The sequence below is a fragment of the Agrobacterium sp. CFBP 3001 genome (genome assembly GCF_027871605.1).
GTDB lineage: Bacteria > Pseudomonadota > Alphaproteobacteria > Rhizobiales > Rhizobiaceae > Agrobacterium > Agrobacterium leguminum.
In genome coordinates this window covers 1-57,671 of record NZ_JAQAHD010000001.1, presented here as the reverse complement: position 1 = coordinate 57,671, position 57,671 = coordinate 1, and the positions used below count along the sequence as shown (strand labels likewise).

Here is a 57,671-nt window from a genome sequence, read left to right as displayed (position 1 = left end):
TATCCATCGCCAGCGCCTCGGCATTGCCGGTCTGGGTGCCGAAAAGAATATTCAGCACACTGGCCGCCGCCCTGGGAGCAGCGGCGGCAACCGATGTCTCCAGGCCGATGGCGGCGCGGGAATGGAGCCCCGCCAGAAAACCGGAAAGCCATGCGCGCTGATCACCGTTAAAGGGCGCGTCTTCGGGAATATAAGGTATCTTCATCATGCTGCCCTGTGGCTGGATGCGGTGGCGAGGTCGGGAATGGCGCGGGCTGCGAAAAGCTCCTCGAAGCCCGGCAGACGGCCGATCTTCTCGATGTTTTTTCGGTTCTGCTGAATGATCCAGCCATAGGTGCCGGGGCTGTCCACCGACCAGATGTTCCTGCGCGCCAGCGCCTGCTTGTAATCGTCGAGGCGCTTGGCGGCGATCATCACCGCAAGCTGTTCATCGCTATGGTCCGAAAGCGCCTCGCGGGCATATTTCAGCAACCGCTGCATCAGCGCATAGTCTTCCGTGAGGATGAGATTGCGCACGGCTTTTTCAATTGCCGGGTCGGAAGGACCCGACGCCATCGGCAGCCGCTGCATGGCGATGGCCTGCGCCATGCTCAACACGGTATAATTGTTGAGCAGCGCATACATTTCCTCGGTATCCGTCTCGCCATAACCCGGCACCGTTCCGTTCAGGACGGCCTTGCGGTCACGATAAGCGAGCTTGAACTTGCGCAGTTGATGAGCGGCAAGCGCGGATGCCAGTTCCTCCAGCAATTCCTTGCGGGGCTTCGCCTTCAGAATTTCATCGCTATCCTGATAAAGCAGCAGGGCGCGTGGCATGCCATAGACGAAATTATGCTGTTCACTTTCCCAGTTTTCCAGAAGCCATGCCGCCTTGGCCGAGCCGGTCTCTGCGACATGCCAGGTCAGAAGCTGGTGGATGGCCTGATTATGAATGGCGGCCTGTTCATCCTCACCGGTGATCGAGCCGAGCAGGATGGAATCGTGGCTGACTTTCTTCGGCAGGTCGCCATAGGGATCATACTGATAAACGAAACCGCCGCTCATGCCGTTGCCGAAACCCTTACCGAAGCTGCCAAGGTTCAGGACCGCGCCGTTGGTCATGTATTCACAGGCGAAATCACCCACGCCTTCGACGACGGCGGTGGCGCCGGAGTTACGCACCGCGAAACGGTCGCCCGCCTGCCCCTCCACGAAGGTGCGGCCGCCGGTTGCGCCGAACAGCGCGAAATTGCCGACCAGCACATTGCCGCCCGCCTCTTCCGAGCCGCCGCCGGGGGAGCGCACGACGATGGTGCCGCCGCAGGCGCTTTTGCCGACGCCGTCATTGCAGGTACCGGTATGGACCATGACCATGCCGTCATTGCAGAAAGCGCCGAAAGACTGCCCGGCGGAACCGGACGTATCGATGCGCACCGAACCCGCCTCCAGGAACCGGCGACCGCGGCTGTCCCGCTTCACGGCCGGCAACGCATCCGCCTCTTCGTCGGAAAGCTCATGGTTCAGCATGCGTTCGATATCGACGGCGAGCTGACCGCCGACGCTCTTGTTGCAATTATTGAGGAAACGATTGCCGCCAAGCTCGATATTCTCGCGCCGGCTGTCAATCAGAGCCGAGCGCACGAGTTCGATAAACGCATCGTCCAGCGCGAAGTCCTTTTCCATATAGACGGGGCTGTCGATCTTCACCTCTTCGACCACGGCGAGCATTGCCCGGAGGTCAAGCTGGCCGACGCTCGCCGGATGATCGAGGAGGTGAAGAAGATCGGAACGGCCGCGTGCTTCCCGCAGCGAGGCAACCCCAAGCCCGGCCAAAATCTCGCGCGTTTCATGGGCGATGTTCATGAGATATTGCGCCAGCGCGCGGGGATCGCCGTTGAAGGCTTCCTGATTGGTGGTGAGACCGGCCGGGCACTTGATGTTGCAGTTCTTGGCCATGACGCATTTCAGCATCATCAGCGCCGTCGTGCCGAATTCGAAACTGTCGCCGCCGAGGAGTGCCGATTTCACCACGTCGCTTGCCGTCTGGTGCGCGCCGGAGCAGCGCAGCAGCACCTTGGCGCGCAGGCCGGTGGCGCAAAGCGCCTGATGCACCTCGGCAATGCCGATCTCCGCCGCGCGGCCGGTGTATTTGAGGCTGGTGACAGCCGCCGCACCCGTGCCGCCGGTATTGCCTGCGACATTGATGACATCCGCCCCCGCCTTGGCGACGCCGACCGCAATCGTGCCGATGCCTTCCGACGAGACCAGCTTGACGATGACGCGCACGCGCGCCGCCTTGGCGTCATGGATGAGCTGGGCCAGATCCTCGATGGAATAGGTATCGTGATGCGGCGGCGGCGAGACAAGCTCGACGCCCGGCGTGCCGCCACGCGCGGCGGCGATTTCCACCGTCACCTTGGGAGACGGCAACTGCCCGCCCTCGCCTGGCTTTGCGCCCTGACCGATCTTGATCTCTATCTCTTCCAGCATCGGATCGGCAAGATAACCGGCCCAGACGCCGAAGCGGCCGGAAGCGAACTGCTTGATGCGCGAGGCACGGATGGTGCCATAACGGGAAATATGCTCGCCGCCCTCGCCCGAATTCGACATACCGCCGACCATGTTGGTGCCATGGGCAACCGCCTCATGGGCGGCGGCAACCAGCGCGCCGTGGCTCATGGCGCCCGATGCCAAGGTCTTGGTGATCTCGCTCGCCTTCTGTACGGCATCGAGCGGAATGCTTTCCGGTGCAGTGCGGATAAGCGAGAGATAGGCGGATGCTTCACCCTGCGCCTGGACCATGAGCGCGCCACCTTCCAGCCAGTGGCCGGGAATATCCGCACCGAAACGGTCGAGCAACGACTGGCCGAGTGCGGCAAGCCGGGCAAGCTCATGACCGTGCGGGCCGGTCAATTGCAGCCGGAAAGCGCCGTCTCCCGCCTCTTCGCAACGCAATCCGCGCACCATGAAGCTATTATTGCCCTGCCGGGAAAAACGGCCCATTTCCCGACGGAATTCTTCTGCGGAACCGGCGAAGGTCACATCGGCGGGCAATTCCAGAACATCGCGCAGAGCGGCGGGGCGGCGCGCCCTTTCTTCCGTCATCATGCGGGCGAAAGCGCGATAACCGGGCGTTACCTCGAATTTGTCGATGGCATCCGGGGTCAGCCGGTCGAAGCTGTTGTGATAATAGGCCGCATCGTTGAGACCGAAGGCATCTTCCAACCGGTTGAGCGGCAGCAGGCGCAAAGCCTCCTCGTTTTCGGTTCCCCTGTCGAAACCGATCTTTTCTTCCGTCATATCCACGAAACCGCGTACCGCCGTCGTGCCATAGGAATGGCCGGCGCCTTCCGCACGCTCCTTGAAGAGACCGAGCAGCGGAATGTCGTTTTCGCCCTTCACGGACAGCGCCTTGCGGTGCCAGTCCGCCACCGCCTGCGCGATGACGGCGAAGTTGACGCCGCCAACCGGGGTCTTCACATTCGGGAAATAGCGCTTCAGTACCGCATCGTCGGTATCGAGGAAGTTCGGCTCGAAGAACTCGCCGCCGATATAGCTTTCCGCCGTACACAGGCCGACCTTGCCCATGGTCTTCATCAGCGACTTTTCCGCCGCCTTGGCAAAACGCTTGAATGCCTTGTCGGCATCGGCTCCGAATTTCTCCTCGGCGCGGAACTGCACGCCAAGCGGATAGACGGCAGAAGCGCCGAAGCCGAGGCCAGCTGCTATGTGATGCGAGGAAGAAAACTGGCCACTTTCCACGATCAGGGAAATGCGCAGCCGTAGACCTTCCTCGATCAGCCGCTGATTGATGGCGGAGACGACCATGATCATCGGCAAGGCCGCACGGCCTGCCGAGACATGCCGGTCGGTAATGACGGCGATGCCGCCTTCCTCAGCTGCGAAAGCCACAACCTCATCGCAGAGATCATCGATTGCCTGCCGCAGCGCGGTTTCGTTGGCTTCAGCAACATCGAAGACCGGCGAATAAAGCATTTCAAAACGTCGAAGGGGCGTCTCCGACTGCTCGCGGATGCGCAGCATATCGAGATGGGTCAGGATCGGAGAGCGCACGACGATCTGGCGGGCCTTCTTCGCACCGCTGTTCGGCTTCGCACCGAGGGCGACACGCAACGTCATACCGTCGGCCTCACGAATACTGTCGAGCGGAGGATTGGTGACCTGCGCGAAGCGCTGTGAGAAATACTTCGCAACCCCGCCTTCCTGATCGGACAGCGCATTGATGGCATTCCCGTAACCCATCGCCGAAATCTTTTCCGCGCCTGAGGCCAGCATCGGGTCCATCAGGAACTTGAAGCTTTCCTGATTATGCGAATAGGCGACATAACGCTGGTGGCGCTCCAGATCGCCATTGTAACGCAGCGGCGAGCCCTGCTTTTCCGCCGGCACTTCCGGCAGATCTTCCAGCATGACACGGGCTTCGCGCAACAGGGATGAATATTCGCGGCGTGAGGCGAGAAGCTCCAGCGCCTCGACGGTGGAAAAGGCGCGGCGTTCTGCATGGTCGTAATAAAGCATGCCGCCCGCCTCGATGCGGCCGCGGCGGATGACGCTTTCCGCCGGAAAGGCGATCTGCCCGGCCTCCGACATGACGCAGAGATAATCTTCCGTCTCGACGGTGCGCAGCGGGCGCAGGCCGAGGCGATCGAGCCGCGCGCCGATTATGGTGCCGTCGCCGAAGATCAGCGCGGCCGGGCCGTCATTCTTCTCCTCATAGAGCGAGAAATATTCCAGCATCGCCTTCACACCCGGTGACAGGGTATCGTCATTTTCCCAGGCTGGCGGCATCATCGAGACCACGGCGGTGACGAGGTCGAGACCGTCTTCCATCACCCGTGCCTGCAGGGTCTGATCCAGACGGCAGCTGTCCGACTGGCCTTTCGGCCGGATGATGCTGGCATTCTTTGCCAGCGCCACGGCCGCTTCCGACAGCCGGTTCTTCTTGTCGGTGTTGAGCTCGCCATTATGCGCCATCAGACGGAAGGGCTGCGCCATGGAAGGATGCGGATCGGTATTGGTGGAGAACCGCGTGTGGAAATACATCGTATGCACTTCATGGCGCGGATCTGTGAGATCGCAGAAATAGGGCATGACCTCATGGGAGTTCAGGCGGCCCTTCAGAACCTGCGTGCGGGCGCTGAGCGACAGCGGATAAAAGCCGGCGAGTTCCGGCACGGTATAGGCCAGCGCCTCGATGGCCAGCAGCGCCTTGTGGATGCGCCAGTCGAATTCGGCGAGGGTTGCGCATTCGGCCGGAGCCGAAAAGACCCATTGGCGGATTGGCAACTGGTAAGGGATGGCGGCAGGACGGATGGCCGCATCATTCACCGGCACATCGCGAACGAGCAGGATTAAAAAGCCCTGCTCTTTGAGGGCGTTTGCGATGATACCGACAGCCTCGCCGTGGAAAGCCGGATTTTGCGGCAGGAAAAAATTGCCGACGCCGAACCGGCCGGCCTGCAAGCCGTCCTCACCGGTCAATTCCCGAAAGAAAGAGAGCGACAAATCCAGCGATACGCCCGCGCCATCCCCGACACCTTCCGCCGACATGCCGCCGCGATGCGGCACGGCACAGAGAGCCTCGTGGCCGCGCTTCAGCACATCATGCGTCTGCACGCCGTCCTTGCGGGTGATGAAACCGACACCACAGCTGCTTTTTTCAAAAGCCGCATCGTAAAGGCCGAATTTTTGCTCCGTCACACTCAAGGCACTCTCCTCTCGTTGCGCATTTCGCGCGGCATCGCCCTCTTTCCCGAAACCCGGCGCGTCAGCCGGCACTCTGCGGGCGGAGCCGCAGGCGACCTGGCTGCTCCTCATTCTTCTGCTTAGCGGCGTTTAATGGCGCGAACGGTCGTTTTGCGGCCGTCAAACGGCTTGGCGGCGATGGCCGCTTTTGCGCAAATAATGATCGTCGTCGTTCGCATCGCGTTCCCTGAAGGCCGGCTTTCCGGCAGTGAGATACACTGAATTACGTCAGTATTGCTTACATAATATTTCATGATCGACCAAGTCAAGATTAAAATCGACCCGGCGCAATAAAAAAACAAAAACGCCGCGAAATCCGACAGGATTCCGCGGCGCGATGGCTGCAGAGATTTTTAAATTGCCCGGATCACTCCGAAGGCATGTCCAGCGTGCGGCTGAACCAGAGGGCAATCAGCGTGCAGAGCGCACCCGACATCAGGTAAATGCCGACCGCGAAAAGGCCGAATTTGGACGAAAATCCGAGCGCGACGAGCGGTGCGAAGCCAGCACCGATCAGCCAGGAAATATCCGAGGTGAGCGACGCGCCGGTATAGCGGTACTCACGGCTGAAGCGGGAAGCAAGCGCGCCGCCTGCCTGACCGAAGGACAGGCCAAGCAGAGAAAAGCCGATCAGCACAAAGAGATAACGGCCAATATCACCGGAACCAAGAAGAACCGGTGCAACCAGACTGAAAAGGCCGATCAGCACCGCCGCGATGGCCAGAAGCTTCCGCCGGCCGATCCTGTCGGCCAGAATACCGGAGACCACGATCATCCCGCCGGCGATGATGGCGCTGACGAATTGCACGAACAGGAAGTCCGAGACACGCTGGCTGGTGTTGAGCGAAACCCAACTCAGCGGGAAGACGGTGACCAGATGGAAGAGCGCAAAGCTTGCCAGCGGCACGAACGCTCCCGTGAGGACCACCGGAAACTGCGAGCGCAGCATCTTGAACATGGGGCGCGGTTCCAGCTCGTGCTGTTCCAGCATGGCCTGAAATTCCGGCGTCACGATCATGCGCAAGCGGGCGAAGAGCGCGAGAACATTCAGCGCCAGCGCCACGAAGAAGGGGAAACGCCAGCCCCAGGCGAGGAATTCCGCATTGGAAAGCTGTGTGACGAAGACGATGAAAAAGGCGCTGGCGAGACCGAAGCCCATGGCCGCACCGATCTGCGGCATCATGGCGTACCAGCCGCGCTGTTTCTGCGGCGCATTCATGGCGAGCAGCGACACCAGACCGTCCCATGCGCCGCCGAGCCCAAGGCCCTGGCCGATGCGGAACACCGCCAGAAGACAGGGGGCAAGCATGCCCGCTTCCGCATAGGACGGAAGAAAGCTGATCGCCATGGTGGAACCACAGAGCGTGAAGAGAGCGGCCATCAGCTTCACGGCGCGCCCGAATTTGCGGTCGATCTGGAGGAAGATCAGCGAGCCGATAGGCCTTGCGATAAAGGCCAGTGAGAAAACCGCGAAGGAATAGAGCGTCGCCGTCAGCGGGTCGACGAAAGAAAAGAAGACGTGGGGGAAAACGAGCGCGGAGGCGATGGCATAGATGAAAAAGTCAAAGAATTCCGTCATTCTCGCAAGAATGACCGCAATCGTGATGCGATCCGGATCGACCTTGACGGGACCGACCCCATTTCCGTTCGCCTCCGGCGCCTGCCCAAAGGATGGAGCAGCATTCGTATAACTCATAATATCCCTCCTGCGTCATGGACGAACCATTTCCTGTAACGCGCCGGCTCCTCTTCCGTTGCGTTACGATGCGGCGGATTGTCACACGCACCCTACGTAACGTCAATTGAAGTTTGGCAATAAAGGGTTGCCCAGTCAGCTGACCATGCGATAATGCACGCGCTCCGTCCTTAAACGCAGCTCTGCCCGAGACATGGTGCATCGCGAAGGTTTCGCTGCACCGCGACAATATACCTCATTTGAAAAATGATGTTCGGCAATTATTCGCGTCATAATCCAAACTGTACGAGTTCAAAGAACGTGCGCACGATCAAAAAAATCCTATCCGCCCTTCTGGCAATCCCGGCTCTGCTGCTGCTCAGCGGCTGTAACCTCGTGGTGATGAACCCTTCGGGCGACGTCGCCATCCAGCAGCGCGATCTTATCATCACGTCCACGGTCTTGATGCTGCTGATCATCGTCCCCGTCATCGTCCTGACGATTTTCTTCGCATGGAAATATCGGGAATCGGCAAAGGCCGAGGATTACGATCCCGAATGGCACCACTCCACGCGCCTTGAAATGGTGATCTGGTCGGCTCCGGTCGCCATCATCCTGATGCTCGGCACGGTGACCTGGATTTCCACTCACCGTCTCGACCCCTATCGTCCGCTGGAGCGTATCGACGAGAACCGTCAGGTGACCGCCGATGTCAAACCGATCACGGTGGAAGTGGTGGCCATGGACTGGAAGTGGCTGTTCTTCTATCCCGAACTCGGCATTGGCAGCGTCAATGAATTCGCCGCTCCGGTCGATGTTCCGATCAATTTCAAGATCACCGGCACGACGGCAATGAACTCCTTCTTCGTGCCCGCGCTCGCCGGCCAGATCTACGCCATGGGCGGCATGCAGACCAAGCTGCACGCGGTCATCAACAAGGAAGGCGTTTATGACGGCTTCTCGGCCAACTTCTCCGGCCCCGGCTTCTCCCACATGCGCTTCAAGTTCCATGGCCTGAGCCAGCAGGGCTTCGACCAGTGGGTTGCCAAGGCGAAAGAGGGCGGCAAGGGCTTCGGCCGTCAGGAATATCTGGAATTCGCCAAGCCTTCCGAACGCGAGCCGGTACAATATTTCGCTTCGGTCGATCCCGAACTCTACAGCGCCATTCTCAACCGCTGCGTCGAGCCCAACAAGCTCTGCATGCGCGACATGATGCATATCGACGCCAATGGCGGCGGCGGCAAGGAAGGCATCGATATCGCCAAGGCGCTGAATTCCGTCGTCTGCACGCCGCTTGCGCCCTTTGGCGTCGCCAGCGGTCCCCAATCCACTCCGGCTGCGCTCGAAGGACAGACTTTCGAGCCTGCGGCGCTGCCGGAAACGAAACAAGTCGCTGGCTGACGGATACGTCCCGGCATTATGCGGCGCGGCCAATGGCTGCGCCGATCTTATGTCTTAGAATCGCAAGAGGCTAAAAATGATCGTCAATTCCGATCAAACGTCGTTCCTGTTCGGGAAGCTGACATGGGAGTCCATCCCGCTTCACGAGCCCATTCTTGTCGCAACCTTCGCGGCCGTGGCTCTGGGCGGTATCGCCGTCGTCGGCGCCCTCACCTATTTCCGCCTCTGGGGCTATCTCTGGAATGAATGGTTCACGAGCATCGATCACAAGAAGATCGGTATCATGTACATCATTCTGGCGCTCGTCATGCTGCTGCGCGGTTTCGCCGATGCCATCATGATGCGCGTCCAGCAGGCGATCGCGTCGGGCGGATCGGAAGGTTACCTTCCGCCGCACCATTACGACCAGATCTTCACGGCCCACGGCGTCATCATGATCTTCTTCATGGCCATGCCGATGATCACGGGTCTGATGAACTTCGTCGTGCCGCTGCAGATCGGCGCCCGCGACGTTTCGTTCCCCTTCCTCAACAACTTCTCCTTCTGGATGACCACGGCCGGCGCCGTCATCACCATGATCTCGCTGTTCATCGGTGAATATGCGCAGACCGGCTGGCTGGCCTATCCGCCGCTTTCCGGCATCGATGGAAGCCCGGGAGTCGGGGTGGATTATTACATCTGGGGTCTGCAGATCGCCGGTGTGGGAACGACGCTATCGGGCATCAACCTGATCGTGACGATCATCAAGATGCGCGCGCCTGGCATGACCATGATGCGCCTGCCGATCTTCGTCTGGACATCGCTGTGTTCGAACATCCTGATCGTGGCCTCCTTCCCGATCCTGACCGGCACGCTGGCACTTCTCACCCTCGACCGTTACGTTGGCACCAACTTCTTCACCAACGATCTCGGCGGCAACCCGATGATGTATGTCAACCTCATCTGGATCTGGGGCCACCCCGAAGTTTACATCCTGGTCCTGCCGGCATTCGGCGTCTTCTCGGAAATCGTTGCAACGTTCTCCCGCAAGCGTCTCTTCGGTTATGCCTCGATGGTTTACGCCACGGGCGTCATCACCATCCTCGCCTATATCGTGTGGCTGCACCACTTCTTCACCATGGGTTCCGGTGCAAGCGTGAATGCTTTCTTCGGCATCACCACGATGATCATCTCGATCCCGACGGGTGCCAAGATCTTCAACTGGCTCTTCACCATGTATAAGGGCCGCATCAAGTTCGATGTCCCGATGCTGTGGACGATCGGCTTCATGATCACCTTCGTCATCGGCGGCATGACCGGCGTTCTCCTCGCCGTTCCGCCGGCGGACTTCGTGCTGCACAACTCGCTGTTCCTGATCGCCCACTTCCACAACACCATCATCGGTGGCGTGGTGTTCGGTGTGCTTGCGGGTATCGTCTACTGGTTCCCGAAGGCCTTCGGATACCGGCTCGATCCGTTTTGGGGCAAGCTGTCCTTCTGGTTCTGGTTCATCGGTTTCTATTTCGCCTTCATGCCGCTTTATATTCTCGGCCTGATGGGGATTACCCGCCGTATCAGCCAGTTCGAGGACAATTCCCTGCAGATCTGGTTCGTGATCGCCGCCTTCGGCGCCTTCCTGATCGCGCTCGGCATCGCCTCCTTCGTCATCCAGCTCATCGTCAGCTTCCTGAAGCGCGACAAGCTGCGTGACGTGACCGGCGACCCCTATAACGGCCGTACGCTGGAATGGTCGACGTCTTCGCCGCCGCCCGCCTACAACTTCGCCTTCACGCCCGTCATCCACGATGTCGACGCCTGGGCGGATATGAAGAAGCGCGGTTACAGCCGTCCCAAGGAAGGCTTCATCCCGATCCATATGCCGAAGAACACCGGCGCGGGCGTGATCATCAGCGCCATCAGCGTGGTTCTCGGCTTCGCCCTGGTATGGCACATCTGGTGGCTTGCGGCTCTGTCGATGCTCGCCATCATCGCGGTCTCCATCGCCCATACCTTCAACTACAATCGCGATTATTACATTCCGGCTTCCGACGTTTCGACGGTCGAAGCGGAACGTACCAAGCTGCTCGCGGAACAGGCGTAACGGAACATGTCTCATACACCTGCACAAAGCGTCGACGGCGCTGAACCACCGGTCTTCTACCTGAAGGAAGACCATCACCCGGAGAACGGCACCTCGCTCGGCTTCTGGCTCTACCTGATGAGCGACTGCCTCATCTTCGCGACGCTGTTTGCCACCTATGCCGTTGTCGGCCGCAACTATGCGGCCGGCCCTTCCGGCGCCGACCTGTTCGACCTGAAGCTGGTGGCGATCAATACCGGCTTCCTGCTTCTCTCCTCCATCACCTATGGCTTCGCCATGCTGGAAATGGAAAAGCAGAAGGTAAAGGCCACGCTGGTCTGGCTGGGTGTGACCGGCCTCTTCGGCCTCGCCTTCCTCGCCGTCGAACTCTACGAGTTCCATCACCTGATCGCGGAAGGCGCGGGTCCGCAGCGTTCGGCGTTCCTGTCGGCCTTCTTCGCGCTGGTCGGCACGCACGGTCTGCACGTCACCTTCGGCATCATCTGGCTCGTCACGCTGATGTTCCAGGTCGCCAAGCACGGCCTGATCGCCGCCAACAAGCGTCGCCTGATGTGCCTGTCGATGTTCTGGCACTTCCTTGACGTCATCTGGATCGGCGTCTTCTCCTTCGTTTACCTCATGGGAGTTCTTTGATGAGTTCCGAAGCACACGCACATCACGACGCGCATGGCGACGACCATCATCACCATGATGGCGCAAGCCACGGCACCTTCAAGAGCTACATGATCGGCTTCGTCCTGTCGGTTATCCTGACGGCGATCCCCTTCTGGCTAGTCATGGGCGACGTTCTTGAAAACAAGACCCTGCTGGTCATCGCCATCATGGGTCTCGGCGTCATCCAGATCTTCGTGCACATGATCTACTTCCTGCACATGGACACCAAGTCCGAAGGCGGCTGGACCTTCATGGCGCTGATCTTCACCGTCGTGGTGCTCCTGATCACGCTCTCCGGCTCGCTCTGGGTTATGTACAACATGAACAAGAACATGATGCCGCTGCACATCGAGGATGTGAAAAACCTGCCCTGAGCAGCAGAGACCAACGGCCTGCCGGATTTCCGGCGGGCCGCCTTCGCGCCAACACATAACCCCATGAATCCTGGTGCGATTTATGGGGTTATTTGCTGGAAGAAGCGCATGCGGGCGCTAGAGTTTTTTCGCTTTTCCTCGAATCGCGAAAACACTCTAACTCTTTGTTTTGGCGCATTTCCGGACGGAAAACCGGGTTCCACTTTTCCTGGAAATGCTCTAGGAAACCCGCCAAAGCAGACTGGTTTCTGCCGGGCGCGCTTCGCAAGGACCGTGACATGAGCGATACCACACCCCATAACCGGCGCATCCGCCCTGCGGCCATCGTCGTCCTGTTCCTGACGGTTGTTCTGACGGGCCTGCTGCTCGCGCTCGGCACATGGCAGGTCAAGCGCCTTTCCTGGAAGCTCGATCTTATCGAGCGGGTCGAAGCCCGCGCCCATGCCGATCCCGTCGACGCCCCTGCCGCCAAAGAATGGCCGGCGCTCGGCGATCCGACGGAATACGAATATCGCCGTGTGAAACTGTCCGGCACCTTTCTCAATGACAGGGAGGTTCAGGTCTATACGGTCACGGACCTCGGCCCCGGTTACTGGGTGATGACGCCGCTCAAACGCGACGATGGCTCCAGCATTATCGTCAATCGCGGCTTCGTGCCGTCCGACAGGCGCGACCCGTCCTCCCGTCAGGAAGGCGAACCGACCGGAAAGGTCGAGATCGTCGGGTTGATGCGTGCGCCCGAGACCGGAGGGCTTTTTCTGCGCACCAACGATCCGGCAAATGGCCGCTGGTATTCCCGCAACATTCCGCAAATCTCGCAGGCATCCGGCCTTTCCGATGTCGCGCCGTTCTATGTCGACGCCGATGCGACACCCAATCCGGGCGGCCTGCCGGTCGGCGGCAAGACCATGCTCACCTTTCCCAACAACCACCTCTCCTATGCCGTTACGTGGTATATTCTGGCGGCGATGGTGGTGGCTGCGGGGTGGTATGTCCTGCGCAACCTCAACGCCCCCAAACCGAAACGGGACGAGGACTAAGCAGCCGGTTTTACCGGATGGTTCATAAAAGCACTTCCTTCTTCACGTTTTGCTGATCTATAACGACAGTTCGGCCTGACATTGCCCGTCGGCGCATTTTGTTTCGGTGAGTTATGGCAAGAGCATTTCTTCTCGTTCTGGATTCCTTCGGCGTCGGCGGCGCACCCGACGCGGAGCGCTATGGTGATCTTGGCGCAAACACGCTCGGCCATATCGCGGAATTCTGTGCAGCAGGCGCTGCCGACAAAGCGGGGCTTCGCTCCGGTCCGCTGAAATTGCCGAACATGTGTTCGCTCGGCCTGCTGGAGATCGCGCGGCAGGCAAGCGGCGACATTCCCGCCGGCATGGAACCGCCGGAGCGCATTTTCGGCCTACACGGCTCCGCCAGCGAAATCTCCAAGGGCAAGGACACGCCTTCCGGCCACTGGGAGATCGCCGGTACGCCCGTCACCTTCGACTGGGGATATTTCCCGACGGAAGGCGATGCGTTTTCGCCGGAACTGGTGGAAGCGATCTGCAAGGAGGCAAATATTCCGGGCATTCTCGGCAATTGCCATGCTTCCGGCACCGAGATCATCGCTGCGCTCGGCGAGGAGCATATCAGGACCGGTAAACCGATCTGCTACACCTCATCCGATTCCGTTTTCCAGATCGCCGCGCACGAAACGCATTTCGGCCTGGAGCGCCTCATCGCGCTCTGCGAGACGGTGCGCAAGCTGCTCGATCCGCTGAATATCGGCCGCGTCATCGCCCGCCCCTTCATCGGCGAGACGGTCGCGACCTTCGAACGCACCGGCAACCGCCGCGATTTCTCCGTTCTGCCGCCGGAGCCGACCCTGCTCGACAGACTTGTGGAGGCCGGCCGAAAAGTGCACGCCATCGGCAAGATCGGCGATATCTACGCCCATCAGGGTGTGACGCGCGTCATCAAGGCAAATGGCAACAGCGCCCTGATGGATGCGACGTTGCAGGCTATCGATGAGGCTGAAAACGGCGATCTCGTCTTCACCAATTTCGTCGATTTCGACATGCTTTATGGCCATCGCCGCGATGTTGCCGGTTACGCCGCCGCCCTTGAGGCCTTCGATGCGCGAATCCCCGAAATCCATCGCAAGATGGCGCCGGGTGACATCGCCCTTCTGACCGCCGATCACGGCTGCGACCCCACATGGCGGGGCACGGACCATACACGGGAAAGGGTGCCGATCATGGCATTCGGGCCGGGCATTCGCTCGCGCGATGTCGGCATCCGTTCAAGCTACGCCGATATCGGCGAAAGCATCGCCCACCATCTTGGCATCGAGGCCGGTTCTCACGGCAGGAGCTTCATTTGACATCGCATTTGCTGAAAGCGGAAATTCACTGCCACATCGAAGGTGCGGCCCCGCCCGCCCTTGTCGCTAAACAGGCGGAGAAATACGGCATCGACACCAGCGGCTTTCTGCGGAACGGCCAATATGTCTGGTCGGATTTCGCCGAATTCATCCGTTGTTACGATGCGGTGGCGCAGGTGTTCAAGACGGATGAGGATTATGCCGTCCTGACTGAAACCTATCTGACCGAACTTGCCGAAGCCAATACCATCTATAGCGAGCTGATCATTTCGCCCGATCACGGCGACCGCATCGGGCTCGGTGCCGACGCCTATCTGGCCGGCATTGCCGAAGGTATCCGCATCGCAAGGGAAAAGACGGGGATCGAAACCCGCATCATCGTCACCGGTGAGCGCCACTTCGGCCCGGAGCGGGTAATCGCCGCGGCCGAATATGCGGCACGCGCCCAACATCCGCTGGTGACGGGCTTCAACATGGCCGGCGAGGAGCGCATGGGCCGCGTCGCCGATTATGCGCGCGCCTTCGACATCGCCCGCGATGCCGGCCTTGGGCTGACCATTCATGCCGGCGAGGTTTGCGGACCGGAAAGCGTTACCGATGCGCTCGATCTCGTCAAACCGTCCCGCATCGGGCATGGCGTGCGCGCCATCGAAGATGCCGGTCTCATCGCCCGGCTGGCCGAGGCGGGAACGGTTCTGGAAGTCTGCCCCGGCTCGAATATCGCGCTCAACGTCTATCCCGATTTTGCCAGCCACCCGCTGAAAGCTCTGAGCGACGCCGGAGTGCGTGTCTGCATCAGTTCCGACGACCCGCCATTCTTCTTTACCTCGCTTGCGCGGGAATATGCGCTGGCTGCGGATGAGTTCGGCTTCAGCGATGCCGAGATCGACCGCATGACGCGGACCGCACTGGAATGCGCCTTCGTGGACGAGGCAACACGCGCACGACTGCTTGCGAAACTCGATGGCGCCTGACGCTGCGGTTCGCGGGGGTAAAACCGCGAAGAAGGCTTGCGAAAAGCGCGCTTTCGGTGAATTACAAGGCATAAGATAAAAGGAAGGCCAGTTTCATGGACGGCGTCACAGTCATCGAACATCCGCTGGTGCGGCACAAACTTACCATCATGCGCAAGAAGGAAACTTCCACGGCCGGCTTCCGCCGCCTGCTCAGGGAAATTTCAACGCTGCTCTGCTATGAAGTGACGCGCGACCTTGAGATGACGATGGAAACCATCGATACGCCGCTCGAAACCATCGAGGCCCCCGTGCTCGAAGGCAAGAAGCTGGTTTTCGCCTCCATCCTGCGCGCCGGCAACGGCCTCTTGGAAGGCATGCTCGAGCTCGTGCCTTCGGCGCGTGTTTCCCATATCGGTGTTTATCGCGATCATGACACGCTGGAAGCCGTCGAATATTACTTCAAGGCTCCAGAAAGCCTCGATGCGCGCCTTATCATCGTTGTCGATCCGATGCTGGCAACCGGCAATTCCTCTATCGCCGCCGTTGAGAAGCTGAAGGAGCGCGGTGCGAAGAACATCCGCTTCCTGTGTCTGCTGGCGGCGCCCGAGGGCATCAAGAACTTCCGTGAAGCGCATCCCGATGTGCATATCTACACCGCCGCGATCGACAGCCATCTGAACGAGAAGGGTTATATCGTTCCCGGTCTCGGCGATGCCGGCGACCGCATGTACGGCACTAAATAAACCCGTTCATCATCGCTTAACCGTTTGAGCCATTCGCCGCTTCCACCAGCGGCGAATGGCTTTTTCTTTTAAGGATTCAGCATGTTTTGCGTCTATTCTGGGCAAGAATAACCTGCCCCTGGAGGAGCAAAGACTTGCTGACGCGCGCGATTTTTCTGCTTGTTGGGCTTTCGGTCGGTGCGACGCAGATTCCGGCTCTGGTGGAAAAATTTCAGCCGCGCCCGGAAGCCAGCATCGAGAAAGCGGAAGCCAGACCCGAAGCAGCCAAGCCGGAGTCCGTCTCCCTTGGCGGCGTCAGTCTGAAAGCGGATGCGCGCGGCCACTTCAATGCCGCCTTCCGCGTCAACGGCAAATCCTTCGACGGGCTTGTCGATACCGGCGCTTCCATGGTCGCCATCAACGAGACGATTGCGCGCCGGCTCGGTTACGGCGTCAACAGCCTCGATTATAAATATGCGATTTCAACGGCGAATGGTCAGACCATGGCTGCCTATGTGAAACTGGACCGGGTGGAGATAGGCACTATCCGGGTTCAGAATGTCGACGCCATGGTGCTGAAGGACAATGCGCTCGGCAACATGCTGATCGGCATGAGCTTCCTCAAACAACTATCGTCCTTCAAGGTATCGGGCGGCGAGATGCGGCTGGTCAGGTGATCCGCTCAAGAACGGGCGCACCGATCTCAGGCGCGCTGTCAGCAATTCCGTAGCAGGCCACTATCCTTTTCACGGCATGTTCCGCTTCGTCGCTGGAAGCGGCGTGGACAACGGCGATCCGCTCGCCCTTTTCCACCTTCGCACCGAGCGGCAGGATGTCCGAAATACCGACAGAAGGATTGATCGTGTCCGATGGCTTTCTTCTGCCGCCACCGAGTTCGACGACAACCATGCCAAGATCGCGCGTGGCGCAGGAGGCGAGCAAACCGCTGCGCTCCGCCAGAACCGGATGAATGACCGGCGCAGAGGGCAGATAACGGGATGGATGCTCAACGAAATCCGATGGACCGCCGAGTGCCGAAACCATCCGTGCAAAGATTTCCAACGCCCGGCCGGAGGAGAGCGCAGCTGACGCCAGCGCCTCTCCTTCCTCCAGCGTGGCCGCCTTTTGCGCCTGCATCAGCATTTCCGCCGCAAAGGACAGGACGACCTTTTCAAGACGGGTGCCTGCCTTGCGGCCGGCCAGAAAATCCAGACAATTGACGATTTCGACCGCATTGCCGGCGGCATCGCCAAGCGGCTCGTTCATGTCGGTTATCAGCGCCGTTGTCGGCAGGCCTGCGCCGTTCGCCACATCGACCAGCGCGTGGGCGAGATTGCGGGCATCCTCGACGCTCTGCATGAAAGCACCGTTGCCGACCTTCACATCCAGAACCAGCGTCTGTAGCCCGGCCGCAAGCTTTTTCGACAGGATGGAGGCCGTGATCAGCGGTATGGAATCCACCGTCGCGGTCACATCGCGAATGGCATAGAGGCGTTTATCGGCTGGGGCGAGATCGCCCGTCTGGCCGATGATGGCGCAGCCGACCGTCTTTACCGTCCGGCGAAACAACGCCTCGTCCGGCATGACGTCGTACGCGGGGATCGCTTCCAGCTTGTCCAGCGTGCCGCCGGTATGGCCAAGGCCCCGGCCGGAAATCATCGGCACGGCGAGACCGCAGGCGGCCACGATGGGGGCGAGCATCAGGGAGACATTATCGCCGACGCCGCCGGTGGAATGCTTGTCCGCCACCGGCCTGCCGAGATCGCTCCAGGACAGGACCTCACCGCTGTCGCGCATCGCCAGGGTCAGCGCCACCATCTCATCCCGGTTCATGCCGCGAAAGAAGACCGCCATGGCAAAAGCAGCCGCCTGCCCTTCAGAGATGCCGTCTTTCGAAAGCGCCTCTATGAAAGCGGCAATCTCCCGAGGCTCAAGTGACAGGCCATCGCGTTTGCGCCGGATGATTTCCTGCGGGATCAAGCTCAATACCCGCTGGCGGCCTTGGCGGGCTCGCCGCCGGCCAGCACGTTCAGCACATCATCGAGAACACCGGAAGCGCCGAAACGGAAGGTGGACGGCATGGCCCAGTTGGGCGCCATGATGGTTTCCGCAAGCCTGAGGTAAAGCGTGGCGTCCTCCACCGTGCCGATGCCGCCGGCGGGCTTGAAGCCCACCTTCTGCCGGCTGTCGCGGATCGCCTGCAACATGATGTCGGCGGCCTCCAGCGTGGCGTTGATGGCAACCTTGCCGGTCGAGGTCTTGATGAAATCGGCCCCTTCGGCAATGGCGAGTTCCGATGCGCGACGGATGAGCGCCTTGTCCTTCAACTCGCCGGTTTCAAGAATGACCTTGAGCAGCACGGGTGCAACGCAGGCCTTGCGAACGGCCGCCACCATGGTGGACACCGCCGTTTCATCGCCGGCTATGAATTTGCGATAGGGAATGACGAGATCGATTTCGTCAGCGCCGTCGCGGATCGCCGCCTCGGTTTCCGCAACCACGGTCGCGATGTCGAGATCGCCCGAAGGAAAATTGACGACCGTGGCGATGCGGATAGCGTGGTCTTTTCCAAACGCCGCACGGGCCTGCGCCACGAAGCGCGGCCAGATGCAGATTGCGGCCGTATTGCCATACTCTGTATGCGCCCGCTGGCACAGAGCGGCAATCTGCTCGGGCGTGCAGTCTTCCTTGAGATTGGTCAGGTCCAGCAAGGACAGGGTGAGGGCAGCCGCTTCGCGCGGACGCTGGAGTTCCATGGTCACGCTCCTCCTGCGATCATTTCCTTCAGAATGGCGGCAAGCCTCTTGCCGCCCACGGGAGCCATGTCCTTGGTTTCTTCATGGCTCAGTTCCGCGCCGGTCATGCCGGCACCGTAATTGGTAATAACCGATGCGGCGGCGACGCGCATCCCGAAAAAGCGCGCAAGGATGACTTCCGGCACGGTGGACATGCCAACGGCATCCGCCCCCAGCAGCCGCGCCATGCGGATTTCCGCCGGTGTTTCGAAGCTCGGGCCGGAAAACCACATATAGACGCCGCCGAACAAAGGCACTGTGGCACGGATGGCGGCGTTGCGCATGGCAAGCATCAGATCGGGATCGTAAGCGGTGGTCATGCCGACGAAGCGGCGGTCGCTTTCCTCGCCGATTAGCGGGTTCATGCCGGAATAGTTGATGTGATCGGTGATCTGCATGACCGAGCCGGGCGGCATATCCTGCCTGACCGAACCTGCCGAATTGGTGAGGATGAGCGACTGCACGCCGAGACCGGCCAGCGCCCCGATGATCGCGCGCATGGCGGACGGATCGCCCTTTTCGTAATAATGCACCCGGCCGGAGAGCATCATGACCGGCTCACCACCAAGATTGCCCGCCACCAGCTCACCCGCATGGCCGGAAACGCCGCTTGCGGGAAAACCGGGAAGTTCGGCATAGGGCACCCGTATCGGATCGCTGACGTCTTCCACCAGCGAACCGAGGCCCGAGCCGAGGACGATGGCGACGCGCGGCATCAGGCCGTTCAGGCGCTCCACCAGAATATCGATCAGCATATCCGGCATCAGGGCAGCTCTGTCTTGAAGCTGAAGGGCAAAAGCTCTTCCATGGTCATGACCTTCTGCACGCCGGTTTCATCGCAGAGATAGACTTTCGTGTCCGGCGTGGCGAATTCGGCGATCTTCTGCCGGCAGCCGCCGCAGGGTGGGCAAAGAGCAAGCTTTTCGGCGATGACCGCGATTTCGCTGATCTTCTTCGCCCCACCCATGATCATGGCGCTGATGGCGGAAGGTTCAGCGCACCAGCCCTGCGGGAAGGAAAGATTCTCGATATTGGCGCCCTTGTAAATCTTGCCGTCTTCGGCGCGGATCGCCGCACCGACTGGAAATTTCGAATAGGGCGCATGGGCAAAGGCCATGGCCTCCACCGCTGCCTCGAACAGGGCATGGGACATCGGATCTCGGGACATGGATTTAACGCTCCTTCGCATAGGCAACGCCACCGGCCTTGGGGGGCTTGGCAACGCCGATGAAACCGGCAAGCAGGATGCAGGTCAGAATATAGGGCATGGCCTGGAATATCTGCACCGGCACCTCGCCTATACCCGGCACGGATTTACCCTGCATGAAGTTGGCGAAGGCATCCAGAAAACCGAAGAGCAGGCAGGCGAACATGACCGGCACCGGCTTCCATTTCGCGAAGATCAGCGCCGCAAGCGCTATATAGCCCTTGCCGGCCGACATGTTGGCGATGAAGGCCGCCGACTGCGCAACGGCGAGATAGGCGCCCGAAAAACCGCAGAGGAAGCCGGCGACGATGACGGCGCGGAAACGCATCCATGTCACCGAAATGCCGGCCGTATCCACCGCACCCGGGTTTTCACCAACGGCGCGCAAGCGAAGGCCGAAACGGGTACGGTAAAGCACCCACCAGGACAGCGGCACCGCCAGAAAGGCGAGATAGGTGAGGATATTGTTGCCGGAAATGACATTGGCATAGAGCGGGCCGATGAAGGGCACCTCGCGCATCGCATCCGCACCCGGCAGGATGATCGGCGCAAAGCGGCCCTCGGACGGCAATTGCGGCGTGCGGCCGCCCTGCCCGAACCAGGCTTGCCCCAGAACCACCGTCAGGCCGGCGGCGATGAAGTTCAGCGCCACGCCCGACACGATCTGGTTGCCGCGATTGGTGATGACGGCGAAACCATGGATCAACGAGAAGAGGATGGAAACAGTGATGCCCGCCAGCAGACCGGCCCATGGATCTGCCGTGAGATAGGCGACGCAGGCGGAGGCGAAGGCCGCCGCCAGCATCTTGCCTTCAAGGCCGATATCGAACACGCCCGCGCGTTCGGAAAAGAGCCCGGCAAGTGCGGTGAAGAGCAGCGGGATGGTGAGACGGACGGTCGAGCCGAGGATGCTGACCAGCATATCGAAGAAATCCATATCAGCTCACCCCTTTGCCAAACGCTGGTAGATGCGGACGACCGCCGGCCGGTACATATATTCCAGCGCGCCGGCAAACAGGATCACCAGACCCTGAATGACCACGATCATCTCGCGGGTAATGTTCGGCATCTCGAAAGAAAGATCCGCACCGCCCTGATAGAGAATACCGAACAGCAATGCCGCGAAGATGATGCCGAGCGGATGGCTTCGCCCCATCAGCGACACGGCGATGCCCACGAAGCCAGCACCGCCGACAAATTCCACCTGCAGGCGGGCGGAAGCGCCCATGACCGGGTTCAGCGCCATCATGCCCGCCAGACCGCCGGAAATCAGCATGGCGATGATGACCGTGCGCGCATAGGGAATGCCGGCATAGATGGCGGCCGACGGGCTGATGCCGAGCGTGCGCATCTCATAACCGAGCTTGGTGCGCCAGATCAGCACCCAGACGAGGAAACACATGACCAGCGCGATGATGAAGGAGACGTTGAACGGCGCCGGCCCGAGCTTGAGGCCGAACAGCGCCATCAGCCAGTCCAATTTCGGCAATTGCCCGCCCGGCAGGAAGGTGCGCGTTTCCGGCGCCATCTTGCCCGGCACGATCAGCACATTCACCAGCAGATAGACCATCAGTGCAGCTGCGATGAAGTTGAACATGATGGTGGTGATGACGACGTGGCTGCCGCGTTTTGCCTGCAACCATGCCGGAATGAAGGCCCAGGCCGCGCCGAAAAGCGCGGCACCGATGACGGCGAAAGGCATCGTCACATACCACGGCACGTAACGGTCGAGCGCCAGCGCCACCAGCGCAGCACCCAGCCCGCCAATATAGGCCTGACCTTCCGAACCGATGTTGAAGAGGCCGGCATGGAAGGCCACGGCGACCGAAAGGCCGGTGAAGATGAAGCTCGTCGTGTAGAACAGCGTGAAGCCGATGGCATCGCCACGGCCGAGCGCACCTTCGATGAGCAGGCGCAGCGCCGCCAGCGGGCTTTCACCGATAGACCAGACAACGAGGCCGGAAATCAGAAAGGCAGTAACAACGTTCAGCAAAGGCAGCAGGCCGTAGCTGATCCAGTTTGGTAGGGGTACGGAAGCGGTGCTCATTCATGCCTCATGCGGCGATGCCGGCCATCATCAGGCCCAGCGTCTGTTCTTCGGCTTCCGCCGTTTTTTCTCCAACGACACGACCGGCGAACATGACCATGATCCGATCCGAAAGGGAACGGATTTCATCGAGTTCGACAGAAACCAGCAAAATCGCCTTTCCGGCATCGCGCATCTCGATGATGCGGCGATGGATGAACTCGATGGCGCCGATATCCACGCCGCGGGTCGGCTGACCGATGATCAGCATCTTGGGATCGCGCTCGATTTCGCGGGCGACGACGATCTTCTGCTGGTTGCCGCCGGAAAAATTGGCGGTCTTCAACTGCGGATTCGGCGGGCGAATGTCGTATTTCTCGATCTTTTCGACCGCATCCCTGCGGATGGCCTCGGGGTTGAGGAAAGGCCCTTTGCCATAACGCTCATCATGGTGATAACCGAGGATGGAGTTCTCATATTCCTCGAATTTCAGTACCAGCCCCATATGGTGGCGGTCTTCCGGGATATGCGCGAGGCCGAGCCTGCGCAAAATTGCCGGATCGGGGTGGTCCACCTTCTGGCCATCCACCCATATCTCGCCCGAATGGGGCTTGCGGATGCCCGCGATGGCTTCGAGCAGCTCCGACTGGCCATTGCCCGCCACGCCGGCAATGCCGACGATTTCACCGGCACGGACATCGAGCGAGACATCATCCACCATGGTGACGCCGCGACTGTCCTTGACGGTCAGATTGCGGATGGAGAGCAGAACATCGCCGGGCGTCGTCTCGCCCTTTTCCACCCTGAGCAGCACGCGGCGGCCAACCATCAGTTCGGCCAGTTCCTCGACGCTGGTTTCGGAGGTCTTGCGGGTGGCGACCATTTCACCGCGGCGCATGACGGAGACGGAATCCGTGATCGCCATGATTTCGCGCAGCTTGTGGGTGATGAGGATGACGGTCTTGCCCTGCTCGCGCAGGACGCCGAGTATCTTGAAAAGGTGATCGGCCTCGGCCGGCGTCAGAACGCCGGTCGGCTCATCGAGGATCAGGATTTCGGCGCCACGATACATGGCTTTGAGGATTTCGACTCGCTGCTGCAGGCCGACCGGCAATTCCTCGATGACCGCATCCGGATCGACTTCCAGACCGTAATCGTCCTCTAGGCGCTGCAACTCCTTGCGGGCCGCCGCCCGGCCCTTAGCGAGCGATGCACCGCCTTCCGCGCCGAGCATGACGTTTTCCAGCACGGTGAAATTTTCCACCAGCATGAAGTGCTGATGCACCATGCCGATGCCGGCATTGATGGCCGTCTGGCTGTCACGGATCGCGACGGGCGTGCCATTCACCCGGATTTCACCGGCGTCCGCTTGGTAAAAGCCATAGAGGATCGACATCAGGGTCGATTTCCCGGCACCGTTTTCCCCGATGATGCCGTGGATGGTGCCCTTGGCGACCGTCAGATTGATATTCTTGTTGGCGTGAACGGCACCGAATTTCTTGTCGATGCCCACCAGTTCGATTGCAGGGTCCATACTCAAACCGAAACCTCTCCGAAGGCTGGATATGAAAAGGGCGCAAGATGAAAAACATCATGCGCCCCCGTGCATATCATATCATTTCGGGCAGGAATTATCCGCCATATAGTCATGAACCTTAACGGCGCCGGAGATGATATCGGCCTTCGCCTTGTCCACGGCGGCGGTCATTTCCGGCGTGATCAGAGCCTTGTTGTTGTCGTCAACCGCGTAAGCGACGCCATCTTCCTTGACGCCGAGCGCAACGATGCCGGGGGTGAACTTGTCGTCCTTTGCATCCTTATAGGCATTGTAGACGGCCAGATCGACGCGCTTGACCATGGAGGTCAGAACCGAACCCGGATGCAGGTGGTTCTGGTTGGAATCGACGCCGATCGAGAACTTCTTGTTGTCGGCGGCGGTCTGCAACACGCCGATACCGGTCGCACCGGCTGCCGCGTAAATCACGTCCGCACCCTGGTCGATCTGGTTCTTGGTGAGTTCGCCGCCGCGCACCGGATCGTTCCAGGCAGCACCCGTGGTGCCGGTCATGTTCTGGAAGACTTCGATCTTGTCGTTGGCCGCCTTGGCGCCCTGCGCATAACCACAGGCGAACTTACGGATCAGCGGAATATCCATGCCGCCGATGAAGCCGACCTTGCCGGTCTTGGAGGCCATGCCGGCCAGAAGACCGACGAGATAGGAGCCTTCGTGCTCCTTGTATACGACGGAGCGAACATTCGGCAGTTCGACGACGGAATCGACGATGACGAACTTGGTGTCAGGGAATTCTGCTGCGACCTTTTCCATGGCCGAGGTCCAGGCAAAGGACACGGCGACGACCGGATTGAAGCCCTTGCTGGCGAAGTTGCGGATGGCCTGTTCGCCCTGCGTGTCGCTGGTCGGTTCGAAATCGCGGAACTCGATGCCCGTTTCCGCCTTGAACTTTTCAGCGCCGGCCGCAGCGGCCTCGTTGAACGACTTGTCGAACTTGCCGCCCGTGCCATAGACCAGCGCCGGCTTGATATCCGCGGCGAGCGCGGAAGCCGACATTGCGGCAAGCGCAAAAAGCGTCAGAAGGGATTTTTTCATTGTGCAGCCCTGTTGTTGCAATTGATATTATAAGGGTCCTCCCGCAATCCCGTTGACCGGGAATGTCTGCGGAACCGCCAGCCGTTTTCCCGGCTGTGCTTGCCTCATATCCTTGCATGGCTCAATGAAAAATTCATCCGGTTTTTTTGACCCGGTGGAAAAACTTTATTCTGGCGCTTTTTTGGTCTTTCCACCGGGGCGACCTGCAAAAAATCTAGTCGATATTGCAGCTTACGCCGGTTCCCCTCAGGCCGCAGTAGCCGCCCGGGTTCTTGGCAAGATATTGCTGATGGTAGTCTTCAGCGTAATAAAACTTTTCAAGCGGCCCGATCTCGGTGGTGATGGCGCTGCCATGGCCGGCCTCGTCCAAAGCCTCTTGAAAAGCATCGCTCGCCTTCTGCGCCTGCTGCAACTGCCCTTCCGTCGTCGCGTAAATGGCGGAACGGTAGGTCGTGCCGACATCGTTGCCCTGCCGCATCCCTTGTGTCGGATCATGCTCCTCGAAGAATATCTTCAGCAGGCCCGGGAGCGAGATCACGGCCGGATCGTAGACAACCTTGACCACTTCGGCGTGGCCCGTCTGGCCCGTCGTCGTCTCCTGATAGGTGGGGTTGCGGGTGAAGCCGCCGGCATAACCCACAGCCGTCACCCACACGCCTGGCGTTTTCCAGAACAACCGTTCCGCACCCCAGAAGCAGCCCATGCCGAGATAGATGGTTTCAAGTCCGTCCGGATAAGGCCCCTTCAAGGGCCGGCCATTGACGAAATGGGCTTCCGGCACCGCAAGCGCCTCTTCACGGCCGGGCAAGGCGGTTTCTTCGGTCGGCATCGTCGTTTTTTTTGAAAGCGTATCGAACAGGAACATTCGGTCCTCCATGCGGCCAGTTCCGCCGCTTCTCATGGTTCACGTCTGCGGGCACCCATTTCGACAGATACAAGTCAGGCCGATAAACGCCTCATCGCCTTGTGTTTCCTGTAACCCGCCATCCAGCAGAGCAGGGAAAGCGCCAGGGAAACGGCAAATGCGGGCACCGCCGACAGGGCATTTTCAATGAAGCGCCACGCTTCAGGGTGAATATAGTGAGCCATGGCCGCTTCCACCATGGTGCGCGAGGCAGGAAGCAGATAGTTCCAGACGGACAGGATGCCGGTGATGTTGACCGAGGAGGTGGAAACCGAGCGGACCGAATCGAGCACACCCAGAAAAACCGCCGCCACGAGGAAAAGAAAGCTCAAAAACCGCAAAAAAGCTTTCATCAGGGACACCTCGTTTACGATCTGCCGGTCAGGCAGCCATATTTTGAAATCTATATTGCATCGATAAAGGCGGGAAAACCGGTTTGCAATCGCATCGGAACACAGGAAATTGCCGACATTTCAAAAAACTGTCAGATTCGTGTTGATCCCTGCGAATTCATCGGTATATATCGCGCCGTTCCAGTGATTTGCATTCTTCAAAACATGCAGATTTGAAAAAGGACAGGTGGCCGAGTGGTTTAAGGCGCACGCCTGGAACGCGTGTGTGCGTGAAAGCGTACCGTGGGTTCGAATCCCACCCTGTCCGCCATTTCACCTCACCCCGATACCGTTAAAAGCCAGTCTCAACGGGTCGCTCGCCGCGATGCCGACCGGCAGCGCCGTGTATAAGCTGAGCCGCGTTTTCCCGCTTCCGCAAGCCGTGATGGCTATGCTTCTGCACAGACAGGGGTTTCCTGCGCTTTTTTTGCTGCGCTTCCCCCTGTCTTGCGCCTTGCAGCAGGAAAAATCGCTCCTTATATACGCCGCATAACAGCAGCGAAGGCTGCAAATCCAAGTCAAGGAGTTGCCACAAGAATGCCTCACGGGGTTCCGGCAGCTCGCTTCAAGGAGAGAAGAGCATGGCAAAAGTAATCGGTATCGACCTTGGCACGACCAACTCCTGCGTCGCAGTGATGGACGGCAAGGACACGAAAGTAATTGAAAACGCGGAAGGCGCGCGTACCACGCCGTCTATGGTGGCATTTTCCGACGATGGCGAGCGCCTTGTCGGCCAGCCGGCCAAGCGCCAGGCGGTCACCAACCCGACCAACACCCTGTTTGCGGTCAAGCGCCTCATCGGCCGCCGTTATGAAGACCCGACCGTCGAAAAGGACAAGGCTCTGGTTCCCTTTGAAATCGTCAAGGGTGACAATGGCGACGCATGGGTGAAGGCGCAGGACAAGCCCTATTCCCCTTCGCAGATTTCCGCGATGATCCTTCAGAAGATGAAGGAAACGGCTGAATCCTATCTCGGCGAAAAGGTCGAGAAGGCCGTTATCACGGTTCCTGCCTACTTCAACGACGCCCAGCGTCAGGCAACCAAGGATGCCGGCCGCATTGCTGGTCTGGACGTCCTGCGCATCATCAACGAGCCGACTGCGGCAGCGCTTGCTTACGGTCTCGACAAGAAAGACGGCAAGACCATTGCCGTTTACGACCTTGGCGGCGGCACCTTCGATATTTCCGTGCTGGAAATCGGCGACGGCGTCTTCGAAGTGAAGTCCACCAATGGCGATACCTTCCTTGGCGGTGAAGACTTCGACATGCGTCTGGTGGAATATCTGGCCGGCGAGTTCAAGAAGGATCAGGGCATAGACCTGAAGAACGACAAGCTTGCCCTGCAGCGCCTGAAGGAAGCTGCCGAAAAGGCGAAGATCGAGCTGTCGTCCTCGCAGCAGACCGAAATCAACCTGCCGTTCATCACGGCCGATGCTTCCGGTCCGAAGCACCTGACGCTGAAGCTGACCCGTGCGAAGTTCGAAAGCCTGGTCGATGACCTCGTGCAGCGCACCGTTGCGCCGTGCAAGGCAGCGCTCAAGGATGCAGGCGTCTCCGCTTCCGAGATCGATGAAGTCGTTCTCGTCGGTGGCATGAGCCGCATGCCGAAGGTGCAGGAAGTCGTCAAGCAACTGTTCGGCAAGGAGCCGCACAAGGGCGTGAACCCGGATGAAGTGGTCGCCATGGGCGCCGCCATCCAGGCCGGCGTTCTGCAGGGCGACGTCAAGGACGTTCTGCTGCTCGACGTGACCCCGCTGTCGCTCGGCATCGAAACGCTGGGTGGCGTCTTCACCCGTCTGATCGATCGCAACACGACGATCCCGACCAAGAAGAGCCAGACCTTCTCGACCGCCGAAGACAACCAGTCGGCCGTGACCATCCGCGTCTCGCAGGGCGAGCGTGAAATGGCGCAGGACAACAAGCTGCTCGGCCAGTTCGACCTCGTCGGCCTGCCGCCGGCACCGCGTGGCGTTCCGCAGATCGAAGTAACCTTCGATATCGACGCCAACGGCATCGTGCAGGTTTCGGCGAAAGACAAGGGCACCGGCAAGGAACAGCAGATCCGCATCCAGGCTTCCGGCGGTCTCTCCGACGCGGACATCGAGAAGATGGTGAAGGACGCCGAAGCCAATGCCGAAGCCGACAAGAAGCGTCGTGCGGGTGTGGAAGCCAAGAATCAGGCCGAAAGCCTCATCCACTCCACCGAGAAGTCGGTGAAGGAATATGGTGACAAGGTTTCCGAGACCGACCGCAAGGCGATCGAAGACGCCATTGCCGCCCTGAAGACCGCTGTCGAAGCCGCTGAGCCTGACGCAGACGACATTCAGGCGAAGACCCAGACCCTCATGGAAGTCTCCATGAAGCTCGGTCAGGCCATCTACGAAGCGCAGCAGGCCGAGGCCGGCGATGCTTCTGCAGAAGGCAAGGACGACGTCGTCGACGCCGACTATGAAGAAATCAAGGACGATAAGAAGTCCGCATAATAGCGCGACTTCCCGACTCCTCACACCATATGCAAGACATCCGGCTGCCGACGTGCAGCCGGAAATCCATTTGCGGGGCTTGTTATCTTAATGGCGAAAGCAGACTTTTACGAAACACTCGGCGTCAGCAAGACCGCGGACGAAAAAGAGCTGAAAAGCGCCTTCCGCAAACTCGCGATGAAGTACCATCCGGACAAAAACCCTGATGATGCCGATTCCGAACGGAAATTCAAAGAAATCAACGAAGCATACGAAACGTTGAAGGACCCGCAGAAACGCGCGGCCTATGACCGTTTCGGCCACGCGGCCTTTGAAAACGGCGGCATGGGCGGCGGTGGCGGCTTTGGCGGCGGCGGTTTTGCCAATGGCGGCTTCTCGGATATTTTCGAAGACATCTTCGGCGAGATGATGGGCGGTGGCCGTGCGCGCCGCTCTTCCGGCGGACGCGAGCGCGGCGCCGACCTTCGCTACAATATGGAAATCACGCTGGAAGAGGCCTTCACCGGCAAGACGGCGCAGATCAGGGTTCCGACCTCGATCACCTGCGATGTCTGTTCCGGTTCGGGTGCAAAGCCCGGCACGCAGCCGAAGACCTGCGCGACCTGTCAGGGTTCCGGTCGCGTGCGCGCAGCGCAGGGCTTCTTCTCGGTGGAACGCACCTGCCCCACCTGCCATGGTCGCGGGCAGACGATCTCCGATCCCTGCGGCAAGTGCCACGGTCAGGGCCGTGTAACGGAAGAGCGTTCGCTTTCCGTCAACATTCCCTCGGGCATCGAGGACGGCACCCGCATTCGCCTGCAGGGCGAAGGCGAGGCTGGCATGCGTGGCGGTCCGGCGGGTGATCTTTATATTTTCCTGTCCGTGCGTCCGCATGAATTCTTCCAGCGCGACGGCGCCGACCTTTATTGCACCGTACCGATCTCCATGACGACGGCAGCACTTGGCGGCACCTTCGACGTCACGACGCTCGACGGCACCAAATCGCGCGTTACGGTTCCGGAAGGAACCCAGCCGGGCAAACAGTTCCGTCTGAAGGGTAAGGGAATGCCGGTTCTGCGTTCGGCGCAGACGGGCGACCTCTATATACAGATTCAGATCGAAACGCCGCAGAAACTCAGCAAGCGTCAGCGCGAGCTGTTGCAGGAGTTCGAGCAGCTCTCCTCCAAGGAGAACAATCCGGAATCGACGGGCTTCTTCGCCCGGATGAAGGAATTCTTCGACGGCTGATTGTCGCCGCCCCATGCTTTAAGAACGCCGCCATCCTTCGGGACTGGCGGCGTTTTCATTTCCGACTCAGCCGGAAAAGCCGCCTTCTTCCAGATATTGCCGTTCCTCCGGCGTCGTTTCCCGCAGCAAAATGTCGTTGCGATGCGGAAAGCGGCCGAAACGCTCGATGATATCGCGATGTTCTTCGGCATGATGAAGATAAAGCCCGCCAAGTGGCTGGTTCAGGTCGCAGGCACGCCGCTGGGCGGCGATATCCTCCGCATGGGAAAAGGGCAGGTAGAAGAAAACGCGCAAATCCCCGCCCACCGCCTGATCATGCCCGCAGCGGATGGCCTCATCGGCAAAGAGCCGCGCCAGCGGGTCGGTTGCATACATGTGAGCGGTGCCGCGAAAGCAGTTGCGCGGAAATTGATCCAGCAGAAGCATCAGCGCGAGACTGCTTTCCGCACCCTCCAGCCACTTGTCCAATTCGCGTCTGGCGGCAGCAAAATGGGCATCGCGGAAACGGTCGTGAAAGTGGTTATCGAAGGCCGCGTCCTTGTCGAACCACTTGTCCGGTCCGGCCTTCTTCCAGAAATCGACGATATCGGCGGCCAGCGCGGCGGTTTCGTTTTTCATTGGCTCTTCCCTGTCAATAATGCGGCGGTCGAGTGATCGCGGGCGCGTCCAGCGATTGCTCCTCCAGGCTCAGGAACCTCTCCGTCAGGCGGTCGAGCTTGGCGCGGGTCTGCTCCACCACCTTCCATTGTTCTGCCAGCTGATCGGACAGCTCCTCTATCACCTTCGCCTGATGCGCGGCCGTTTCCTCGAGCGCGATGATCCTTTTTTCGGTTTCCGACGTCATATCGACCTCTCTTTCCAGCCCTTCCTTGGGCCTAAAAGCACCTGAGTCAACCATATGTCGCTTTGGTGAAGCGAATTCGTCACGGCGATCCAGAAACGGAAAAAGCCGGCGATGTTTCCATCGCCGGCATCCGAGTTCTTGGCTTTCCTCAGTCTTCTTCTACGAAAACCTCCTCACGCTTCTTCTTCACGCTGGGCAGGAAGACGACGATCAGCACGGCCAGAGCAATGAAGAGCAGGGTGGCGCTGATCGGCCGGGTAACGAAGGTGGTCGGATCGCCGCGCGACAGGATCATGGCGCGGCGCAGGTTCTCCTCCAGCAGCGGCCCAAGCACGAAGCCCAGGAGCAGCGGCGCCGGCTCGCAGCGCAGTTTCACCAGCACGTAACCGATGAAGCCGAAGAAGGCGACGGCATAGAGATCGAAGACGTTGGAATTGACGCTGTAGACCCCGATGGCGCAGAAGGCCATGATGATGGGGAACAGCACATAATAGGGCACCGTCAGAAGCTTTACCCATAGCCCGATTAGCGGCAGGTTCAGGATGACGAGCATCAGGTTGCCGATCCACATGGAGGCAATGATGCCCCAGAACAGCGCCGGCTGTTCAGTCGCAACGTTCGGACCTGGCACGATACCCTGAATGATCATCGCGCCGATCATCAGCGCCATCACCGGATTGGCGGGAATGCCCAGCGTGAGCAGCGGGATGAAGGACGTCTGGGCGCCGGCATTGTTGGCGGATTCCGGACCGGCCACGCCGGCAACCGCGCCATGCCCGAATTCTTCCGGGTTCTTGGAGACGCGTTTTTCCACCGTATAGGAAGCGAAGGCCGCAAGGATCGCGCCGCCGCCCGGAAGAATGCCGAGAGCGGAACCAATGACCGTGCCGCGCAGCACCGGCGCGATCATTTTCCTGAAATCCTCCCGTGTCGGCATCAGGCCGCTGACCTTGGCGATCAGCACCGAACGGGTGCGCTCATTTTCGAGATTGCGCAGGATTTCGGCGATACCGAAGACGCCGACGGCCACGGCCACGAAGTTCAGACCGTCGGCATATTCGCGGATGCCGAGGGTGAAACGCGGTGTGCCGCTATAGATATCGGTGCCGACCAAACCCAGCAGCAGGCCCAGCACCACCATGGCCAGCGCCTTGACGATGGAGCCATGGGCAAGCGCAATGGAAGAAACGAGGCCGACGACCATTAGCGAGAAATATTCCGCCGCGCCGAATTCAAGCGCAATCGCCGTCAGAGGCGGAGCGAAAATCGCCACGAGGAAGGTGGAAACCGTGCCGGCGAAGAACGAGCCGATGGCGGCAATGGCGAGTGCGGCGCCCGCCTTGCCCTTGCGCGCCATCTGATACCCATCGATGGCCGTGACGGCGGAGGAGGATTCGCCCGGCATGTTGATAAGGATTGCGGTGGTGGAACCGCCATATTGCGCGCCGTAATAGATGCCGGCGAGCATGATCAGCGAAGAGACTGGCTCCAGCTGGAAGGTGATCGGCAACAGCATGGCGATGGTGGCCGTTGCGCCGATGCCAGGCAACACGCCGATGAGCGTGCCGAGCAGCACACCAATGAGGCAGAAAAACAGGTTTTCCAGCGACGACGCCGTCGAAAAACCGAGTGCGAGATTATTGAACAGCTCCATCACGGCACCTTAAAAGTTAAGCCATGGGCCAAAGCGCTGGAAAGGCAGCCCGAGACCGTAGTTGAACACTGCGACGGAAAAGACCGTGATGGCCGCGGAAATGGCAACGGCCATCAGCGGGCTCATCTTGTGCGAGGCAAAGGCTGCGATGAGGGCGCTGAAAAACAGTGCCGGTACGAAACCAAGTCCCCGGACCGTGAGGCCGAAAAAGATGGGTGCGGGCAGAATGAAAAAGATCCCCCGCCAGGCGATGGCTCCGATGGCGTCTCCCTGCACCCGGGTAGCGCGAAGAAATATGACGCTTCCAAGCAGGATCAAGACGATGGCGAGAACGAGTGGAAAGTAACCCGGCCCCATGCGGAATGTGGTTCCCAAATCAAGCCCGTAGGACTGCAAGGCGAAAAAAGCGCCAAAACCGATGAAAATTGCCCCGCAGGCTGCTTCGGCAGGGTCAATAAAAAACGACTTCATGAAAGATGCCCCTCCACTGCGGCCAGCGACACACCGTTCCGCGCGTTAAAACGACAGCAGAAAACCGGCGGCATAGCGCCGCCGGTCATTCCGTTGCTCCATCAGTCGGCGTATTGGCCGGCGGACTCGATGACCGGCTTCCAGCGAGCGATTTCGCTTTCGAGCTTGGCCTTCAGCGCCGCAGGCGTCGCATCGCTTTCCGGGGAAGGCGTCGTGCCGAGTTCGGCGAACCGGGCCGCGACATTCTTGTCCTTCAGCGCGGCCTGGAGCGACTTGGAGAGCTTTTCATTGATTTCGGCAGGCGTGCCCTTAGGCGTGTAAATGCCGTGCCAGATGCCGACCTCGAGTTTCGGCAGGCCCGCTTCAACGACTGTCGGCACATCAGGCAGCACATCCAGCCGCTTGGCGGTGGTTACGGCGTAAGCCTTCACCGTGCCGCCCTGAATCTGCTTGGTGGTATTGGTGGTCTGGTCGCACATGATGTCTACCTGGCCGCCGAGCAGATCGGTCATGGCCGGGCCCGTACCCTTGTAAGGGACTGTGACGAGCGGGGTTTCGATGGCGCTCATGAACAGCATGCCGCACAGATGCGAGGCGGCGCCGATGCCGGCATTGGCGACGGTGACCTTGTCCTTGTTCGCCTTGGCGTATTCGATCAGACCTTTCAGATCCGTCGTCTCGAGGTTCTTGCGCGACAGGATGGTCATCGGCACTTCGGTAACGAGGCCGACATATTCGAAGGCGTTCAGCGTGTCGTAGGCGAGCTTGCGGTAGAGCGTGGCGCTGGTGGCCATGCCGATATGGTGGAGAAGAACGGTGTAGCCGTCCGGATCGGACGATGCCACACGACCAGCACCCAGCGTGCCGCCTGCGCCGCCGACATTTTCAACGATGATCTGCTGGCCAAGGTCCTTCGACATGGATTCAGCGACAAGGCGCGCAACCGTATCCGTCGGGCCGCCCGCGGCAAAGGGCACGACCATGGTGATGTTGCGCTCCGGATAGTTCTGAGCGGATGCGGACAGCGCAAAAAGGGAAACGGCAGCGGCAGCAGCAAGGCCGGTGACTGTCTTCAGTATTTTCATCGATTCCTCCCGGATGAAAATGTTCGCCACTTCAGCCGCGCATGCTCCTCCATGGCGACCGGGGTGAGATATTTGCGATCCGGGATCGCCGTTCAGCAATGGCGGTCTTGTCGTGAGGTGCGCTTTTATTGCTGTCCCTGAACGGCAATGGGTGGATTTCTACCCATAGGGGCTCATCCATGGGTGGAAATCCACCCATCAGACCTCGGTCATGTGCCGCTGCAGCCCGTATTTCTGCATTTTTTCGTAGAGCGTTTTGCGCGAAATGCCGAGATTCTCATAGACGGACTTCAGATTTCCGCCATGTGCGGCGATTGCATGTGCGATCAGGCTTTTTTCGTAAGCCGCGACCCGTGCGGAAAGGGCCGCTTTTCCGTCACCCTGAAACGGCAGCGAGGCTTCAGAAACATCGCTTTCCAGACCGAGAACGAAGCGGTCTGCGGCATTGCGCAATTCACGCACATTGCCCGGCCACTCGCGCAGGGAGACGGCCGAAAGCAGACTTTGCGGCACCTCAGTGTCTTCCCGCCCGTAACGGGCAGCGGCTTCCCGCACGAGATGCAGGAAAAGTAGCGGTATATCTGCGCTGCGCTGCGAGAGCGATGGCACGAGAAGTGTCGCCACGTTGAGCCGATAAAGAAGATCGGCGCGGAACCGGCCAGCCGCGACTTCCTGTTCCAGATCGACCTTGCTGGTGGCGATGAAACGGACATCGAGTTCGACCGTTTCATTCGAGCCGAGACGGGTAATCACCCGTTCCTGCAAGACACGCAGGAAGCGGCCCTGCAATTCAAAGGGCATGGAGCCTATCTCATCCAGCAATATGGTGCCGCCGCGGGCATGTTCGAACTTGCCGTAGCGTGGGCGCAGCGCGCCGGGAAACGCACCGGCCTCATGGCCGAATAGTTCACTTTCAATCAGTGTCTGCGGAAGGGCGGCGCAATTGATCGCCACGAAGGGCCGGTTGGCTCTGGCGCTGATATCGTGAAGCGCCCGTGCCACGACCTCCTTGCCCGCGCCCGTATCACCGACGATCAGCGTATCGGCGTCCGTCGCACCGATGGCGCGGATACGATACCGCAGATCGACCATGATCTGGGTTCTGCCGGGCAGACGCGTTTCGAGATCGTCATGCTTGCCCGCTACCGCCTTGAGGCGGCGGTTTTCCAGTACCAGCGCCCGCCGATCATTCGCCCTTTTGATGATGCCGGCGAGATATTGCGGCGTGAACGGCTTTTCGATGAAATCATACGCGCCGTTGCGCATGGCGTTGACCGCGAGCTGCACATCGCCATGGCCCGTCATCAGGATAACAGGTATTTCAGGATCGAGCTCCCGCACCTTCTGCAGCAGCGTCATGCCATCCATGCCGGGCATCCTGATGTCGCTGACCACGACACCGTCGAAGCTGTAGCCGATGAGTTCGAGCGCATGTTCTGCGCTTGCGAGCATGGTGACGGCAAAACCGGAAAGCTCCAGCGCCTGCGCGGTGGAAAAGCGCAGTTCTTCCTCATCATCGATCAACAGAACCCGCGACATGGTCATTCCGCAGCCGCCTCCACGCGCCAGGCGGCGGCTGGCAATTCGATCTCGAATTCCGCCCCGCCATCTTCATGGTTCCTGACGCGGAGCTGGCCGCCAAAATCCTTGATGATGTTATAGGAGATGGACAGGCCAAGACCGAGGCCGCGTCCCACGCCCTTGGTGGTGAAGAAAGGATCGAAAATTCGTTCTGAAATCGCCGCCGGCACGCCCGGACCGCGATCACGAATGAAAATCGACACCGACTGGCCATGCTGCACGGCACGCAGCGCAATGCGGCGATCCTCCCGCCCCTCCACCGCATCGGCAGCATTTGAGATGATGTTGACGAGCACCTGCTGCAGCCGCACCGGGCCGGCCTTCACGGCAAGCGGCACCCGGCCGAGATCCACATCCAGCACCGCATCGGCGGCCTTCAGCCGCGCACCGACGATTTCAAGCGTATCGCGAAGGACGGCTTCCAGACTTACCGCGGCCATTTTTTCATTGGGCTTGCGGGCGAAATTCCTGAGATGCTTGCTGATGGAGGCCATACGGTCGATAAGGCCCGAAATGCGCCTGAGGTTTTCCGTCACCTCCTCCAGCCGTCCGCGCTCCACGAGAAGCGAGGCGTTTTCGGCGTAGTTCTTGGCGGCTGCGAGCGGCTGATTGAACTCATGCGACAACGCCGCCGACATCTGCCCGAGCGCTGCTAGCTTGCCCGCCTGCACCAGATCGTTCTGCATCTTGCGCAATTGTTTTTCCGTCTGGCGACGTTCGGCGATTTCGTGTTCGATCTCCTGATTGACCCGCGCCAGATCGGCCGTGCGCTCCTCCACCCGTCGTTCCAGTTCCGCCTGCGCCTCCGCCTGATGGGTCAGGCGCTCCCGCAGACGACGACGCCTTTGCAGCATGGCGGCGATCAGGGCGGCGGCAAGACACAGGCAGAGGATGATCGCGATCATCGCCGTCTTCACCTGCGTTCGGAGCGAACCCGTGTCCATCAGCACGCTGACTGTCCAGCCCGCGTCCGGCATCGGCTGCGACAGGACCATATATTCCCTTTCACCGTCGTCCTGGCTGATCGTCATCAGTTGATGCGAACCGAAATTGCCGTTTTTCAGGGGCAATTCCTTAAGGGTGGCATTGGCGTAGCGGCGGGAAGTCTCCGTTCGCGCCAGCCTTTCGGGCGTCAGCGGCATCAGGCCGGAATAAAGCCATTGCGGCGTTCCGGTCATGAAGATGATGCCTTCCGGGTCCGATACCAGAATTCGGTTCTCGCCATCGCCAAATGACGCTTCTATGCCTTCAATATCGACCTTGAAGACGATGACGCCCTTGATCTCCTCGTTGAAGAGAATGGGCGCTGAAAAATAATAGCCACGCTTGTGGGAGGTGGTGCCAAGCGCGAAGAAGCGTGACTGGAAGCCCTTGGCGGCATCCTGAAAATAGGGACGGTAGCTGAAATTCTCACCGACGAAACTTGTCGGGCCATCATAGTTGCTGGCGGCGATGGTCTCCCCATCCAGCGTGATGATGTAGATATCGGAGGATTCCAGCAGGGTGTTGATGGATTTGAGGTAGATATTGGCGCGCTGGCGCAGTTCGGCATCCTTGGGATGTGCGACCAGTTCCTCAATGTCGTCGTGATCGGCAATCAGGGCCGGCAGCGGCTCGTAACGGTTCAAAAGCCCACCGAGAGCAGAGACGGCCAGCCGCAGCGTCGTGCGGCCCTGCTCGGACATTTCGCCGAAATAGCTTTCCGCGATGATGCCGCCACCTCTCGTCACGGCGCCGTAACCGAGCCCGAGGCTGAGAAGCATCAATAAAATCCAGCGATATTTCACCGAAGCTCCCCTCCTGTTGCAGGCATCAAAACCTGCTCTCCCTGAAAGAGTGTAGGAGGAGTGGCCGAATTTTCCAAGTGAGCGGAAAAGGCAGGTGGACGGTCCTGAAAACAAAAAACCGGCCACAAGGACCGGTTTTTTGTAAAGATGATTTTAGAAAAGCTTATGCGCTTTCCTTCGGCGTCAGAACCTGACGGCCGCGATACATACCGGTCTTCAGATCGATATGGTGCGGACGGCGCAGTTCGCCGGAGTTCTTGTCTTCAACGTAGGTCGCAGACTTGAGACCGTCAGCCGAGCGGCGCATACCGCGCTTGGACGGGCTTGTTTTTCTTTTTGGTACAGCCATTTTTGTTACTCCACTTAAGCGGCGAAACAACGGAACCGGCCAGAACCAAAGGCCGAATGTCGGATGTCTCGATATCGGAAATTTGGCGCGCTTATACATGCCCAAACGGGCTTTGACCAGCCCTGACGCACATTTTTTCCGATTCAACGGAATCAGCGTGGCGAGCTGCCCTCATGCATCACAAATCACGGCTCACGTCTTATCGAAAACGACATGCCCCTTGAAGTGGTTCATGTCCCGGAATCCACAGAAAGCCGGTTCGCCAGTCAGTGCGCTTCATCCCAATTGTCAGCCGCACGTGCATCCACTTTCAGCGGAACCTTCATGGAAATCGCCGGCATGGCCGCGTTTTCCATCACCGAGACGACGACCGGCAAGGTCTTTTCGATTTCCGCTTCCTCGACTTCGAAGATGAGTTCGTCATGCACCTGCAAAAGCATGCGGGCGGAAAGCTTTTCCGCCTCCAGCGCAGGCTCGATACGAACCATGGCGCGGCGGATGATATCGGCGGCGGAGCCCTGGATCGGCGCGTTGATGGCCGCGCGTTCGTTGAAGGCTTTTACCGAAGGATTGGAAGAGCGGATTTCCGGATAATGGGCGCGGCGGCCGAAAATCGTTTCGACATAGCCGTTTTCGCGGGCGAAGGCTTTGGTTGCCTCCATGTAGTCGCGAATGCCGGGAAAACGCTCGAAATATTTCTTGATATAGTCGCCGGCTTCGGAGCGGGCGATGCTGAGCTGGTTGGCGAGACCGAAGGCGGAAATGCCGTAGATGATGCCGAAGTTGATGGCCTTGGCGCGGCGGCGCACTTCCGACGGCATGCCTTCCACCGGCACGCCGAACATTTCCGATGCCGTCATGGCATGAATGTCGATGCCGTTTTCGAAGGCGTTGCGCAGCTGCGGAATATCGGCAACATGGGCCAGCACGCGCAGTTCGATCTGGCTGTAATCGGCCGACAGTAGCTTGTGGCCGGGCGTGGAGATGAAAGCCGTGCGGATCTTGCGGCCTTCGGCGGTGCGAACCGGGATGTTCTGAAGGTTCGGCTCCGAGGAGGACAGACGCCCCGTGGTGGTGGAGGCGAGCGCATAGGACGTATGCACCCGTTTCGTCTCGGGATGGATATATCCGGGCAGTGCATCCGTATAGGTCGATTTCAGTTTCGTCAGCTGCCGCCAGTCGACGATCTTGCGCGGCAGTTCGACGCCTTCCGCCGCGAGATCTTCGAGAACCTGCGCTGATGTCGACCATTGCCCGGTCTTGGTTTTGGAACCGCCCGGCAGGCCCATCTTGCCAAACAGAATATCGCCAAGCTGCTTTGGCGATCCGATGTTGAAGCGCTCGCCCGCCAGCTCGTAGATTTCCTCTTCGAAGGAGGCAGCCTTCTGGGCGAGTTCGCCGGAAAGACGCGAGAGAATCTGCCGGTCGACGGTGATGCCGCGCTCTTCCATATGCGCCAGAACCGGCACGAGGGGGCGCTCCAGCCGCTCGTAAACCTTGGTCAGCCGTTCCGAAACAAGCCTCGGCTTCAGCGCCATCCAGAGCCGCAGGGTGACATCGGCATCTTCCGCAGCATAAGCGGTTGCCTTGTCGATATCGACAAAATCGAAGGTGACGCTCGACTTACCCGATCCCGCCACGTCCTTATAGGCGATCGGCGTGTGGCCGAGCCAGCGTTCGGACAGCGAATCCATGCCATGCGTGGCCTTGCCGGCCTCGAGGACATAAGAAATCAGCATCGTGTCGTCGAAGCTCTGCATGATGACGCCGTGGCGTTTCATCAGCAGATAGTCATATTTCAGGTTCTGCGCGACCTTCAGAACGGCCTCATCCTCGAGCAGGTCCTTCAGACGCACCAGCGCCTCGGCAAAGGGCACCTGCCCTTCGGCCAATTTGATGCCATCGCTGAAGAGATCGCCGCCGGAACCGGTCTTATGCGTCAAAGGAACATAAGCGGCCCGGATATCGGTGCCCGTGGCATCCTTGCCGTTGTCGGCAATGGCCAGAGAAAAACCGACAAGTTCCGCCTGCATCGGGTCGAGGGAGGTCGTTTCCGTATCGAAGGCGACGACGCCTGTTTCCCGGGCGGCCGCGATCCAGCGGTCGAGCGTCGAAAGATCCCTGATCGTCAGATAGGCGGTCGTATCGATCTTGGCGGCGGAAAAAAGCGCCTGTCGCGCTGTGGCGAGATCAGCGGGCGCGCTGCCCTCCCCCGTTACTTTCCTTGCCGGAGCGGCAGACGAAGCCGAAGCGCCAGCGGCGCTAGTGGCCACTTCGCCAGCCTTCACGGCAGCGGCCGGCGCATCGAGATCGGGACCATGTGCATCGGCACCCCATTGTACCGGTACATTGGCGGGGTCGATGGCGGAAGCGTCGGTTTCGGTTGCCTCGGCAACCCGGCGTGTCAACGTCGTGAATTCCATCGCCTTCAGGAAGGCGATCAGTTTCGGGCCGTTCTGCGGTTCGAGCACCAGCGCTTCGAGAGACTGATCCAGCGGCACATCGGTTCTGAGCGCTACAAGCTGTCTGGAAAGGCGCGCAAGCTCCGCATTGGCGATGATATTTTCGCGGCGCTTCTGCTGCTTGATTTCGCCTGCCCGCGCCAGCAGCGTATCGAGATCGCCGTATTCCTCCAGCAATTGCGCCGCCGTCTTGGGCCCGATGCCCGGAATGCCCGGAACATTATCGGTGGAATCGCCGGTCATCGCCTGCAGGTCGATCATCTTTTCGGGGCCCACGCCCCACTTTTCGACAACGTCCGGAATGCCGATCTGCTTGTCCTTCATGGCGTCGTACATATGTACATTGGCCGTGACGAGCTGCATCAGATCCTTGTCGGAGGAGATGATCGTAACATCGGCGCCGATCGCCTCGGCCTGTCGGGCATAGGTGGCGATGATATCGTCCGCCTCGAAGCCTTCGGTCTCGATGCAGGGAAGGTTGAAGGCGCGCGTCGCCTCACGGATCAGGCCGAATTGCGGCACCAGATCTTCCGGCGGCGCGGTGCGATTGGCCTTGTAGAGATCATAAAGCTCGTTACGGAAAGTCTTCGACGAATAGTCGAAAATCACCGCAAAATGGGTCGGCGTCACGCCGACATCGGTATTGCGCGCATCCTTCAGCAGCTTCCACAACATGTTGCAGAAACCGGAGACGGCGTTGACCGGCAGCCCGTCCGACTTGCGGTTCAGCGGCGGGATTGCATGGAAGGCCCGGAAAATGAAACCGGAACCGTCAACGAGGAAGAGATGATCGCCTTTTTTCATGGGTAGCATGGATAGCGCGGGGCCGTTTTGACGTCTACCGAAACTTCGCACAACGCACCGTAAAGAGCGGGGAATGAGGCGGTGCCACAGGCCTGCAAAATTCACCTGAACGTTACCGATTTGTAATCCGCCCTTCCCTTGAAAAGCCGCATTTGCAGACACATTTCATAAGGGACGGCGCCTGATCACGCCGTAGTCTGATAGCTGGCTCGTCCCCCGCCGCGTCAGACCGGACAAAGGCCTTTCCCCCTCTCCGGGCCTTTGTCCTCCAATATGACCGCCATGGCCGACCCCTCCCGGCCGTGGCGGTTTTATTTTGCGCCCTGTTTAGGCTGGCCTAAACATATCATGCGATATATATCGCGCTATCGACTTGCCGGGCTGAGCCGGCCGTGGTGCTTTATGGGCGGAAAAATGGGTTTTTCCCGGGACGAATCGGCAATCTATCTCGCTTCGAAAATGGCGCGGGAATTCACCATGGCGCTGCAGAAAAGAGCCGCCGCCCTGGGTTTCTCGCCCGGACAATTCCCCATCCTCATCGAACTCTGGCATGAGGACGGCCTGACCCAGCGGCAATTGCTGGATAGAATCGATGTCGAACAGGCGACACTCGCCAATACGCTCTCACGCATGGAGCGCGACGGGCTGATCGTCCGCAAATCCCATCCCAGCGACCGCCGTGCCCAGATCATCGAACTGACCCAGCGCGGCAGGGATCTGGAAGTCAACGCCATTGCCGCCTCCGAAGCCACCGAAGACGCGCTGCTCCAGGATTTCCGGCGTTTCGAGAGGCAGCTTCTGCTGGAATATATGCGCCGGGCGATCGAAAGCGCCAAAAAAGCGAAATAGCATTTACATCCCGAAACCGCTTCGCACTTTCCCTGAACTGCTCTATCGTTCCGCCGGCCGCACGTTTGCCGATTCACGACGCGCCGGCCCCCTTGTTTCCCGCGATGCGCGATGCCCGGATGTTTCGTCTTATCGCCGGGTCACGACAGACATGACAGGATCAGCGATGACAGACGTTTCCCCCATTCTTTCCACCGCCGACAACAATCTCACCTCCAGCCTTGAGCGACTGTTCGAGCTCGTACGCATTCCGTCGATTTCGACGGACCCCGCTTACAAGGCGGAATGCCGCAAGGCGGCGGAGTGGCTGGTCAGAACGCTTTCGGCGCTCGGCTTTACGGCCTCCGTGCGCGATACCGCCGGCCACCCCATGGTCGTGGCGCATCACGATGCGGCCACCAAGGACGCGCCGCATGTGCTTTTCTACGGCCATTATGACGTCCAGCCAGTCGATCCGCTCGAGCTTTGGGAAAACGATCCGTTCGAACCCGCGGTCAAGGATATCGGCGCCGGCCGGCAGGTGATTACCGGACGCGGAACGGCGGACGACAAGGGCCAGCTGATGACCTTCGTGGAGGCATGCCGGGCGTACAAGGCTGTCAATGGCGGCCTGCCGGTGCGCGTCACCATTCTCTTTGAAGGCGAAGAAGAATCCGGCTCGCCGTCGCTGAAGCCTTTCCTCGAAGCCAATGCGGAAGAACTGAAGGCCGATTATGCGCTGGTCTGCGATACCGGCATGTGGGACCGGGATACACCCGCCATTGCCGCAGCCCTTCGCGGCCTGGTCGGCGAAGAAGTCGTCATCACCGCAGCCGACCGCGATCTGCATTCCGGTCTGTTCGGTGGGGCGGCGGCAAACCCCATTCACATCCTCACCGACATTCTCGCCGGCCTGCATGACGAGACCGGCCGGGTGACGCTTTCCGGCTTTTATGACGGCGTGGAAGAAACCCCCGCCAACATAAAGGCCTCTTGGGAAACGCTGGGCCGCACGGCCGAAGCCTTCCTGGGCGAAGTCGGCCTTTCGGTTCCCTCGGGTGAAAAGGGCCGCTCCGTGCTGGAGCAGACCTGGGCGCGGCCGACGGCGGAAGTCAACGGCATTATCGGCGGCTATACCGGCGATGGTTTCAAGACCGTGATCGCCGCCAAGGCCTCCGCCAAGGTGTCTTTCCGCCTCGTCGGCGAGCAGGACCCTGCGGCCATTCGTGAAAGCTTCCGGGCCTATGTGCGCTCGAAGATTCCCGCCGATTGCTCCGTGGAGTTCCACGAACATGGCGGCTCACCCGCCATCCAGCTGTCCTACGATTCGCCCGTGCTGACCAAAGCCAAAAACGCGCTTTCGGAAGAGTGGCCGAAACCAGCCGTCGTCATCGGTATGGGTGGCTCGATCCCGATCGTCGGCGATTTCCAGAAGATGCTGGGAATGGATTCGCTGCTTGTCGGCTTCGGACTTACCGATGACCGTATTCATTCGCCGAATGAAAAATACGACCTGCAGTCCTTCCACAAGGGCATTCGCTCCTGGGTCCGTATTCTCGACGCGCTCGCGGCGAAATAATCCTGAAAATAAGGAGGAGGTGCCGAATATTCGGCACCTCCTCGGCACATAAACAAAAAGGCCGGGCAAGCCCGACCTTTCCATCCGTTTTCCGTCAATGCCAGTACATCCGTGGTCAAAGCGTTCAAACGGCCTGATGCTCCAGAGCGCGTCAAAGATATCGACGCTGCTTTCCGGCTCAGGATCGGCTGCTTTGGTTAATCTTTGGTTAACACAACAGCAGCGGCACTTTTAAAAGCGCCATTCCCGGTAGTTCCGGTCCGAAGCACTGTTGAACCCTATATTGGTATGTGACCCGGCTTTTTCAAGGGCAACGGTTCAGCCCCTTCCTGCAAAAGAAAAAGGCCGGAAAAATCCGGCCTTTCCATTCATACGAATGACCCTTTCGGGCCAAAGCGCTTATCAGGCAGCAACGAGGTTGCCTGCGGACATCTTGCCCGAGCGGCGATCCTGCATCAGCTCGTAGGAGAGCTTCTGGCCGTCGTTGAGGGCGGTCAGACCAGCGCGCTCAACAGCGGAGATGTGAACGAATACGTCCTGCGAACCGTCGTCAGGCTGAATGAAGCCGTAGCCCTTGGTTGCGTTGAACCACTTTACTGTACCAGTCGCCATAACGATTTCCTTCCGTTGGCAATTGTATTTGCACTGCGAGCAGTGCGGACTTGGGTCGAATTTGAAGGAAAAGATCGTCGTGAGCGTCTAAAAAGACGCCGAAGCTCTGGTCGTCAAACAAATATCGATGGCGAAGTACCTAGGTTGGAAGGGGCTGAAAGTCAAGTTTCTTTGAACACGACCATCTTGTCAGGGTTCAGCAGCGAGACAGACAACAGGAACGCCAAAAAGCAAAAACCCGGCGCGGGAGGAGGTGCGCCGGGTTCTTGAAACTGACTGACAATTGGGAGGAGGAGTATTGTCAGTCCAATCGGGCGACGCTGGGAGGAGGAGTGCGTCGCTTCGATGATTTGAAGATACAGGATCGCCGCTTAAAAAACAGACGTTTCATCGCAGCGCAGCATTGCGCTAAATGCATAGCTGTTTCGGGGTGACTTGAAGCTTCTCCGCGTAACGCCTAATAAATACGCATGTCTATCGAATCCGTCAGAGCCTTTTTCACCGAAAAGTCGCCCGAGGTCGCCGTGATCGAAACCGAAACGAGTTCGGCGACGGTTGCGCTGGCCGCTGAAGCGCATGGTGTCGACCCCGACCAGATTGCGAAAACCATTTGCCTGAAAGCGGGTGAAACCATTCTTCTCGTCGTCGCCGCCGGCACGAAGCGGCTCGACAACCGCAAATTCCGCGATCATTTCGGCGCAAAGCCGCGCATGCTCGGACCGGAAGAGGTGGTGGCGGTAACCAGCCATCCCATCGGCGGCGTGTGCCCTTTCGGCCTGCCCTCCCCGCTTCCGGTGTTTTGCGATGTCTCCCTGAAAAACTATCATGAGGTGGTTCCCGCGGCCGGCGCCACCAATGCGGCGGTGAAGATTTCGCCGGAGGTGATGGCCGAATTGACGGGAGCGGAATGGGTCGACGTCTGCCAATGACACCGATTTGATCCGGACAGGACTTAACCCCGCCTTAAATTGCCGCATTTAAACTCTTCATCCTGGATTAAGGATCGCGCAGGCATAGAAGCCTGAAAACCTGAACGGGATGCGCGCGGTTTCGCGAATAGGAGCGACTTCGGCTGGATGGCAGGCAAGGGTAAATCACGCGAACGGGTAGAACCCTCCTTCGGGGATTTCCACGAGTCCGGTGATGACCTGCGCCTCGACGCCAGTGAGCGCATCAGCGGAACCACAAAGCAGCAAGCCGGAAAACCGAAGCGAACATCCGGCCGCACCAAATCCAGGAAAAAAGAAAAGCGCACCCGCAGCTCCGGCCGCGGCGTGACGGGCTTCATTCGCTCCCTCGTCTATTGGTGCATCGTACTCGGCATCTGGGGCGGCATCGGTGTTGCAGGTCTCGTTCTCTATTACGGCGCGCGCATGCCGAGCGCCAGCAGCTGGTCCATTCCCGAACGCCCGCCGAATGTGAAGATCGTTTCGGTGAATGGCAGCGTGCTGGCCAATCGCGGCACCACCGGCGGCGAGGCGCTCGCGCTGGAAGATATGTCGCCCTATATTCCGCAGGCCGTCATGGCCATTGAGGACCGGCGGTTTTATTCGCATTTCGGGGTCGACCCGCTCGGTCTCGGACGCGCCATCGTCACGAATGTTCTGACGGGGCGAACCGTGCAGGGCGGCTCGACGCTGACGCAGCAGCTCGCGAAAAACCTGTTCCTCTCGCCGGATCGCACGCTCGAACGCAAGGTTCAGGAAGTGCTGTTGTCCTTCTGGCTGGAGCATGAGTTCACCAAGGACCAGATTCTCGCGATGTATCTCAATCGCGTCTATTTCGGCTCCAATGCCTATGGTGTCGAGGCGGCCTCGCGGCGCTACTTCAACAAATCCGCGCGCGACGTCAATCTGGGCGAGGCGGCGATGCTGGCCGGACTTCTTAAAGCGCCCTCGCGCCTCTCGCCTGCGCGCGATCCGCAGGCGGCGGAAGAACGGGCGCAGGTCGTGCTGCAATCCATGCGCGATGTCGGCTTCATCACCGACGATGAAATCAAGACCGCCATGTCGCAGCCGCCGACCAAGGCGAAACGTTTCTGGTCTGGCGCCGAACACTACGCCGCCGATATGGTGCTGGAAGAAGTGCGCAACCTCGTTGGCGAGGTCAAGCAGGACATTGTCGTCGACACGACCATCGACCCCAATCTCGAGCGTGACGCCGAAAAGGCGCTGACCCAAGTGCTGCAGGGTGACGGAAAGAAGCAGGGCGCTTCGCAGGCGGCGCTGGTTTCCATCGATGGCACGGGCGCGATCCGGGCCGTGGTGGGCGGGGCGGATTATGCCGAAAGCCAGTTCAACCGCGCCGCCAAGGCAAAACGGCAACCCGGCTCCGCATTCAAGCCCTTCGTTTACGTCGCAGCACTCGAATCCGGGCTCACGCCCTATACCGTTCGTAACGACGCGCCTGTTCGTATCGGCAACTGGACCCCGGAAAATTACGAGAAGAAATATCGAGGCGAAGTGACGCTCGCCACCGCGCTCGCCAATTCGCTGAACACCATTGCCGCGCAGCTGGTGATGGAAGTGGGTCCGGATCGTGTGACCCAGGTGGCGCATCGCATGGGCATCGAATCCGAGCTGCAGAACAATGCCTCCATCGCGCTCGGCACCTCGGAAGTGTCGCTGATGGAGCTGACCGCCTCCTACGCCCCCTTCATGAATGGCGGCTACAAGGCGACGCCGCATATCGTCAAACGCATCACCGATGCGGATGGCAAGGTGCTTTACGAAAACAAATACGACAACCCGCCGCGCGTCCTGAGCGAAGAGATCGCCGCGACCATGAACAGCATGCTGTCGCGCGTCATTACCGAAGGCACCGGCAAGGCGGCACGGCTACAGGGCTGGCAGGCGGCAGGAAAATCCGGCACGACGCAATCGTTCCGCGACGCCCTTTTTGTCGGCTACACAAGCAACCTGACTACCGGCGTCTGGTTCGGCAATGACGACGGCACATCGATGAAAAAGGTCACCGGTGGCGGGCTTCCCGCAAAGGCCTGGAAAGATTTCATGACCGCCGCCCATTCAGGGCTTTCGCCCTCACCGCTCTTCGGGCTTGGCGCAGGCGGCGTGCCGCCGCTTGGGGAAATGCAGCAGCCGGCACCGGAAAGCGCGCCCTCCTCCATCGGCGATATCATTTCCAATGCGCTCGGCGGCGGAACGGTGGATACGCGCGCCTATCCCGAAGCCCCGGTTGCGCCGAATCCGAATCAGCCCGTTGCACCGATGCCGCCGGCAAATATCCCTTCGCGCGATATCGAACCCGGCTATTCAGCCGGCAACGGGCCTGTACCGCCCGCCGATATCGGCCGTCAGGCGCCATCCGGACCGAAGCAGACGACCCTGCTCGATATTCTGATGGGAAACTGACGGCTTAGAGTGGCCGAAAGGCGCTTGTCTCAGGGCCGCTGGCGTTTCGCCAGCGCGGCACGAAAATTCCCGATTTTGCAGGTTTTGGTTCCATGGGACCGGCCTTCTCCGCAGCCACGGGCGGAGAGGGTGTCGGCACTGCAACAACCGCGTGCAGTCGCATTAACCGTAGATTGCCATTTGCACCGGAGCGGTTACATTTCGGATGACTTTTTACGGTAAATGAATTATTAATCGTTCATATAAATTAATTTTCTTCTATCAAAAAAACTTTTCAGGGCTTTATATTATGCTGGGTACTAAAGGCTCATCGCATGCCGTTTTTTACGGTGCCTCCTATTCCGCAGCCACAACTTTCGAATCGCCGGAAACGCAACCTTCCTCTTCGGAAAAAACCGTCTCCGCATTCCTGCGCGGCCAGTTCGCGCTCAAAAGAACGATTGACATTGCAGGGGCGTCCATCGCCCTTGTCGCACTCGCACCGGTGCTGCTCACCGTGGCAGTGATGGTCAAACTCGACAGCAAGGGACCGGTCCTGTTTTCGCAGGTCCGCTGGGGCATGAACGGGCGGAAAATCCGTGTCTATAAATTCCGCTCCATGAGGACCGATCTTTGCGATGCCACCGGCGTGGCGCAAACGGTGAAGAACGACCCCAGAATAACCCGGATCGGCGCGGTTCTTCGCCGCACGAATATCGACGAACTACCGCAGCTTCTGAACGTGCTGAAAGGCGATATGTCGCTGGTCGGGCCCCGCTGCCATGCCATCGGCATGCTGGCGGCCGGCCGTCTTTATGAGGAGCTGGTGCCGCACTACCATATGCGGCACCGGGTGCGGCCGGGCATTACCGGCCTTGCCCAGATGCGGGGATTGCGTGGCCCGACGGATCGCAGCGACAAGGCGCGCGCCCGAATCGTCTCCGATCTTTATTACGTCGACAATTTTTCGCTCTGGCTGGATATCAAGATCATGGTCGGAACGGTGATTTCCGAGTTGCGCGGCGGCAAGGGGTTCTGATTTTTCAGGCGCCATTGCCGCAGCCGCAATCGGCTGCTGCAAAAATAAAAAGCCCGGCAGCGATGCCGGGCTTTTTTCATGAAACCATCTTAACGATCAGTTTGTCGGCGCGGGAGCCGCAGCGGGGTCCGGAAGCGGTGCCGGGTTTGCCGACAGCGTCCGCAGATAAGCGATGAGATCGGCGCGTTCCGTCTCCTTCTTCACGCCCGCAAAGCCCATGGCCGTGCCGGGAACGTGTTTCTTGGGAGCTTCGAGGAAGAAGCTGAGATGATCGTAATCCCAATGCACGGAACCGCCCTTGGAGAAATCCTTCATCCCTGCGGAGTAGCTGAAACCTTCATGGCTGGCGATCGGCCGGTTGACGATATCGAAGAGATTGGGGCCGACCTTGTTTGCACCACCACTCTCTCCGGTATGACAGCTCGTACACTTCTTGAAGACCGTCTCGCCCTTGGCGGCATCGGCGCTCGCAAGCAATTGCGCAATCGGCGTCGCCGCGGCAGCGGTTTCTCCGCCGGCTGCTTCGCCGCCACCCTCTGCCGCAGCAATGGCGTAACCTTCCTTTTCGGGCGCAGGCGCATGGAAAATGCCCTCAGACGCAATCGACACCGACATCAGGACGAAAACCGTGCCAAGCAACGCCCCAACGCCCATATTTACATAAGAATTCATCTATATGCGCTCCCTCGCATCCGCTTGATATAACGGGCATCTTGAAATTGCTCGAAAGCTATGGCTTTTGCACAGCCTGCGCAACTTGAATAATGCTCCCCACACCGTGACGTTTTGACACTTTTCGGGCGGGATTTGAAGGGTGTCGGATGAAGAATCGGGATTTCGAGAAAGCTGTCGTCCTCATACCGGCGCGGATGGCATCCACGCGCCTGCCGGGCAAGCCGCTCGCCGACATCGGCGGCAAGCCGATGATCGTGCAGGTGGCGCTGCGCGCACGCGAGGCCGGCGCAGAGCGAATCGTTGTGGCCGTTGATGACGAACAGGTGTTTTCGGCCGTCAAAAATGCCGGTTTCGACGTGATGATGACCCGCGACGACCATCAATCCGGCTCGGACCGCATTTTCGAAGCGCTGCAGAAAGCCGATCCCTATGGCAAGGCGGAATATGTCATCAATGTCCAAGGCGATCTTCCGACCATCGAAGCGGAGACGATCCGCGCTTCGCTGCGTCCGCTGGAAAATGCCGCCGTCGATATTGCGACACTGACGGTCGAAATCACCGACGAGGAAGAAAAAACCAATCCGAACGTGGTGAAAGTGGTGGGCAGCCCACTTTCCGAATCGCGATTGCGCGCGCTTTATTTTACCCGCACCACCGCCCCTTATGGCGATGGCCCGCTTTATCATCACATCGGACTTTATACCTATCGCCGCGCAGCACTCGAGACATTCGTGAGCCTGCCGCCCTCGCCGCTGGAAAAACGCGAGCGGCTGGAACAGCTGCGCGCGCTGGAAGCGGGGATGCGCATCGACGCCGAAATCGTCAGTTCCGTACCGCTCGGCGTGGACACGCCGCACGATCTGGAAAAAGCCCGCAAAATTCTCGCAAGCAGAACCCTCTAACGGACAGTCCCATGACCTTGAGCACAAATCGCATTGCCTTCCAGGGCGAATTCGGCGCGAATTCCGATATGGCCTGCCGCGACATGTTCCCGGATATGGAGCCTTTGCCGTGCCCGACATTCGAGGATGCCTTCAACGCCATTGAAAACGGCGAAGCCGATCTCGGCATGATCCCGATCGAGAACACGCTGGCCGGCCGCGTTGCGGATATTCATCACCTGCTGCCGGAATCGCGCCTGCACATCATCGGCGAATATTTCATGCCGATCCGCTTCCAGTTGATGGTGATGCCGGGCGTGAAGAAGGACGAGATCCGCACCGTCCACAGCCACATTCACGCGCTTGGCCAGTGCCGGAAAATCATCCGTTCGAACGGCTGGAAGCCCGTCATCGCCGGCGATACGGCGGGATCCGCAAGACTGGTGTCCGAAAAGGGCGACCGCAGCATGGCGGCACTTGCGCCGCGCCTTGCCGCCAATCTCTACGGCCTCGATATTCTCGCTGAAAACGTCGAGGATTCGGAAAACAACGTCACGCGTTTCGTGGTGCTTTCCCGCGATGAAAACTGGGCCAAGCGTCAGTCGAGCGACGAAATTGTCGTCACCACCTTTGTCTTCAACGTCCGTAACATTCCGGCCGCGCTCTACAAGGCCATGGGCGGCTTTGCGACGAACGGCATCAACATGACGAAGCTCGAAAGCTACCAGCTTGGCGGCAAATTCGTGGCGACGCAGTTTTATGCCGATATTGAAGGCCATCCCGATGACGAGCCGGTGCGGCATGCGCTGGACGAGCTGCGCTTCTTCTCCGAAAAAGTTCGCATTCTCGGCGTCTACAAGGGCCATGCGATGCGCGGCAAGCTCAACCAGGGTTGAGCCTGCCTAACGCGATTATTTCTCCCATTCCACCCAATCGCGCATCAGCCGGTGCGCGATGGCGCCACCGGGAGGCGCGGAAAAGCCCTCACCCGTCGCCGTCTCCAGCATCTTGGCGACTTCCGCCCGTGTGAACCAGCGGCAATCCTCCAGTTCGATCTCATCGCGGGCAATATCGAAAGACAGTGCCTCGGCATAACAGCCGATCATCAGCGTATGCGGCATCGGCCATGGCTGCGACGCGTGGTAACGCACGCGGCCGATTTCGACGCCGGATTCCTCATGCGTTTCGCGGCGTACGGCCTGCTCGATGGTTTCCCCCGGCTCCACAAAACCAGCAAGGCACGAATACATGCCCGGTGCAAAATGAGCGCCACGACCAAGCAGGCAAAGATCACGCTCGATATCGATCGTCATCATGATGACGACGGGATCGGTGCGGGGAAAAATGGTGTGATTGCAGGCGGCGCAGATACGCTTGTAGCCGCCGATACGCGGCTCCATGGTGCCGCCGCACTTTCCACAAAACCGATTGTCGGCGTTCCAGTGGGTAAGGCTGACGGCCTGGGCAACCTCGCTCAGCAATTCCTCATCGAGAAGATGGTCGCGATAAAGCGTGCGGGCGTCGGCAAGCTTGTAGTGGCTCGCCAGTTGGTCTTCGGCAACAGCAACCGGCACCGCAATTCTCGGCTCGCCGGTTTCGCGATATCCGAGAAGCACGGCATTGTCGAAATCCGGCTGCAATTCGGCCAGCTCATAGGCGGAAAACAGGGGGTCGATGACCTGTTCGTCATGCTTCAGGACAAGTCGGTTGCCCGAAAAGGCAAAAATATGGGTGCCGTCTACTTTCAGCGCATCGGCAACGCACTCTTCCGTCCGCTTTTCAGCGAAACGGTCGAGGGCGTTCTTGGAAAAGGCTGTCAGCAGGCTTGCTTCGGGATGGGGGGCAGTGGTTTCAAAAATTTTCGTGGAAATCATCAGAGCGCGCCGGAGATTTTTTTCATCAAAGTTTCCTTTTCGCCCGCGGCATAGGGCACAGGCGTTCCGTGACCCCAGATAGGACCCGGCCAGCAGGTGTCGCCTTCATTGCGGGCGATTATATGGACATGAAGCTGCCGGACGATATTGCCCAAAGCACCGACATTGATCTTGGTGGCTCCGGTGATTTCTTTCAAGGCAGACGCGACGAGATTGGTCTCGAATGTCAGCACGGCCTGATCAAGCGGGGTGAGATCGAATAGTTCACTGACACCGTCTCGCTGCGGCACCAGCACCAGCCAGGGCCAGCGGTTGTCGTTTTGCAAACGCAGTTCACATAGTCCCAAACGCGTCACAAGCACGCTGTCGCGCGCCAGTCTGTCGTCCAGCCGGAATGTCTCCAAGGTGTCCTCCATGTTTGTTTTCATTGTGATAGCAGTTTTTTGAAGGCTTGGCTTGCATTTGCTTTCGATATTGCCGATATGTGGCCCCGGGAGGTTGGTGGTGGACGAGCCACTCGCCAACCGGGTCAGGTCCGGAAGGAAGCAGCCCTAACGAGCCCGGCACGGGTCGCCGTGCCAGCCTCCCACCTTTTTTAAAAGACGTGCTCAGCTTTCGCCGGGCCAGTTCAGCGCCCCAAGACAACTGGCAAAACAAACTGGCGAGGCAATGAGCGACACCGTACCCACCACATCAAGCGAATCCCAGGTCGGGACCGGCTACCGGGTACTGGCGCGCAAATATCGCCCCAAGGATTTTTCCGATCTGATGGTCGGCCAGGAGCCGATGGTCCGCACGCTGACCAATGCCTTCGAGACGGGGCGTATCGCGCAGGCCTATATGCTGACCGGCGTTCGCGGCGTGGGCAAGACGACCACGGCCCGCATTCTCGCCCGCGCGCTGAACTACAAGACCGACACCATCGACAAGCCGACCATCGACCTGCGCATTCCCGGTGAACATTGCCAGGCGATCATGGAAGGCCGGCATGTCGACGTGATCGAGATGGACGCCGCCTCCCATACCGGTATCGACGATATTCGCGAGATCATCGAACAGGTGCGTTACCGCCCGGTTTCGGCGCGCTACAAGGTCTATATCATCGACGAAGTGCACATGCTCTCGACGCAGGCTTTCAACGGTCTTCTGAAGACCTTGGAAGAGCCGCCGGAGCATGTGAAATTCATCTTCGCAACCACCGAAATCCGCAAGGTTCCTATCACCGTTCTGTCGCGGTGCCAGCGCTTCGATCTGCGTCGCATCAGCGCCGCCGATCTGGTCGGCCTGTTCACCGCCATTGCCGGCAAGGAAGGTTTCGAGGCCGACCCGCAGGCGCTTTCGATGATCGCCCGCGCTGCCGAAGGTTCCGCGCGTGACGGCCTTTCCCTGCTCGATCAGGCCATTGCCCATGGCGGCGGGCGCGTGGAAGCCGAAGCGGTGCGGGGCATGCTCGGCCTTGCCGACCGTGCACGTATCGTCGATCTCTTCCAGCATGTCGTCAAAGGCGATGTCGCAGCCGCCCTTTCGGAATTCAACGGGCAATATGAGGCGGGTGCAAACCCCGTTGTCGTATTGAACGATCTTGCCGATTTCACCCATCTCGTCACCCGCATGAAATATGTGCCTGACGCGGCGGAAGATCCCTCGCTTTCCGAGATCGAGCGCGTGCGGGGTGCGGAATTTGCCGAGACGATTGCGGTAACGGCGCTGTCGCGCATCTGGCAGATGTTGCTGAAGGGCATTCCGGAAACGGAAAACGCCTCGCGCCCGGCGGGTGCGGCCGAAATGGTGCTGATCCGGCTTTCGCACGCCGCCAATCTGCCGGCTCCGGAAGACGCTGCCCGGCGCTTGGCGGAGCTTTCGAACGGTGACGGCGGTTACGCCAATGGCGGACCTTCGGGTGGCGGCAATGGCGGCGGTGCGCGCGCCTATTCGTCGGGACAGGCCGTGGCCGCGGGAAGACCTGTCGATCTTCCCGCCCAGCGCCAGGCGACGCCGCAGACCTCCGCCGTGCTGCGCGCCGTTCCGGATAGCCGCCCGCAGGAGATGCAGGTCGCGGCACCGAAAACCGAAGAACGGCCGGAGCCGAAGGTTCCCGTTACTTCGGTGCAGGATATTGCCGATCTGTGCCAGAAGAACCGCGATCCCGTCATGCGGGCGAAGGTGCGCAACTTTGTGCGGCTGGTGCGGCTGGAGCCCGGCCGGCTTGATATGCGCCTCGGCGAAGGCGCGCCCGGATCGCTTCCCGGCGAACTCGGCGTCAAGCTCAAGGAATGGACCGGTATCCACTGGATCATCAGCCTCAGCAAGGAACAGGGCGAGCCGACCCTTGTCGAGGCCGAAGGCAACGCCCGGGATGCCCGTCTTGTCGATGCGCGTCAGGATCCTGACGTTGCCGCCATTCTGGCGCAGTTTCCCGGCGCAAAGATCACCGATGTGCGCATCCGCGCCGCCGCACAGGATGAGGCGGAAGAAATCGCGCCGCCATCGGTTGCCGAATCGAGCGAAGGCGACATCCTTCCCGGCGACGACATCGAGTTTTAAACAAAAAGAACAGGAGATTGGCACATGCGTGACATCATGGGCATGATGGGCAAGGTCAAGGAAATGCAGTCCAAGATGGAGAAGGTGCAGGAAGAAATCGCTGCCCTTGAAGTCGAAGGCAGGGCTGGCGGCGGTCTCGTGACCGTCATTCTCAACGGCAAGGGCGAAATGCGCGGCCTGAAAATCGATCCTTCGCTGTTCAAGGAAGACGAGGTGGAAATCCTCGAAGACCTGATCGTGGCTGCTCACAAGGACGCCAAGGAAAAGGGCGAAGCGCAGGCGCAGGAAAAGATGGCCGGCCTGACCGCCGGTCTGCCGCTGCCGCCCGGCATGAAATTCCCGTTCTGATATAATCCGATCGAAGAGGATGGCGTGATGCACGCCGTCCTCGCGTCTGGAAAGGGTCTAGGCTTCCAGCATCGCGCGGAACCGGGTTGCAAGCGGCGTTTCGAGATAGGCTGCGCGTTCAGTCATATCGAGCTGCATGGGGCGGAAGCGCTGGAGAACAGTCGGTATGGCCAGTTTCGTTCCCTGATAGGGTGCGAAGGCGATATCCTCCCCGGCGGCGAGCATTCCACCTTTCAGCACCCGGCAATAAAAACCCGGCTGGCCCGCCTGCCGGAAGCGCGGTGCGAAGTCCGGATCGCCGATGCGGGCCGACAGGGTGGCGCAGGGAATGCGGGCGGCGGTTACCTCCAGCACGACTTCGCTGGCCGAGAACCTGTCGCCGACATGGAGTTTCGCGCTGTCCACCCCCTCCAGCACGAGGTTTTCGCCGAAAAATCCGGGTTCGACGACAAAACCCAGCGTGCGTGACCAGAAATCGAGATCGACGGACCCCATAGCGTAAATCGCCTGATCCGGACCGCCGTGATGTTTGCGATTGCAGACGGCGTCGCTGACGATACCTTCGGCATCCACCATGACCGGGCCCTGCACGGCATGTTTGAAGATTCCGGTCTTCGCCGTCTTTCCCGGCAGGCTTTTTGCCTCGCCCCGGCATACCGCCCTGATTTTCATGGACTGCCCTTTGCGCTTCATGATTCCCGTTTCCCGATTTATGCAGTAGAAAGCGCTCATGGCAAAACGAGTCACCGGTCCCGAAATCGAAAAACTGATCCAGCTTCTGGCAAAAGTGCCGGGGCTTGGGCCCCGTTCGGCGCGGCGGGCGGCGTTGCATCTGATCAAGAAGAAGGAACAGCTTCTCGGGCCGCTGGGTCATGCCATGGGCGAGGCCTATGACAAGGTGAAGATCTGCTCCTGCTGCGGCAATGTCGATACGATCGATCCCTGCACCGTCTGCACTGACGACCGGCGCGACCAGTCGGTCATCATCGTGGTGGAAGACGTGTCGGATCTTTGGGCGCTGGAGCGGACGGGTGCGATGAACACCGCCTATCACGTGCTGGGCGGCACGCTGTCGCCGCTCGACGGCGTCGGGCCGGAGGATTTGAATATCAAGGGCCTGATCGACCGTGTCAGCGCCGGCGGTATCCGCGAGCTTATCATCGCCGTCAATGCGACGGTGGAGGGGCAGGCAACCGCCCACTACATCACCGACCGCCTTTCCGGTCTCGACATCAAGATCACCCGGCTTGCGCATGGCGTGCCGGTGGGTGGTGAGCTCGATTATCTCGACGAAGGCACATTGACGGCGGCGCTTCGGGCGCGCACGACGATCTGAAGCCACCCTCCCTCCCCGTTATTCAAAGAGGAGACCGAATGCGAAACCATTTTGCCCCGAAGGCACTGGCTGCACTTCTTTCCGTTTTTTCAGCAACGACGGCCTTGGCGCAATCGGCACCGACAGGTGCAGCCGCAGCCCGATACGACGCCGAATTTAACGTCTGGCTGAAAAAGGAAATCTGGCCGGAAGCCCGCAAGGCCGGCATATCGCAGAAAACACTTGAGGCCACGCTCAGCGGTCTCTCCATCAGCTGGAACCTGCCCGATCTCGTCATTCCCGGGCAGAAGCCGCCGAAGGAACAGAGCCAGAGTCAGGCGGAATTTTCCTCGCCCGGCGCCTACTTCTCCGAAAAGCGGCTGCAGGGGCTGGCCGGCACCGGCCGTTCGCTTGCAGCCACCCATGCGGCGACGCTGCGCAGGATCGAGGCGAAATACGGCGTTCCCGGTGATATCGTCGTTGCGATCTGGGGCCGCGAATCCGGCTTCGGCCGGGCAAAACTGCCGCATTCCGTGGTCGATGTTCTGGCCACGAAAGCCTATATGTCGACCCGCAAGGAGATGTTTCGCACCGAGCTGATCGATGCGCTGAAGATCGTAGAAAGCGGCGATATCGCAGCCTCGCGCATGATGGGCTCCTGGGCCGGCGCGCTCGGCCAGCCGCAATTCATGCCGTCGAGCTATCTCAAATATGCCGTGGATTTCGACGGCGACGGCCATCGCGATATCTGGAACTCCGTGCCGGATGCGCTGGCATCCATAGCGAACTATCTTTCCCAGCGCGGCTGGCAGCGCAATCGCGACTGGGGTTTCGAAGTTGCGATCCCGGCCAACGTCTCCTGCGCGCAGGAAGGCCCTGATCTTGCCCGGCCGGTGGCCGACTGGGCGAAGATGGGCATTACCCGCATTTCCGGAAAAGCTTTCCCGGCCAATGACCTATCCGCCGATGGCATGATGCTGGTGCCGGCCGGGCGGCACGGGCCGGAATTTGTGGTGACGCCCAATTTCTACGTCATCAAGGAATATAATAATTCCGATCTCTACGCGCTCTTCATTGGCAATCTCGCCGACCGCATCGCCCATGGGGCGGGCCCGTTCAAGGGTGAATGGGGCAATGTCGGGTCGATGCTGCGCTCCGATGTTCTCGCCATGCAGAAGGCGCTCGTGGCCAAGGGCTACGATGTCGGCAAGGCGGACGGGCTGGCCGGTTTCAAGACGCGTCGCTCACTCGGCGATTGGCAGGCTAAAAACGGCTTGGCCCCAACGTGTTTTCCAGACGCCACGCTGAAGACGAAGCTGAAGTAGCGGTTGCTGGCGACGTGTGAAAACCTCTCCTCCGTCATGCTCGGGCCTGTCCCGAGCATCTGCAACCGATTGATTTAACGATAGGTGTTTGGATCCTCGGGACAGGCCCACTACTGTCCGGTTTAAATTTGCGGCCATTGGAAGGCCATCTGGATTTGGTTTCTGGGTTTGTCTGGTGGCGGGTCGAGAAGCCGATCGGTGCGTCGCCGGTGCATGAGGTTTGCGCGTACCAGCCTGGCGAAGGCGAGTGGGCTTGGCACGGTCTTCTGGTCAGCCTGCGCCAATCGCAGGAGCAGGTACGCGATCAGGGCGACAGCGATCTGGATGCGCACGGCATTTTCTGACGTGCCGAGGAAATGGCTGATCTTCAGCGTCTGCTTGACCCAGCGGAAGAACAGTTCGATCGCCCAACGGCGCTTGTAGAGATCGGCGATCTCATGAGCCGGTGCATCGAGATCATTGGAGAAGATGCGCAACACCTTTCCCGTCTCGGTCCTGATGGTGATCTCGCGGACCGGATCGCTGAACGGATTTTTGCGGCTTTTGGCCTGGCGGGCCGGCAAAAGGCCGATGCGGTCGGACAGGATGACACCGTCGCCGTCCACCGCCTGCTCATGGGTGACCGTCAGCGGCGTATGCGA

Annotated in this window: 50 protein-coding genes, 1 tRNA gene and 1 other RNA gene (1 of these 52 running past the window's edge); 24 read left to right on the top strand and 28 right to left on the bottom strand. The window is 59.8% G+C overall.

Annotated elements, in window-relative coordinates:
* The 3 genes from PH605_RS00260 to PH605_RS00250 form a co-directional block, all read right to left on the bottom strand.
* A protein-coding gene (locus tag PH605_RS00260) for a sulfite reductase subunit alpha (RefSeq protein ID WP_142844221.1) crosses the window boundary here: on the bottom strand, positions 1-208 show its 5' portion. 1,562 nt of this gene lie to the left of the window's left edge; 208 of the gene's 1,770 nt are visible here — the first part of the coding sequence; the start codon lies at positions 206-208; its stop codon lies beyond the left edge, outside the window.
* On the bottom strand, positions 205-5,706 hold the full coding sequence (locus tag PH605_RS00255; RefSeq protein WP_142844223.1) for a glutamate synthase-related protein: 5,502 nt from the start codon (positions 5,704-5,706) through the stop codon (positions 205-207). The genes PH605_RS00260 and PH605_RS00255 overlap by 4 nt, the downstream gene beginning before the upstream one ends.
* Before the next feature lie 406 nt (positions 5,707-6,112).
* Positions 6,113-7,441, bottom strand: coding sequence for an MFS transporter (locus PH605_RS00250; protein WP_065654755.1), 1,329 nt, complete (start codon positions 7,439-7,441; stop codon positions 6,113-6,115).
* Positions 7,442-7,690: 249 nt separating this feature from the next.
* On the opposite strand from PH605_RS00250, the gene cyoA reads away from it, so the two are divergent.
* The 9 genes from cyoA (at position 7,691) to PH605_RS00205 (ending at position 16,658) form a co-directional block, all read left to right on the top strand.
* A complete protein-coding gene (gene cyoA / locus PH605_RS00245; RefSeq protein WP_065654756.1) occupies positions 7,691-8,821 on the top strand; it encodes a ubiquinol oxidase subunit II in 1,131 nt (376 codons plus the stop codon).
* A gap of 76 nt (positions 8,822-8,897) precedes the next feature.
* A complete protein-coding gene (gene cyoB, locus PH605_RS00240; RefSeq protein ID WP_125145102.1) occupies positions 8,898-10,901 on the top strand; it encodes a cytochrome o ubiquinol oxidase subunit I in 2,004 nt (667 codons plus the stop codon).
* A 6-nt stretch (positions 10,902-10,907) separates the two neighbouring features.
* Positions 10,908-11,534, top strand: a complete 627-nt coding sequence (gene cyoC, locus PH605_RS00235; RefSeq protein WP_020812536.1) for a cytochrome o ubiquinol oxidase subunit III — start codon at positions 10,908-10,910, stop codon at positions 11,532-11,534.
* Positions 11,534-11,929 carry a cytochrome o ubiquinol oxidase subunit IV gene (gene cyoD / locus PH605_RS00230; protein WP_003514416.1) on the top strand — a complete coding sequence of 132 codons (396 nt, stop codon included), beginning with the start codon at positions 11,534-11,536 and terminating at the stop codon, positions 11,927-11,929. The genes cyoC and cyoD overlap by 1 nt, the downstream gene beginning before the upstream one ends.
* A gap of 278 nt (positions 11,930-12,207) precedes the next feature.
* A complete protein-coding gene (locus tag PH605_RS00225; protein ID WP_161987731.1) occupies positions 12,208-12,969 on the top strand; it encodes an SURF1 family protein in 762 nt (253 codons plus the stop codon).
* Positions 12,970-13,082: 113 nt separating this feature from the next.
* Complete coding sequence (locus PH605_RS00220; protein ID WP_142844226.1) at positions 13,083-14,303, top strand: phosphopentomutase; 1,221 nt, start codon at positions 13,083-13,085, stop codon at positions 14,301-14,303.
* On the top strand, positions 14,300-15,277 hold the full coding sequence (locus tag PH605_RS00215; protein WP_142844228.1) for an adenosine deaminase: 978 nt from the start codon (positions 14,300-14,302) through the stop codon (positions 15,275-15,277). Before PH605_RS00220 ends, PH605_RS00215 begins: the two co-directional genes overlap by 4 nt.
* Before the next feature lie 95 nt (positions 15,278-15,372).
* Positions 15,373-16,002, top strand: coding sequence for a uracil phosphoribosyltransferase (gene upp, locus PH605_RS00210; protein WP_003524359.1), 630 nt, complete (start codon positions 15,373-15,375; stop codon positions 16,000-16,002).
* Between the two features lie 134 nt (positions 16,003-16,136).
* On the top strand, positions 16,137-16,658 hold the full coding sequence (locus tag PH605_RS00205; RefSeq protein ID WP_080855764.1) for a TIGR02281 family clan AA aspartic protease: 522 nt from the start codon (positions 16,137-16,139) through the stop codon (positions 16,656-16,658).
* Here PH605_RS00205 and deoA read toward each other — a convergent pair.
* The 10 genes from deoA to PH605_RS00155 all read right to left on the bottom strand — a co-directional run bounded on the left by deoA (position 16,651) and on the right by PH605_RS00155 (position 25,874).
* Positions 16,651-17,967, bottom strand: a complete 1,317-nt coding sequence (deoA, locus tag PH605_RS00200; protein ID WP_142844229.1) for a thymidine phosphorylase — start codon at positions 17,965-17,967, stop codon at positions 16,651-16,653. The genes PH605_RS00205 and deoA overlap by 8 nt on opposite strands.
* Positions 17,964-18,737 (bottom strand): deoxyribose-phosphate aldolase, encoded by a 774-nt coding sequence (deoC, locus tag PH605_RS00195; RefSeq protein ID WP_003524355.1) that lies wholly within the window; start codon positions 18,735-18,737, stop codon positions 17,964-17,966. The genes deoA and deoC overlap by 4 nt, the downstream gene beginning before the upstream one ends.
* 2 nt (positions 18,738-18,739) lie before the next feature.
* Positions 18,740-19,540, bottom strand: coding sequence for a purine-nucleoside phosphorylase (locus PH605_RS00190; RefSeq protein WP_142844231.1), 801 nt, complete (start codon positions 19,538-19,540; stop codon positions 18,740-18,742).
* On the bottom strand, positions 19,540-19,929 hold the full coding sequence (locus tag PH605_RS00185; protein WP_003524353.1) for a cytidine deaminase: 390 nt from the start codon (positions 19,927-19,929) through the stop codon (positions 19,540-19,542). Before PH605_RS00185 ends, PH605_RS00190 begins: the two co-directional genes overlap by 1 nt.
* A gap of 19 nt (positions 19,930-19,948) precedes the next feature.
* On the bottom strand, positions 19,949-20,920 hold the full coding sequence (locus PH605_RS00180) for an ABC transporter permease (protein WP_003493080.1): 972 nt from the start codon (positions 20,918-20,920) through the stop codon (positions 19,949-19,951).
* A gap of 6 nt (positions 20,921-20,926) precedes the next feature.
* Positions 20,927-22,030 carry an ABC transporter permease gene (locus PH605_RS00175; protein WP_003524352.1) on the bottom strand — a complete coding sequence of 368 codons (1,104 nt, stop codon included), beginning with the start codon at positions 22,028-22,030 and terminating at the stop codon, positions 20,927-20,929.
* 7 nt (positions 22,031-22,037) lie between these two features.
* Positions 22,038-23,543: an ABC transporter ATP-binding protein gene (locus PH605_RS00170; RefSeq protein ID WP_142844303.1), complete on the bottom strand. Its 1,506-nt coding sequence runs from the start codon at positions 23,541-23,543 to the stop codon at positions 22,038-22,040.
* An 81-nt stretch (positions 23,544-23,624) separates the two neighbouring features.
* Entirely contained in the window at positions 23,625-24,617 is a 993-nt protein-coding gene (locus PH605_RS00165) for a BMP family lipoprotein (protein WP_003524348.1), read from the bottom strand.
* A gap of 214 nt (positions 24,618-24,831) precedes the next feature.
* Entirely contained in the window at positions 24,832-25,482 is a 651-nt protein-coding gene (gene msrA, locus PH605_RS00160) for a peptide-methionine (S)-S-oxide reductase MsrA (RefSeq protein ID WP_142844305.1), read from the bottom strand.
* Positions 25,483-25,556: 74 nt separating this feature from the next.
* Positions 25,557-25,874 carry a hypothetical protein gene (locus PH605_RS00155; RefSeq protein ID WP_003524345.1) on the bottom strand — a complete coding sequence of 106 codons (318 nt, stop codon included), beginning with the start codon at positions 25,872-25,874 and terminating at the stop codon, positions 25,557-25,559.
* A gap of 220 nt (positions 25,875-26,094) precedes the next feature.
* Here PH605_RS00155 and PH605_RS00150 point away from each other — a divergent pair.
* The 3 genes from PH605_RS00150 (at position 26,095) to dnaJ (ending at position 29,623) form a co-directional block, all read left to right on the top strand.
* A tRNA-Ser gene (locus PH605_RS00150) sits at positions 26,095-26,184 on the top strand.
* Between the two features lie 310 nt (positions 26,185-26,494).
* Positions 26,495-28,396, top strand: coding sequence for a molecular chaperone DnaK (dnaK, locus tag PH605_RS00145; protein WP_065654771.1), 1,902 nt, complete (start codon positions 26,495-26,497; stop codon positions 28,394-28,396).
* Between the two features lie 90 nt (positions 28,397-28,486).
* Complete coding sequence (gene dnaJ / locus PH605_RS00140) at positions 28,487-29,623, top strand: molecular chaperone DnaJ (RefSeq protein ID WP_004439156.1); 1,137 nt, start codon at positions 28,487-28,489, stop codon at positions 29,621-29,623.
* A 66-nt stretch (positions 29,624-29,689) separates the two neighbouring features.
* On the opposite strand, the gene PH605_RS00135 is transcribed toward dnaJ, so the two are convergent.
* The 9 genes from PH605_RS00135 to polA all read right to left on the bottom strand — a co-directional run bounded on the left by PH605_RS00135 (position 29,690) and on the right by polA (position 40,660).
* Positions 29,690-30,241: a DUF924 family protein gene (locus tag PH605_RS00135; protein WP_080855759.1), complete on the bottom strand. Its 552-nt coding sequence runs from the start codon at positions 30,239-30,241 to the stop codon at positions 29,690-29,692.
* Positions 30,242-30,254: 13 nt separating this feature from the next.
* Positions 30,255-30,467, bottom strand: a complete 213-nt coding sequence (locus PH605_RS00130) for a SlyX family protein (RefSeq protein ID WP_059759493.1) — start codon at positions 30,465-30,467, stop codon at positions 30,255-30,257.
* A 148-nt stretch (positions 30,468-30,615) separates the two neighbouring features.
* Positions 30,616-32,121, bottom strand: coding sequence for a tripartite tricarboxylate transporter permease (locus PH605_RS00125; protein ID WP_065654774.1), 1,506 nt, complete (start codon positions 32,119-32,121; stop codon positions 30,616-30,618).
* A gap of 9 nt (positions 32,122-32,130) precedes the next feature.
* On the bottom strand, positions 32,131-32,592 hold the full coding sequence (locus PH605_RS00120) for a tripartite tricarboxylate transporter TctB family protein (RefSeq protein ID WP_065654775.1): 462 nt from the start codon (positions 32,590-32,592) through the stop codon (positions 32,131-32,133).
* A 101-nt stretch (positions 32,593-32,693) separates the two neighbouring features.
* Complete coding sequence (locus PH605_RS00115; protein WP_065654776.1) at positions 32,694-33,677, bottom strand: tripartite tricarboxylate transporter substrate-binding protein; 984 nt, start codon at positions 33,675-33,677, stop codon at positions 32,694-32,696.
* Between the two features lie 198 nt (positions 33,678-33,875).
* Positions 33,876-35,222 carry a sigma-54-dependent transcriptional regulator gene (locus PH605_RS00110; protein ID WP_080855758.1) on the bottom strand — a complete coding sequence of 449 codons (1,347 nt, stop codon included), beginning with the start codon at positions 35,220-35,222 and terminating at the stop codon, positions 33,876-33,878.
* Positions 35,219-37,021: a sensor histidine kinase gene (locus tag PH605_RS00105; protein ID WP_161987735.1), complete on the bottom strand. Its 1,803-nt coding sequence runs from the start codon at positions 37,019-37,021 to the stop codon at positions 35,219-35,221. Before PH605_RS00105 ends, PH605_RS00110 begins: the two co-directional genes overlap by 4 nt.
* 187 nt (positions 37,022-37,208) lie before the next feature.
* Positions 37,209-37,394 (bottom strand): 50S ribosomal protein L32, encoded by a 186-nt coding sequence (gene rpmF, locus PH605_RS00100; protein ID WP_003507205.1) that lies wholly within the window; start codon positions 37,392-37,394, stop codon positions 37,209-37,211.
* 266 nt (positions 37,395-37,660) lie between these two features.
* Positions 37,661-40,660: a DNA polymerase I gene (gene polA / locus PH605_RS00095; RefSeq protein ID WP_125145259.1), complete on the bottom strand. Its 3,000-nt coding sequence runs from the start codon at positions 40,658-40,660 to the stop codon at positions 37,661-37,663.
* Between the two features lie 414 nt (positions 40,661-41,074).
* Between polA and PH605_RS00090 the strand changes: the two genes are divergently transcribed.
* The gene (locus PH605_RS00090; RefSeq protein WP_161987737.1) at positions 41,075-41,509 is read left to right on the top strand and encodes a MarR family winged helix-turn-helix transcriptional regulator; all 435 of its coding nucleotides are present in this window, start codon (positions 41,075-41,077) and stop codon (positions 41,507-41,509) included.
* A 166-nt stretch (positions 41,510-41,675) separates the two neighbouring features.
* Complete coding sequence (locus tag PH605_RS00085) at positions 41,676-43,067, top strand: dipeptidase (RefSeq protein WP_078051457.1); 1,392 nt, start codon at positions 41,676-41,678, stop codon at positions 43,065-43,067.
* Between the two features lie 402 nt (positions 43,068-43,469).
* Here the strand turns inward: PH605_RS00085 and PH605_RS00080 are convergent, their stop codons facing one another.
* A complete protein-coding gene (locus PH605_RS00080) occupies positions 43,470-43,679 on the bottom strand; it encodes a cold-shock protein (RefSeq protein WP_003492998.1) in 210 nt (69 codons plus the stop codon).
* A gap of 470 nt (positions 43,680-44,149) precedes the next feature.
* Between PH605_RS00080 and PH605_RS00075 the strand changes: the two genes are divergently transcribed.
* The 3 genes from PH605_RS00075 (at position 44,150) to PH605_RS00065 (ending at position 48,068) form a co-directional block, all read left to right on the top strand.
* On the top strand, positions 44,150-44,608 hold the full coding sequence (locus PH605_RS00075; RefSeq protein ID WP_065654782.1) for a YbaK/EbsC family protein: 459 nt from the start codon (positions 44,150-44,152) through the stop codon (positions 44,606-44,608).
* A gap of 147 nt (positions 44,609-44,755) precedes the next feature.
* Positions 44,756-47,050 carry a transglycosylase domain-containing protein gene (locus PH605_RS00070; protein ID WP_142844233.1) on the top strand — a complete coding sequence of 765 codons (2,295 nt, stop codon included), beginning with the start codon at positions 44,756-44,758 and terminating at the stop codon, positions 47,048-47,050.
* Positions 47,051-47,339: 289 nt separating this feature from the next.
* A complete protein-coding gene (locus PH605_RS00065; protein ID WP_003524319.1) occupies positions 47,340-48,068 on the top strand; it encodes a sugar transferase in 729 nt (242 codons plus the stop codon).
* Between the two features lie 96 nt (positions 48,069-48,164).
* On the opposite strand, the gene PH605_RS00060 is transcribed toward PH605_RS00065, so the two are convergent.
* A complete protein-coding gene (locus tag PH605_RS00060; RefSeq protein WP_065654785.1) occupies positions 48,165-48,740 on the bottom strand; it encodes a c-type cytochrome in 576 nt (191 codons plus the stop codon).
* 149 nt (positions 48,741-48,889) lie between these two features.
* Here PH605_RS00060 and PH605_RS00055 point away from each other — a divergent pair, with 149 nt between their 5' ends.
* Complete coding sequence (locus PH605_RS00055) at positions 48,890-49,645, top strand: 3-deoxy-manno-octulosonate cytidylyltransferase (protein ID WP_059758939.1); 756 nt, start codon at positions 48,890-48,892, stop codon at positions 49,643-49,645.
* A gap of 11 nt (positions 49,646-49,656) precedes the next feature.
* Complete coding sequence (locus PH605_RS00050; RefSeq protein WP_003524315.1) at positions 49,657-50,520, top strand: prephenate dehydratase; 864 nt, start codon at positions 49,657-49,659, stop codon at positions 50,518-50,520.
* A gap of 15 nt (positions 50,521-50,535) precedes the next feature.
* Here PH605_RS00050 and nudC read toward each other — a convergent pair whose 3' ends face one another.
* Together nudC and PH605_RS00040 are read right to left on the bottom strand one after the other, a co-directional pair.
* Positions 50,536-51,498, bottom strand: coding sequence for an NAD(+) diphosphatase (nudC, locus tag PH605_RS00045; RefSeq protein WP_078051462.1), 963 nt, complete (start codon positions 51,496-51,498; stop codon positions 50,536-50,538).
* Positions 51,498-51,926 carry an HIT domain-containing protein gene (locus PH605_RS00040; protein WP_003524313.1) on the bottom strand — a complete coding sequence of 143 codons (429 nt, stop codon included), beginning with the start codon at positions 51,924-51,926 and terminating at the stop codon, positions 51,498-51,500. Before PH605_RS00040 ends, nudC begins: the two co-directional genes overlap by 1 nt.
* A 65-nt stretch (positions 51,927-51,991) precedes the next feature.
* Between PH605_RS00040 and ffs the strand changes: the two genes are divergently transcribed.
* The 3 genes from ffs to PH605_RS00025 all read left to right on the top strand — a co-directional run bounded on the left by ffs (position 51,992) and on the right by PH605_RS00025 (position 54,390).
* An RNA gene (gene ffs / locus PH605_RS00035) (signal recognition particle sRNA small type) lies at positions 51,992-52,088 on the top strand.
* Positions 52,089-52,167: 79 nt separating this feature from the next.
* Complete coding sequence (locus PH605_RS00030; protein WP_078051463.1) at positions 52,168-54,042, top strand: DNA polymerase III subunit gamma/tau; 1,875 nt, start codon at positions 52,168-52,170, stop codon at positions 54,040-54,042.
* A 24-nt stretch (positions 54,043-54,066) separates the two neighbouring features.
* Complete coding sequence (locus tag PH605_RS00025) at positions 54,067-54,390, top strand: YbaB/EbfC family nucleoid-associated protein (RefSeq protein WP_003507179.1); 324 nt, start codon at positions 54,067-54,069, stop codon at positions 54,388-54,390.
* 57 nt (positions 54,391-54,447) lie between these two features.
* Here the strand turns inward: PH605_RS00025 and PH605_RS00020 are convergent, their stop codons facing one another.
* Positions 54,448-55,083: an MOSC domain-containing protein gene (locus PH605_RS00020; RefSeq protein WP_161987739.1), complete on the bottom strand. Its 636-nt coding sequence runs from the start codon at positions 55,081-55,083 to the stop codon at positions 54,448-54,450.
* A 37-nt stretch (positions 55,084-55,120) separates the two neighbouring features.
* Here PH605_RS00020 and recR point away from each other — a divergent pair, with 37 nt between their 5' ends.
* Together recR and PH605_RS00010 are read left to right on the top strand one after the other, a co-directional pair.
* Positions 55,121-55,726 (top strand): recombination mediator RecR, encoded by a 606-nt coding sequence (gene recR / locus PH605_RS00015; protein WP_003524309.1) that lies wholly within the window; start codon positions 55,121-55,123, stop codon positions 55,724-55,726.
* Between the two features lie 38 nt (positions 55,727-55,764).
* Positions 55,765-57,030 carry a lytic murein transglycosylase gene (locus PH605_RS00010; protein WP_142844234.1) on the top strand — a complete coding sequence of 422 codons (1,266 nt, stop codon included), beginning with the start codon at positions 55,765-55,767 and terminating at the stop codon, positions 57,028-57,030.
* A gap of 122 nt (positions 57,031-57,152) precedes the next feature.
* Here the strand turns inward: PH605_RS00010 and PH605_RS00005 are convergent.
* A partial coding sequence (locus PH605_RS00005) for a transposase (protein WP_142846234.1) occupies positions 57,153-57,671 on the bottom strand: 519 nt, incomplete at its 5' end.

Coding starts and splice junctions, on each gene's coding strand:
- PH605_RS00135 (WP_080855759.1), bottom strand. CDS start 30,241: ATGAAAAACGAAACCGCCGCGCTGGCCGCCGATATCGTCGATTTCTGG.
- PH605_RS00010 (WP_142844234.1), top strand. CDS start 55,765: ATGCGAAACCATTTTGCCCCGAAGGCACTGGCTGCACTTCTTTCCGTT.
- PH605_RS00065 (WP_003524319.1), top strand. CDS start 47,340: ATGCTGGGTACTAAAGGCTCATCGCATGCCGTTTTTTACGGTGCCTCC.
- cyoD (WP_003514416.1), top strand. CDS start 11,534: ATGAGTTCCGAAGCACACGCACATCACGACGCGCATGGCGACGACCAT.
- deoC (WP_003524355.1), bottom strand. CDS start 18,737: ATGGAACTCCAGCGTCCGCGCGAAGCGGCTGCCCTCACCCTGTCCTTG.
- polA (WP_125145259.1), bottom strand. CDS start 40,660: ATGAAAAAAGGCGATCATCTCTTCCTCGTTGACGGTTCCGGTTTCATT.
- upp (WP_003524359.1), top strand. CDS start 15,373: ATGGACGGCGTCACAGTCATCGAACATCCGCTGGTGCGGCACAAACTT.
- PH605_RS00090 (WP_161987737.1), top strand. CDS start 41,075: ATGGGTTTTTCCCGGGACGAATCGGCAATCTATCTCGCTTCGAAAATG.
- PH605_RS00070 (WP_142844233.1), top strand. CDS start 44,756: ATGGCAGGCAAGGGTAAATCACGCGAACGGGTAGAACCCTCCTTCGGG.
- PH605_RS00105 (WP_161987735.1), bottom strand. CDS start 37,021: ATGCTTCTCAGCCTCGGGCTCGGTTACGGCGCCGTGACGAGAGGTGGC.
- dnaK (WP_065654771.1), top strand. CDS start 26,495: ATGGCAAAAGTAATCGGTATCGACCTTGGCACGACCAACTCCTGCGTC.
- PH605_RS00165 (WP_003524348.1), bottom strand. CDS start 24,617: ATGAAAAAATCCCTTCTGACGCTTTTTGCGCTTGCCGCAATGTCGGCT.
- rpmF (WP_003507205.1), bottom strand. CDS start 37,394: ATGGCTGTACCAAAAAGAAAAACAAGCCCGTCCAAGCGCGGTATGCGC.
- PH605_RS00115 (WP_065654776.1), bottom strand. CDS start 33,677: ATGAAAATACTGAAGACAGTCACCGGCCTTGCTGCTGCCGCTGCCGTT.
- PH605_RS00120 (WP_065654775.1), bottom strand. CDS start 32,592: ATGAAGTCGTTTTTTATTGACCCTGCCGAAGCAGCCTGCGGGGCAATT.
- cyoB (WP_125145102.1), top strand. CDS start 8,898: ATGATCGTCAATTCCGATCAAACGTCGTTCCTGTTCGGGAAGCTGACA.
- PH605_RS00055 (WP_059758939.1), top strand. CDS start 48,890: ATGAAGAATCGGGATTTCGAGAAAGCTGTCGTCCTCATACCGGCGCGG.
- PH605_RS00190 (WP_142844231.1), bottom strand. CDS start 19,540: ATGCCGGATATGCTGATCGATATTCTGGTGGAGCGCCTGAACGGCCTG.
- PH605_RS00040 (WP_003524313.1), bottom strand. CDS start 51,926: ATGAAAACAAACATGGAGGACACCTTGGAGACATTCCGGCTGGACGAC.
- PH605_RS00185 (WP_003524353.1), bottom strand. CDS start 19,929: ATGTCCCATGCCCTGTTCGAGGCAGCGGTGGAGGCCATGGCCTTTGCC.
- PH605_RS00250 (WP_065654755.1), bottom strand. CDS start 7,441: ATGAGTTATACGAATGCTGCTCCATCCTTTGGGCAGGCGCCGGAGGCG.
- PH605_RS00085 (WP_078051457.1), top strand. CDS start 41,676: ATGACAGACGTTTCCCCCATTCTTTCCACCGCCGACAACAATCTCACC.
- dnaJ (WP_004439156.1), top strand. CDS start 28,487: ATGGCGAAAGCAGACTTTTACGAAACACTCGGCGTCAGCAAGACCGCG.
- PH605_RS00175 (WP_003524352.1), bottom strand. CDS start 22,030: ATGAGCACCGCTTCCGTACCCCTACCAAACTGGATCAGCTACGGCCTG.
- PH605_RS00180 (WP_003493080.1), bottom strand. CDS start 20,920: ATGGATTTCTTCGATATGCTGGTCAGCATCCTCGGCTCGACCGTCCGT.
- msrA (WP_142844305.1), bottom strand. CDS start 25,482: ATGTTCCTGTTCGATACGCTTTCAAAAAAAACGACGATGCCGACCGAA.
- PH605_RS00155 (WP_003524345.1), bottom strand. CDS start 25,874: ATGAAAGCTTTTTTGCGGTTTTTGAGCTTTCTTTTCCTCGTGGCGGCG.
- nudC (WP_078051462.1), bottom strand. CDS start 51,498: ATGATTTCCACGAAAATTTTTGAAACCACTGCCCCCCATCCCGAAGCA.
- cyoA (WP_065654756.1), top strand. CDS start 7,691: ATGTTCGGCAATTATTCGCGTCATAATCCAAACTGTACGAGTTCAAAG.
- PH605_RS00170 (WP_142844303.1), bottom strand. CDS start 23,543: ATGGACCCTGCAATCGAACTGGTGGGCATCGACAAGAAATTCGGTGCC.
- recR (WP_003524309.1), top strand. CDS start 55,121: ATGGCAAAACGAGTCACCGGTCCCGAAATCGAAAAACTGATCCAGCTT.
- PH605_RS00050 (WP_003524315.1), top strand. CDS start 49,657: ATGACCTTGAGCACAAATCGCATTGCCTTCCAGGGCGAATTCGGCGCG.
- PH605_RS00030 (WP_078051463.1), top strand. CDS start 52,168: ATGAGCGACACCGTACCCACCACATCAAGCGAATCCCAGGTCGGGACC.
- PH605_RS00020 (WP_161987739.1), bottom strand. CDS start 55,083: ATGAAGCGCAAAGGGCAGTCCATGAAAATCAGGGCGGTATGCCGGGGC.
- PH605_RS00060 (WP_065654785.1), bottom strand. CDS start 48,740: ATGAATTCTTATGTAAATATGGGCGTTGGGGCGTTGCTTGGCACGGTT.
- PH605_RS00075 (WP_065654782.1), top strand. CDS start 44,150: ATGTCTATCGAATCCGTCAGAGCCTTTTTCACCGAAAAGTCGCCCGAG.
- PH605_RS00130 (WP_059759493.1), bottom strand. CDS start 30,467: ATGACGTCGGAAACCGAAAAAAGGATCATCGCGCTCGAGGAAACGGCC.
- PH605_RS00080 (WP_003492998.1), bottom strand. CDS start 43,679: ATGGCGACTGGTACAGTAAAGTGGTTCAACGCAACCAAGGGCTACGGC.
- PH605_RS00125 (WP_065654774.1), bottom strand. CDS start 32,121: ATGGAGCTGTTCAATAATCTCGCACTCGGTTTTTCGACGGCGTCGTCG.
- PH605_RS00025 (WP_003507179.1), top strand. CDS start 54,067: ATGCGTGACATCATGGGCATGATGGGCAAGGTCAAGGAAATGCAGTCC.
- PH605_RS00225 (WP_161987731.1), top strand. CDS start 12,208: ATGAGCGATACCACACCCCATAACCGGCGCATCCGCCCTGCGGCCATC.
- PH605_RS00220 (WP_142844226.1), top strand. CDS start 13,083: ATGGCAAGAGCATTTCTTCTCGTTCTGGATTCCTTCGGCGTCGGCGGC.
- PH605_RS00110 (WP_080855758.1), bottom strand. CDS start 35,222: ATGACCATGTCGCGGGTTCTGTTGATCGATGATGAGGAAGAACTGCGC.
- cyoC (WP_020812536.1), top strand. CDS start 10,908: ATGTCTCATACACCTGCACAAAGCGTCGACGGCGCTGAACCACCGGTC.